This is a genomic window from Ruegeria sp. ABV3_008, assembly GCF_056161185.1.
In genome coordinates, this window is the sequence record NZ_JBSWYP010000022.1 from 1 (window position 1) to 44,233 (window position 44,233).

General features: G+C 55.7%; 42 protein-coding genes and 1 pseudogene. 23 read left to right on the forward strand and 20 right to left on the reverse strand.

The features are described from left to right. Window positions 1-240: 240 nt before the first annotated feature. The 6 genes from ACXAH8_RS22390 to ACXAH8_RS22415 all read right to left on the reverse strand — a co-directional run bounded on the left by ACXAH8_RS22390 (window position 241) and on the right by ACXAH8_RS22415 (window position 6,884). Window positions 241-447 (reverse strand): hypothetical protein, encoded by a 207-nt coding sequence (locus tag ACXAH8_RS22390; protein WP_475220724.1) that lies wholly within the window; start codon window positions 445-447, stop codon window positions 241-243. A 78-nt stretch (window positions 448-525) separates the two neighbouring features. Continuing rightward, window positions 526-1,797, reverse strand: a complete 1,272-nt coding sequence (locus ACXAH8_RS22395; protein ID WP_475220725.1) for a sensor histidine kinase — start codon at window positions 1,795-1,797, stop codon at window positions 526-528. Next, window positions 1,781-2,464 carry a winged helix-turn-helix domain-containing protein gene (locus ACXAH8_RS22400; RefSeq protein ID WP_475220726.1) on the reverse strand — a complete coding sequence of 228 codons (684 nt, stop codon included), beginning with the start codon at window positions 2,462-2,464 and terminating at the stop codon, window positions 1,781-1,783. Before ACXAH8_RS22400 ends, ACXAH8_RS22395 begins: the two co-directional genes overlap by 17 nt. A gap of 83 nt (window positions 2,465-2,547) precedes the next feature. Beyond that, window positions 2,548-2,874 carry a PepSY domain-containing protein gene (locus tag ACXAH8_RS22405; protein WP_475220727.1) on the reverse strand — a complete coding sequence of 109 codons (327 nt, stop codon included), beginning with the start codon at window positions 2,872-2,874 and terminating at the stop codon, window positions 2,548-2,550. A gap of 536 nt (window positions 2,875-3,410) precedes the next feature. Further along, window positions 3,411-5,102 (reverse strand): adenylate/guanylate cyclase domain-containing protein, encoded by a 1,692-nt coding sequence (locus tag ACXAH8_RS22410; protein WP_475220728.1) that lies wholly within the window; start codon window positions 5,100-5,102, stop codon window positions 3,411-3,413. 471 nt (window positions 5,103-5,573) lie between these two features. After that, a complete protein-coding gene (locus tag ACXAH8_RS22415) occupies window positions 5,574-6,884 on the reverse strand; it encodes an aminotransferase class I/II-fold pyridoxal phosphate-dependent enzyme (RefSeq protein ID WP_475220729.1) in 1,311 nt (436 codons plus the stop codon). 100 nt (window positions 6,885-6,984) lie between these two features. Between ACXAH8_RS22415 and ACXAH8_RS22420 the strand changes: the two genes are divergently transcribed. Then, the gene (locus tag ACXAH8_RS22420) at window positions 6,985-7,881 is read left to right on the forward strand and encodes a LysR substrate-binding domain-containing protein (protein WP_475220730.1); all 897 of its coding nucleotides are present in this window, start codon (window positions 6,985-6,987) and stop codon (window positions 7,879-7,881) included. A 64-nt stretch (window positions 7,882-7,945) separates the two neighbouring features. Here ACXAH8_RS22420 and ACXAH8_RS22425 read toward each other — a convergent pair. Then, window positions 7,946-8,614 (reverse strand): annotated as a pseudogene (locus ACXAH8_RS22425) (IS6 family transposase). Window positions 8,615-8,838: 224 nt separating this feature from the next. Between ACXAH8_RS22425 and ACXAH8_RS22430 the strand changes: the two are divergent. Further along, entirely contained in the window at window positions 8,839-9,258 is a 420-nt protein-coding gene (locus tag ACXAH8_RS22430) for a CAP domain-containing protein (protein ID WP_170549636.1), read from the forward strand. 584 nt (window positions 9,259-9,842) lie between these two features. Here ACXAH8_RS22430 and ACXAH8_RS22435 read toward each other — a convergent pair. The 4 genes from ACXAH8_RS22435 to paaG are packed head-to-tail and all read right to left on the reverse strand — an operon-like array spanning window position 9,843 to window position 12,990. Then, entirely contained in the window at window positions 9,843-10,439 is a 597-nt protein-coding gene (locus ACXAH8_RS22435; RefSeq protein ID WP_170681191.1) for a TetR/AcrR family transcriptional regulator, read from the reverse strand. A gap of 3 nt (window positions 10,440-10,442) precedes the next feature. Continuing rightward, complete coding sequence (gene paaK / locus ACXAH8_RS22440; protein ID WP_475220731.1) at window positions 10,443-11,753, reverse strand: phenylacetate--CoA ligase PaaK; 1,311 nt, start codon at window positions 11,751-11,753, stop codon at window positions 10,443-10,445. A gap of 23 nt (window positions 11,754-11,776) precedes the next feature. Continuing rightward, the gene (paaI, locus tag ACXAH8_RS22445; RefSeq protein ID WP_475220732.1) at window positions 11,777-12,202 is read right to left on the reverse strand and encodes a hydroxyphenylacetyl-CoA thioesterase PaaI; all 426 of its coding nucleotides are present in this window, start codon (window positions 12,200-12,202) and stop codon (window positions 11,777-11,779) included. A gap of 2 nt (window positions 12,203-12,204) precedes the next feature. Beyond that, window positions 12,205-12,990, reverse strand: a complete 786-nt coding sequence (gene paaG / locus ACXAH8_RS22450) for a 2-(1,2-epoxy-1,2-dihydrophenyl)acetyl-CoA isomerase PaaG (RefSeq protein WP_475220733.1) — start codon at window positions 12,988-12,990, stop codon at window positions 12,205-12,207. A gap of 103 nt (window positions 12,991-13,093) precedes the next feature. Here paaG and ACXAH8_RS22455 point away from each other — a divergent pair, with 103 nt between their 5' ends. From ACXAH8_RS22455 to ACXAH8_RS22545, 19 genes are all read left to right on the forward strand, one after another. After that, window positions 13,094-15,127: an FAD-dependent oxidoreductase gene (locus ACXAH8_RS22455; protein ID WP_475220734.1), complete on the forward strand. Its 2,034-nt coding sequence runs from the start codon at window positions 13,094-13,096 to the stop codon at window positions 15,125-15,127. A gap of 70 nt (window positions 15,128-15,197) precedes the next feature. Then, a complete protein-coding gene (locus ACXAH8_RS22460) occupies window positions 15,198-16,217 on the forward strand; it encodes a TRAP transporter substrate-binding protein (RefSeq protein WP_170681187.1) in 1,020 nt (339 codons plus the stop codon). A gap of 57 nt (window positions 16,218-16,274) precedes the next feature. Next, window positions 16,275-16,781 carry a TRAP transporter small permease gene (locus tag ACXAH8_RS22465; protein ID WP_475220735.1) on the forward strand — a complete coding sequence of 169 codons (507 nt, stop codon included), beginning with the start codon at window positions 16,275-16,277 and terminating at the stop codon, window positions 16,779-16,781. Further along, on the forward strand, window positions 16,778-18,130 hold the full coding sequence (locus ACXAH8_RS22470) for a TRAP transporter large permease (protein ID WP_475220736.1): 1,353 nt from the start codon (window positions 16,778-16,780) through the stop codon (window positions 18,128-18,130). The genes ACXAH8_RS22465 and ACXAH8_RS22470 overlap by 4 nt, the downstream gene beginning before the upstream one ends. Beyond that, the gene (locus ACXAH8_RS22475; protein ID WP_475220737.1) at window positions 18,130-19,317 is read left to right on the forward strand and encodes a cytochrome P450; all 1,188 of its coding nucleotides are present in this window, start codon (window positions 18,130-18,132) and stop codon (window positions 19,315-19,317) included. Before ACXAH8_RS22470 ends, ACXAH8_RS22475 begins: the two co-directional genes overlap by 1 nt. 119 nt (window positions 19,318-19,436) lie before the next feature. After that, window positions 19,437-21,467 carry a phenylacetic acid degradation bifunctional protein PaaZ gene (gene paaZ, locus ACXAH8_RS22480; RefSeq protein WP_475220738.1) on the forward strand — a complete coding sequence of 677 codons (2,031 nt, stop codon included), beginning with the start codon at window positions 19,437-19,439 and terminating at the stop codon, window positions 21,465-21,467. Between the two features lie 49 nt (window positions 21,468-21,516). Then, window positions 21,517-22,332, forward strand: a complete 816-nt coding sequence (locus tag ACXAH8_RS22485; RefSeq protein ID WP_475220739.1) for a PaaX family transcriptional regulator C-terminal domain-containing protein — start codon at window positions 21,517-21,519, stop codon at window positions 22,330-22,332. Window positions 22,333-22,529: 197 nt separating this feature from the next. Continuing rightward, window positions 22,530-23,732 carry a 3-oxoadipyl-CoA thiolase gene (gene pcaF, locus ACXAH8_RS22490; protein WP_475220740.1) on the forward strand — a complete coding sequence of 401 codons (1,203 nt, stop codon included), beginning with the start codon at window positions 22,530-22,532 and terminating at the stop codon, window positions 23,730-23,732. Window positions 23,733-23,748: 16 nt separating this feature from the next. Continuing rightward, a complete protein-coding gene (locus tag ACXAH8_RS22495; protein WP_475220741.1) occupies window positions 23,749-24,312 on the forward strand; it encodes a hypothetical protein in 564 nt (187 codons plus the stop codon). A 24-nt stretch (window positions 24,313-24,336) separates the two neighbouring features. Beyond that, the gene (gene paaA, locus ACXAH8_RS22500) at window positions 24,337-25,314 is read left to right on the forward strand and encodes a 1,2-phenylacetyl-CoA epoxidase subunit PaaA (RefSeq protein ID WP_475220742.1); all 978 of its coding nucleotides are present in this window, start codon (window positions 24,337-24,339) and stop codon (window positions 25,312-25,314) included. 23 nt (window positions 25,315-25,337) lie between these two features. Then, window positions 25,338-25,622 carry a 1,2-phenylacetyl-CoA epoxidase subunit PaaB gene (gene paaB, locus ACXAH8_RS22505; RefSeq protein ID WP_475220743.1) on the forward strand — a complete coding sequence of 95 codons (285 nt, stop codon included), beginning with the start codon at window positions 25,338-25,340 and terminating at the stop codon, window positions 25,620-25,622. Further along, on the forward strand, window positions 25,622-26,380 hold the full coding sequence (gene paaC, locus ACXAH8_RS22510; protein ID WP_475220744.1) for a 1,2-phenylacetyl-CoA epoxidase subunit PaaC: 759 nt from the start codon (window positions 25,622-25,624) through the stop codon (window positions 26,378-26,380). The genes paaB and paaC overlap by 1 nt, the downstream gene beginning before the upstream one ends. Before the next feature lie 6 nt (window positions 26,381-26,386). Further along, entirely contained in the window at window positions 26,387-26,848 is a 462-nt protein-coding gene (gene paaD / locus ACXAH8_RS22515; RefSeq protein WP_475220745.1) for a 1,2-phenylacetyl-CoA epoxidase subunit PaaD, read from the forward strand. Window positions 26,849-26,861: 13 nt separating this feature from the next. Continuing rightward, window positions 26,862-27,935, forward strand: coding sequence for a 2Fe-2S iron-sulfur cluster-binding protein (locus ACXAH8_RS22520; protein WP_475220746.1), 1,074 nt, complete (start codon window positions 26,862-26,864; stop codon window positions 27,933-27,935). 13 nt (window positions 27,936-27,948) lie between these two features. Beyond that, window positions 27,949-28,710, forward strand: a complete 762-nt coding sequence (locus ACXAH8_RS22525) for a Phenylacetic acid catabolic protein (RefSeq protein WP_475220747.1) — start codon at window positions 27,949-27,951, stop codon at window positions 28,708-28,710. Between the two features lie 126 nt (window positions 28,711-28,836). Beyond that, entirely contained in the window at window positions 28,837-29,040 is a 204-nt protein-coding gene (locus ACXAH8_RS22530) for a hypothetical protein (RefSeq protein WP_170643809.1), read from the forward strand. Window positions 29,041-29,183: 143 nt separating this feature from the next. Next, window positions 29,184-30,155, forward strand: a complete 972-nt coding sequence (locus ACXAH8_RS22535; protein WP_475220748.1) for a helix-turn-helix domain-containing protein — start codon at window positions 29,184-29,186, stop codon at window positions 30,153-30,155. Between the two features lie 110 nt (window positions 30,156-30,265). Beyond that, on the forward strand, window positions 30,266-31,672 hold the full coding sequence (locus ACXAH8_RS22540; protein ID WP_475220749.1) for an aldehyde dehydrogenase family protein: 1,407 nt from the start codon (window positions 30,266-30,268) through the stop codon (window positions 31,670-31,672). 22 nt (window positions 31,673-31,694) lie between these two features. Next, window positions 31,695-33,671: a copper amine oxidase gene (locus ACXAH8_RS22545; RefSeq protein WP_475220750.1), complete on the forward strand. Its 1,977-nt coding sequence runs from the start codon at window positions 31,695-31,697 to the stop codon at window positions 33,669-33,671. Between the two features lie 322 nt (window positions 33,672-33,993). On the opposite strand, the gene ACXAH8_RS22550 is transcribed toward ACXAH8_RS22545, so the two are convergent. Genes ACXAH8_RS22550 through hmgA form a run of 5 tightly spaced genes read right to left on the reverse strand, consistent with a single transcriptional unit; the run spans window position 33,994 to window position 39,483 of the window. Further along, on the reverse strand, window positions 33,994-34,182 hold the full coding sequence (locus ACXAH8_RS22550; RefSeq protein ID WP_475220751.1) for a DUF2783 domain-containing protein: 189 nt from the start codon (window positions 34,180-34,182) through the stop codon (window positions 33,994-33,996). 4 nt (window positions 34,183-34,186) lie between these two features. Then, window positions 34,187-35,800, reverse strand: coding sequence for an FAD-dependent oxidoreductase (locus ACXAH8_RS22555; RefSeq protein ID WP_475220752.1), 1,614 nt, complete (start codon window positions 35,798-35,800; stop codon window positions 34,187-34,189). Window positions 35,801-35,841: 41 nt separating this feature from the next. Beyond that, window positions 35,842-36,792, reverse strand: a complete 951-nt coding sequence (locus tag ACXAH8_RS22560) for an MBL fold metallo-hydrolase (protein ID WP_475220753.1) — start codon at window positions 36,790-36,792, stop codon at window positions 35,842-35,844. A gap of 37 nt (window positions 36,793-36,829) precedes the next feature. Next, window positions 36,830-38,089 carry a fumarylacetoacetase gene (gene fahA, locus ACXAH8_RS22565; protein ID WP_475220754.1) on the reverse strand — a complete coding sequence of 420 codons (1,260 nt, stop codon included), beginning with the start codon at window positions 38,087-38,089 and terminating at the stop codon, window positions 36,830-36,832. A gap of 38 nt (window positions 38,090-38,127) precedes the next feature. Next, window positions 38,128-39,483, reverse strand: coding sequence for a homogentisate 1,2-dioxygenase (gene hmgA, locus ACXAH8_RS22570; RefSeq protein ID WP_475220755.1), 1,356 nt, complete (start codon window positions 39,481-39,483; stop codon window positions 38,128-38,130). Between the two features lie 136 nt (window positions 39,484-39,619). Between hmgA and ACXAH8_RS22575 the strand changes: the two genes are divergently transcribed. Both ACXAH8_RS22575 and maiA read left to right on the forward strand, forming a co-directional pair. Further along, on the forward strand, window positions 39,620-40,057 hold the full coding sequence (locus tag ACXAH8_RS22575) for a MarR family winged helix-turn-helix transcriptional regulator (RefSeq protein WP_170660543.1): 438 nt from the start codon (window positions 39,620-39,622) through the stop codon (window positions 40,055-40,057). Further along, the gene (gene maiA, locus ACXAH8_RS22580) at window positions 40,058-40,675 is read left to right on the forward strand and encodes a maleylacetoacetate isomerase (RefSeq protein ID WP_475220756.1); all 618 of its coding nucleotides are present in this window, start codon (window positions 40,058-40,060) and stop codon (window positions 40,673-40,675) included. It begins immediately after the preceding gene. Here maiA and ACXAH8_RS22585 read toward each other — a convergent pair. From ACXAH8_RS22585 to ACXAH8_RS22600, 4 genes are all read right to left on the reverse strand, one after another. Continuing rightward, complete coding sequence (locus ACXAH8_RS22585) at window positions 40,672-41,127, reverse strand: MarR family winged helix-turn-helix transcriptional regulator (protein WP_475220757.1); 456 nt, start codon at window positions 41,125-41,127, stop codon at window positions 40,672-40,674. The genes maiA and ACXAH8_RS22585 overlap by 4 nt on opposite strands. Before the next feature lie 491 nt (window positions 41,128-41,618). Then, window positions 41,619-42,125 (reverse strand): TetR/AcrR family transcriptional regulator, encoded by a 507-nt coding sequence (locus ACXAH8_RS22590; RefSeq protein WP_475220758.1) that lies wholly within the window; start codon window positions 42,123-42,125, stop codon window positions 41,619-41,621. Then, on the reverse strand, window positions 42,122-43,117 hold the full coding sequence (locus ACXAH8_RS22595) for a flavin monoamine oxidase family protein (RefSeq protein ID WP_475220759.1): 996 nt from the start codon (window positions 43,115-43,117) through the stop codon (window positions 42,122-42,124). The genes ACXAH8_RS22590 and ACXAH8_RS22595 overlap by 4 nt, the downstream gene beginning before the upstream one ends. Then, window positions 43,114-43,785, reverse strand: coding sequence for a cupin domain-containing protein (locus tag ACXAH8_RS22600; protein WP_475220760.1), 672 nt, complete (start codon window positions 43,783-43,785; stop codon window positions 43,114-43,116). The genes ACXAH8_RS22595 and ACXAH8_RS22600 overlap by 4 nt, the downstream gene beginning before the upstream one ends. Between the last annotated feature and the right edge of the window lie 448 nt (window positions 43,786-44,233).

The window sequence follows — 44,233 nt, forward strand, 5'->3', positions numbered from 1 at the left end:
ACCACCCACTGACTGAAGGGCGGCTTTGTCCGAGCAATAGGCCTTGATGAAACACGTGGCGAAGGTCCGGATCGAACCCACTTTGCCTGAACATCGACTTTGCAGACATTTTTGGTCATTCATCTGTTGTGGGCGGATGACAGTAGGCAGCCCAAAGCGGGCATGCCCGACTAGACGGCCCCGACGATCAGCGCACGTTACTTTGTGCCCTCAATCAGGCGCATCCGTAGGCAGTCAGGTTTACTCGGCAACCGCCTCGACTTCCTTGCGCTCTGAGAATTGAAGCAACGCCAGAAGCGGCGTAGTCAAGATGCTTAGGCCGACAACGGCCAGCGCAAACATCGCCAAAAAGACCATGAAGGACAGGCCAAGGCTCGCCACGACACAGGCCACAAGAATGAGGCCTACACCAGCAGCAGAGGTTATCTTGTCCAGATACGTTTTCATGTCTCAATCTCCAGTTTCATTTATTGTGTTGATGAAACTGATATGTGGTTCGGGCTTTACGTCCGCCTGTGTCAAAACTTACAAATCTGCAAACTTCAGGGTCACCGTCAGACCGTGAGGATCGGTTTGCGACAAGATAAGATCTGCACCATGGCGATCTGCAACCGCACGGACGAGGGCTAGGCCTAAACCCGTACCCTCGCTCTGTCGTGTTGCGTCAAGACGGACCATGGGCTTGATGATCTCGGCGTATTTCTCTGGCGCCACACCGGGACCGTTGTCGGCGACACTGATGGTGCGACCACGTGCTGCCAGATTGATCTGATCCCCTCCATAGCGCATCGCATTCTGTATGAGGTTTGCAACTGCCTGAACAAGCATCTGACGATCCGCGAAAACCGTTGCAGCGTCACTTGCATCAAATTGCAGCACTTTGCCTGCGTCCTCAATCACTGGGCCAAATGTCATCGACATGTCGGCCATCAAGTCCGTCAGATCAACCTTTTCGAATCCGTCTGTGCCTTGGGCGGCCTCAATCCGAGCGACCCGCATGATCGTATCGAAAATGCCGGACAAACGCTCTGCTTCTTCCAGGGCTGCACCGCGTTCCTCTCCTTCAGGCAAGCTTTCAAGTCGAGACCGCAGGCGGGCCAGTGGGGTGCGCAGGTCATGCGCCAAATTCGCGCTGAGATGGCGGGTCTGGGCGACCAGCCGCTCCAACTCGGCGGCAGTTAAATCCACCTGACGTGCCATGTCGTCGAGGTCATCCTTGTTCCGCGTGATCTCTGTGCGCGCGCTGAGGTCGCCAGAGGCCAAAGCCGAAAGCGTGCTGTTGATCCGCTTGAGACGTCGCTGGGCGACGATACCGGTGGCAAACCCTACCACCAATGTCAGAACAATCATTGTCAACATCGTGGTCCAGAGAACACCGCCTAAGAGTTCAAACGCATCCTCCGCGTCATCAAGCGGAACAGCCGCCATGACCGGCGCGCCTTGACTGTCAGTATCTACAAGAACGCGCCAGGCTTCGGATTCCCGAAAATCATCGGACAGCTCCACCGTACCCCCGCCGCGCGCAACCACACGCTGAAAAGCAATTGGCAGGTCTTCGAGATCATCTGGGTGACGCAAGATGACGCCAAACCGGTCCCCACGCGCACCCTCAAGGGCCGAGGCCTTTGCCAGTGCATCCAGCGTCGTATCGATACGGCGTTCGAACACATCTGAGCCTACCGTAATCGTGATATAGGCCGCGGTAGCAATGCAAAGCGCGAAGATGGCTGACAATATCAGCGCCAACCGCAAGGTCGAGGAGCGGCGAAGCCAGGTTAGATTACCGGCCAAAGACATAGCCTTCCCCACGACGGGTTCGGATCAGGGGTTTATCAAACGGCTTGTCGATTTTGGTGCGCAAACGGCTGATATGTGTCTCTACGACACTTGTGGTCGGATCAAAACTCATATCCCAGACCTGTTCCAGCAGCATCGTACGTGTCACCAATCGACCCGGTCTTCGCATCAAGTAATCCAGAAGTTTGAACTCCTTGGCCAATAGCTCAATCTGTTGATCCTGGCGTTTGCAGGTTCGCGCCAGAAGATCGAGGCTTAGATCTCCATGGCGCAAGACCGTGGCTTCCGGCTGTCTCGCCTCCATGCCTTCGCGGCGGCGGCCCAAAGCGCCTACGCGGGCAGAGAGTTCGGCAAAGGCGAAAGGTTTCGTAAGATAATCATCGCCGCCAGCATCAAAGCCTTCGACTCGGGCGTCGACCTCACCCAAAGCCGTTAGAAAAAGAGCGGGGGTGCTATTCTTCGACGCACGCAAAGATTTCAGAACCGCCAACCCATCGAGACCCGGGACCATGCGGTCCAGAATTAGAAGATCGTACTCCTGAGCCATAGCCGCCATCAAAGCGTCTTTGCCATCCTCGAAATGGTCGATGACATGACCTTCTTCGCGCAGGCCGTTAGTGACCCAAGACCCAAGTTGGCTGTCATCTTCCAGAAACAAAATTCGCATGTGAACCCTTACCGTCACGCATTCGGAGACCACTCTAGTGAGCGACCTCCGAATTGGCCAATCATTCGCAGCTTGGCCGCGACCTATGTCTCATCTTCATCGTTGTCGTCATCGTCGTCTTCACCTTCAGCCTCAACCTCAATCACTGCACCGGTTTCGGCGGCAATCTCGACTTCGAACTCTTGGCCGTCAGCATCCAAGATTTCGACCTCATAGATCTTCATCCCATCTTCGATTTCGAGTTCCGCTTCCTGGACCTCACCGGACACTTCCTGAAGCGCGATTTCAATGGCCTGCTGCAAAGTGAGTCCCGTCGCCTCTGCAGTGCTTTGTGCCGAAACCGAACCAACGACAGCTCCTGTAAGAACCAGGCCTGCCAGTGCGCCGAGCGCTGCGTTTTTCTTGTCCATGTTTTCTCTCCATCGTTTGTTGCTTGAAGGCTTTATTGCCTCCCGATGAGAACAACATGGGAGCCGCGCTTTGCTGGAAGATGCGGCGAAGTTTACAATTTTGTAAGCTGAGGATCTTGCGCAATCCAATCCAACTTTAGGTCGATATCTATCTGGCGAGCCACGTATTCGTTTTCCTTTCCTGTGTGTATAGGCGAATTTTTCGGGTTGCAGCGAACGTCTTGGAAACACGCTGCGACTGCAGGTACGTGCCCTGGCGCTTCAGGTCGGCTCTAGGTCGTCCGCTAAAATTCGCAAAGTCAGCTTTCAGCGCATCGCTGCGATTGGGGCATCGCGTGGCATTCGTCAAAAAGGGCTCAGTGCAGTCAATCGCTCAACTTGGCGTGAACGGCTGCAACGCAGACAGTAAAGTTTTGCATGCGGCAGGGGGAAAAGCCTTTCCTGCGGGTATCAGATTTCTAGGTTTTACGTTTCTGCGACTTCGCTAGCTTCGCATGGATTGGCGTCAGTCTCTGTTTACTGACTTTACCGATCACCTACTGAGGTAACCCTGCCTTTAACCACCCTTCACGCCAGTTGTTTGCGGAGGCTGGAACAGTGAAGATTGGTATCTGGGTTTCCTTTGAAGCGGCAGTCAAGCCCGGGCGCAAAATCTGCAGGTCTTTAACCGCTTTGCGAGCGGCTTCTTCATCAGTCAGGTGCCCCAGAGAAGCGATCAGCATGAGGTGACTCATGACGAAGCTGGATCGCACTGACAAAGCATCCCGACAAGCTCCAGCCGCTTCCTCATATCGCTCAAGCTGAAAGAGTGCGCTTGCCTGAGCAAGGTAGGCGGCGTGTCGCAACGGATCATGTGGGCTAAGGTCGACAGATTGAACCGCGTGTTTCAGAGCCTCCTCCGGCCTATCAAGCAGGCATAGGTTAATGGATGCTAGCATGTGAACTGTTGCAGCGTTTGGATTTTGCTTGAGCGCTTGTTTGAAAACGTCCCGCGCACGCGGCAGGTCTCGCGCGAGCATTGAGATAGAATGCGCCGCATACGCCATTGCGATCCCGTCTGCACGATCGCTCATAAGGACCCGTTCAGCGGCTTTGACAGCTTCCTTTGGTCCCTCACCGATAGGTTCAAGCCCTTGAACCATTCGTTGAATATGCAACCAAGCCAAAAGCCCGGATGCGGACGTATAGTCTGGATCACGATCCAGTGCGAGTGTTGTGAGTTGTATGGCCTTGCGGTTGTCTTCGTCCGTCAAAAGATGGAAGTGCGATTGCGCCCGAAGGTACAGTTCGTAGGCTTCCAAATTGTCCGTTGGTTTCGCTCGTGCTCGGTTTGTTTCAGCGTGCCTCAGCGATGGCTCAATCGCTGTCACGACCTCAACGGTGACTTTGTCTTGAAGGTCAAAAATATCATCAAGCACGCCGTCAAATCGATCTGCCCAAAGATGGCTGCCGTTTTCTGCATCAATCAGCTGCCCTGTAATGCGGACGCGCTGACCTGCACGTCTGACCGAGCCCTCCAGAACATACCGCACCCCAAGAGTGCGCCCAACTTCGCGTATATCTGTGCTTTTACCTTTGAACGTGAATGACGAGTTTCGGGCCAACACCATCAGCCAGCGGAAACGAGACAGCTCTGTGATGATGTCCTCGGTAATGCCGTCTGCAAAAAACTCCTGTTCGGGGTCACCGGACATATTGTCGAACGGAAGTACGGCAATCCCGGGTCTGACATCTGTTGTTGTGGAAAGATTGGCCGAAGTGCCTTTGGGCCAGTGCCAAACACCGATGCGGCGTGTGATGTTTTTCAGCTCTGTTTGCTCGCCGCCTTCGAAGTGAGATGCATCACCACGGTCCAAACTATTGTGCGAGGTGTCCGACATCAGAACCTGATCCGGCTCGGCCAGCGCTTCGAGACGAGAGGCGACATTGATTCCGTCACCAAAAATGTCATCACCGTCCGTGACGACCTCGCCGGTATGAATGCCAATTCGAAGTCTGATACCATCTGGTTTCTGAGCTGACTGTATTGCAATCGCGCAATCTGCGGCATCTGATGTGGATTTGAATTCGGCAATCCAACCATCGCCCATGCTTTTGATCAGCGTTCCATCATGGTCTTCCAGCAGACACTGAAGCGTTTCTTCACGGAATGATCTGAGCGCTGCAATCGTACCTTCCCGGTCGCGATCCATCAGTGCAGAGTAGCCGACAATATCAGCTGCAAGCACTGTGGTAAGCCTTCTGTCCATTCGTTAACCCCCGTTTCTAGGAACTTAACGCGACACTCAGGTTCTGTCAGCCCGACAAGGGCACCTTTGAGCTCACTGCCGACCTAGATGACACCGCAGCACCCTGTTACACCGTCTCTCGTCAACTTTGGATTGTCGTTGTGGGCTGGCATGGCGGATCGTAGGATCAGTTATGGAAACACAAAACTCACCTGCCATTCGTGCTCTTCGTCCGGCTTGGAGCAAGGGACGTATCGTCGGTCAGAAACAACCGCTGAAACCTAAACACGTTTGGGCAATTCGAGTGAGATTTGAGCTCGCAAAAAACCATCGCGGCCCGGCTCTCTTAAGATGGCCATCGTCAGTAAGTTGTGCGGCTGTGACTTGGTGAAGACACTATGCGCACCCTGGTTTGCGTCGGAAGTGTGCGGACGAAGCGATCTTTTTTCTCCTGCGGCGATTTTTACAGATTTAGCTGTGAACGAAATGCACGCTCGCAAAGTGACGGCGCCAGTCAGCCACTTCGGCGGCGATATAGTCACCCTTCAATCCGCGCGCTATCAAAGAAGCCAGCCTGTCAGCGTGATCAGACGTCATACCCCATCTCACCAACTCGGGCGTACCTATGCGCAGACCATTCATGTCACCTTCGATTTCCGTCACCGGCAGGCCAATACCGCACGCCAGGAACCCAGCTTTGCGCAGGGTCTTGGATGCAGCCTGTCCGCCACCAAAGCTTTCTGCCAGAACAGCGAACTGGTGAGAGGCGGTGAAGCCCTCGCGTCCGGCAAAAACTGGAACACCTTGCGCATCGAGGCTCTGGGCCATTGCGCGGGACATTGTGATCATCTCGGCGGCGTAGTCTTGTCCATAGTCGCGCCAATCAAGCATCGTCACAGCAAGAGCAGCTGACTTAGCGGCGTCGAAGTTTGCCGTCATGCCTGGGAATGCAATGGCATCCAAAGCCTTTGCGATCTCCGCATCGTTTGTGACAACCAGCCCCCCAGCAGGACCGCCGAGGCTTTTGTACGTACTCATTGTCATGAAGTGTGCGCCCTCGACCAAGGGATTGCGCCAAGCTCTTCCTGCGATAATCCCGCATTGGTGCGCGGCGTCGAACATCACCTTGGCACCGACTTCATCTGCAATGGCCCGTACTTCTTTGACCGGGTGCTCAAAAAGGTTGAGACTTCCGCCGATCGTGATCAATTTGGGACGCTCCCTTCGCACAAGCGCGCGCAGCTGGTCGAGATCGACGGTGTAGCCATTGGCATCGGTTGGCGCATCTAATGTATGCAAACCAAACAATCCGGCGCATCCTGCGATGTGATGTGTTACGTGCCCACCGATCGATGCCGGCGGTGCAATGATCGTATCGCCGGCTTGGCAAGTGGCCATGAAGCCATAGAGGTTCGCAATCGCGCCAGAAGGTACGCGGATTTCTGCGAACTTTGCGTCGAAAACTTCCGCACATAGCTCCGCTGAGATGACCTCGATTTCTTCGATGGCTTCAAGTCCCATTTCATATTTTTCGCCCGGATATCCAAGCGACGGGCGCGAGCCAATTCCAGAAGACAGCAAGGCTTCAGCTCTCGGGTTCATTACATTGGTTGCAGGATTTAGGTTGAAGCATTCTTGCTCGTGGATTTCCCGATTTCGGGTGGCTAAATGCTCAATCCGATCCAGCAGAGCGTTGGATGAGGTGCGAGACGTTTCGGTTGCGATCTTCTGGACTAGTGCTTCGCTGTCGGCCGGCACCCAGTTTCTCATTTCTATGGTCATCGCAATTCCCTCCTTGGCTGCACACAGATTGGACAGATCGGAATGACAACGCAAACCAGTTTTGCTATTTCTGGGCTTAGAAAAACTAAGGCTGAGATCTATGGCTGTCGCTCCACGTCGCCCCAAAGGGCCGCCCCTCAATGCTCTGCGTGCCTTCGAGGCTGCGGCGAGGCTAGAAAGTTTCGTTTCCGCGGCCGAGGAGTTGTGCGTCACGGCCGGCGCGGTCTCACAACATATAAAAGCTTTGGAAGGCTGGGCCGGAACTACCTTGTTTGAAAGAGGTGCTCACGGTGTTTCGCTATCCTCCTCTGGTCGCAAGCTAGCAGGAGAGTTCACACATGCCTTTGATCTTCTCGCGGCGGCGACGCAGAGTTTACGAAACCTAGCACCCAACCCCGAGATTCATATTGCCGCTTTGCCCTCAATTGCGCAGCTATGGTTGCCAGCGCGATTGGGCAAGCTGCGCGAGAAGCGTCCCGACCTGAATGTCTCGGTGACAGCGATGGAGAGGCCTCCCAGCCTGTCGAGAGAACTATTTGATCTGTCGGTTTTCTTTTCCGTCCCGGCTGAAACACCGGATCAGATCGTGCTTGCGGAAGACGAAATCCTCCCAGTTTGTTCACCAAAGATAGCAGATGGTCTTGATCTAGAGACCGCGCAGTTGCTGCATGACCAGACGTGGAAAGAAGACTGGTCCATTTGGTCAGAGGCGACGGGTGTTTCAGTTGGTGATCCCCAAAGGGGGCCGAGATATTCGCTATACGCCCTTGCCGTAGAAGAAGCGAAGTCCGGTGCGGGTGTGCTTATGGGACATAGCTGCCTGGTTGAGCAGGCGCTTCAGTCTGGGCAACTCAAGAAAGTTTCATCGGAAAGTATCGGAACGGGTCGGGTGTTGGCCCTCGAGCTTCCACATAGATCGAGACGCCATCCTGCGATTGATGAGGTCGTTAGTCTACTTCGAGAGGAAGGACAGCAATTTACGGATGAAAACTGCTGACATGTCGAGTGTTTCTGCATTGGGCTCAAAACCGATTTCGGTGAAGACACAGAACCTGGGTTTTTCAGGCGTTGCATCTTCGGTTGAGAACGGGCGTGAGTTGACCTTTGCAGATCATGTGAGCCACTTCGATTCCATCTAGCGTTGCAGCTGCTGATGCTTCGGCGTTTGACCCAAGCATCGGTCGTATTCGCCTCTTAATGGATTGGTGGTCTTGTTCGATGATATTGTTCGAGTTCTTTCGCCTGACAATCTCTATTAGTATAGGGCAACCAAAGCCTTTGAGCATTCTGTTGATTGCTTTGTTACCCGCAGTGTTTGCGCCGCTTTTGTCGATGACAATCTTTCGTAGAAGGCCGTTGATGCTCCTGCATTTTGGCGAAGAACTTTGTGGTTGCCAGTTTGTTTCGACGTTCTGAAAGCATGAAATCAAGCATTTTGCCATGTTTGTCTACGGCGCGGTAATGACAGACCCAAGTTCCTTTCACCTTTATATGTAAGTCTCGTTCATTCTCCAGGAGCGGTCGCATGGCTCTTTCCGCCGAAGTTCTGCTTCAGCGATTGCACCGGAAAATTGCGTACCCCAACTGTTCAGCGTGTTGTGGTCGACCGGAACATCTCGTTCGTACTTGATTTCTTACAAATCGCGGCAGGAAACACCATAGCGAACATAAAAGAAGACCGTGAACTGGATAACGTCTCTCGGATACTTCGCTCCTTTGAATGAAATCATGATTAGGATTTCAACTGGTTAAGACCCGAAGTCATTCACTTCGCAGCCGCTACACCGCCAATTGCTAAAAGCTTGCAACAGAGCCCAATAGGCCGCGATTATCTTGGCCTGCGCATATCTAGTCCCTGAAGGAGCAGATTTATAGTAGCAAGACTTACGACCAATTATCTTCGTTTGTAGCAAACCAGGGTTGTAACTATTGGAAGATTCTGGGGATGACTGAAATGTTCCGTGTACTGCTAGTTTTGGCGTACCTGCTCCCTTCGACCATAGTGGCTAACACATTGGCGACGGACGCATTGAATTCACTTCGCGAACGCCAAGGTCTTCACGCCTTGCTATATAGCGAAAAACTGGAGAAAGCTGCGAAATCTCATGCAGAGGACATGGCTAAGAGAGGTTTCTTTTCGCACACCGGATCAAACGGGTCTGATGTAGGAAGGCGGGTTCTCGGGGCAGGCTACAAATGGTGCTTCGTCGCTGAAAACATCGCAAAGGGGCAGCAAGGGTTGGATGCAGTTGTGTCGGCTTGGGCTCGATCACCCGGACATCGAGCGAACATGCTCTCTCGCGAGGCTAGGGAATTCGCGCTCTACGAAGCCGCGGATCGAACTTGGGTAATGGTTTTGGCCGCCCCTTGCTAGTTTCGCGCAGGATCAGCGGGTCAGTTGAAACAATGGTGACGGCCAATCCATTTGTTCGACACGGCCCAATTGAACGCTATGCGCATCTAATCTTCTCAATTTTATCCATATTGGGCATTGAACGGCTAGCGAGCGAGGCGTCTCCAAGGCTGGGGTGCATATGGTAGCATGGCAAGAGTTCGTGTGACGCCGCATACCACTGCGAGTGTTTTCTGCCGCGGCCCGAATTCCAACCTCCATAGAAGCACTGCCGGTGTCATTCTCATTGGCTTTAAACGTCACCAATTGCCTGACACGTACTGGCTCTTGAAGGGTGACCTGATCAACACTCAACCTAGCAGAACACAAGCCCGAAAACCGCGATGCTTAAGAAAACGCGATGCGATCCAAAAGGTTGAGAAATGCCCGGCCATGTACTTTCCCAATGAAATTTGCCATTTTGGGTGTTTTAGATACGGTCATTTATACTAGTTGAACAGCCCAGCATCTGGTTTTCTCCTCATTCGAAATGCCAGTAGTCTGCGATGAGGAATCTCCCTTGAAGCCAATGAAAAGCCGTCAATTGAAAGAAGAGTGCTTCCCTCCTACAGCTTTCGAATGCCGTGGACCGTCAGTGTGCTGACCAGATCAGCGTAGTCTTCACGTGCCTTGGTTCCTGCTCCCGTGTTCCACATGTAATACCAGTTCAGCATGCCGAAGACTGACATTGTGGCTCCGCGCAGCTTGGCCTTGTCATCACCCAATGTCTCTGGAGACAGCTCCTGTAGGATATTGTTGATGAAGCTGACCATATCACGCTGGTACTCGCGCAGTTTCTTTTGCTGGTCGTCGGCGAGGGCGTTCATACCGCTGATCTGAACCCGGTGCTCGTCATCTGCACCTTGATAGGCGAACAAGATTTCGCGGACAGCCTTTCGAAGTTTCTCTTCAGGCTCAAGCCCTTCGAAATCAACGTTGCAAATGCGGTCACGTAAATCACGTAGATAGGTCTCAAGGATGTCATACAAGATGGCATCCTTACTGTCGTAATAATGGTATATGTTCGCCTTGGATATCCCGCACTCTTTTGCCAACAAAGTCATCGAGGCGCGGTCGAACCCCTGGTCCGCAAAGATTTTCGCAGCTCTTTTGAGTATCTGTTCCCGCTTCTGGTCGTGGTCTTTGGCGATTGTCCTGGCCACGGCTTATTCCTTATCGCGGTTGTCGATGACGCGCTTCGCCTTGCCCTGAGAGCGTTCGACGTCGCCTGGATCACCTACAACAATTTCCGTTGAAACGCCAACAACGTCCTTGATGCGCTTAGTCAGCATTCGGGCTGCGGCAGTCTTGGACATCTCGTCGGTCGAGTCTGCTGATGCTTCGACAAACACCCGCATCGCGTCCATTCGGCCAGATTTGTAAAGTTCGATCTGATAGTAGGGGGCCAGACCGCCCGTCGCCATGACCTGTTCTTCGATCTGGCTGGGGAAAACATTCACACCCCTCAGGATCATCATGTCGTCACTGCGACCAGTAATCTTTGCCATCCGGCGCATCGAGCGCGCCGTTCCAGGCAACAGACAGGTCAGATCGCGCGTGCGGTAGCGGATCATTGGCAAACCTTCTTTGGTCAAAGTGGTGAACACCAACTCGCCGGTTTCGCCGTCGGGCAGTACTTCGCCTGTGGTCGGGTCGATGATCTCGGGCAGGAAGTGATCCTCCCAGATCACGGGACCATCTTTTGTTTCGACGCACTCGCTCGCGACGCCGGGGCCCATGATTTCAGACAGGCCGTAGATATCGACCGCGTGCATGTCGAACGCGGATTCAACCTCCGTTCGCATTGCGTCTGTCCAGGGCTCTGCTCCGAAAATGCCGACCTTGAGAGAGCTTTTTCTGGGGTCGAGCCCAGATTTGTGGAACTGTTCAAGGATGTTGAGCATGTATGACGGCGTCACCATGATCCCGTCGGGCTGAAAATCATTTATCAAGCCGACCTGTTTTTCGGTCTGCCCGCCGCTCATTGGGACAACGGTCGCACCCAAACGTTCGATCCCGTAGTGGGCGCCCAGGCCGCCGGTGAAGAGGCCATAGCCATAGGCGTTGTGGACTAAATCACCCTTGCGCAAACCTGCCGCCCGCAACGAACGCGCACCCAAATCTGCCCAGTTATCGATATCAGCTTTGGTATAGCCCACCACAGTTGGTTTGCCGGTTGTCCCGGAAGACGCGTGCAGTCGGATAATCTCACTGCGCGGGACGGCGAAAAGGCCGAAAGGGTAGTTGTCGCGCAGATCGTTTTTATACGTGAACGGGAACTTCGAAATATCCGAAAGCTGTTGCAAATCATCCGGATGGACACCCGCCTCATCAAAGCGCTGCTTGTACATCGCCACGTTTTCGTAGGCATGTCGGACCGACCATTTGAGGCGTTCAAGCTGAGTCGCACGGATTTCGTCGATCGATGCGATTTCGATCGGGTCCAATTCAGCTTTGTTGGGGGACAGGGCGTCCATTGCGTTGCTCCTCCAGCGTATTTCTATTCGTCAAAATTCTGACCACCAACCGCGCGGGACATACCCCTGAATTCGGCGATAGTCATGCCATCTTGATTTGTGATGCGCACGTCATAGACACCGCTCCGACCTGCGACAGCGGTTTCTGTTGCGGTTGCGGTCAGGCGATCTCCCAGGCGTCCGGGTGCGAGATAGCTCATCATTGTATGTTGGCCGACGGTCGCCACGTTGCGACTGTTGCAGGCAAAGGCAAACGCGCTGTCTGCCAAGGCGTGGGTGACGCCGCCGTGGCATATGCCATGGCCGTTGCAGTGATGAGTTGCGACGGTCAGTGCCACAACGGCGCGGCCTTCGTCGACGTCAACGAGTTCCATGCCGAACCATTTGCTGGCCTCATCATTGGCCCACATAGCAGCGGCAGATTTAGCGGCGCGTTCTTGCGGGGTCATCGTCATTTGCCCTGAAAACTTGGTACGCGTTTTTCGAGGAAGCTAGACACGCCTTCGGCATAGTCCGCGCTTTCCCCGCAGATTTTCATAGCGTCCGCTTCGATTTCAAGATGATCAGAAAGGGTGGTGGTTGCCGCGGCCTGAATGCACTGCTTGGTTTTGCCCAGCCCAACGGTCGGACCGTTGGCAAATTGGTTTGCCAATGCGCGGGCTTCGGTCATCAACTGCTCATCGGGCAGGGCTTTCCAGATCAGGCCCCAGTCTTCTGCTTGTTTTGCTGGCAAAGGTTGTGCCGTAAGCGCCAGTCCTTTGGCTCTGGCCTCTCCCAATAGGCGGGGCAGGTGCCAACTGCCGCCAGTATCAGGGATCAGACCGACCTTGGCAAAACTCTGAATGAACTTGGCGCTTTCACCGGCCAAAACCATGTCACAGGCCAGTGCCAGATTTGCCCCGGCTCCGGCAGCAACACCGTTCACAGCACAAATAACCGGGAAGTTCAGCGACCGGATCAATCGCACTAAAGGCGCATAAAAGGTCCGCACGGTTTTGCTCAGATCAGGCGGGCCGTCCATTTTCGATGGATCGCGGTCACCAAGATCCTGTCCGGCGCAAAATCCGCGCCCTGCACCTGTCAAAAGAATGGCGCGCGCGCCATTGTCTCGGGCGGATTTCAGCGCGTCTTGCAGCGCGAAATGCATCTCATCATTGAATGAGTTCAGTTTGTCGGGACGATTGAGAGTAATCTCAACCCAGGTCCCGTGATCTTCTACAAGAATCGTATCGCTCATGACTGCTCTGCCAGATGTCGTTTCATTTTTATCATTGCATTAACCGAACGGTTGGTCAATATATAAACAAGACTCGAATCCAGAGCGCTTGAAGGGCACACCCATGTCTCAGACGTCACTTGTGAATGTTGAACTCAAAGGCGATGTCGCCTGGGTCACCATTGACAACCCGCCGGTCAATGCGACCTCGCAAGCGGTCCGGCAGGGGCTTGCAGATGCTGTGGATGCGGTCAAGGGCGCACGGGTCGCTGTGCTACGTTGCGCTGGCCGGACCTTTGTCGCGGGCGCGGACATGTCCGAATTCGACAGGTCGCCGGTCGAGCCGCACTTGCCCGATGTCGTCCAAATGATCGAAGACAGCGAGGTTCCCTTCATTGCCTGTATGCACGGGAACGTTCTGGGTGGCGGACTCGAAATTACGATGGCGTGCGCTTGGCGGATTGCTGCCCCCGGGACGGGATTCGGTCTGCCAGAGGTCAATGTTGGATTGATCCCCGGCGCAGGCGGCACGCAACGTCTGCCACGCCTTGTGGGGATGGAAGCGGCAATTGATCTGGCCTGCACAGGCAAAGTGCTGAAGGCGGAAGAGATGCTGCAGCTTGGGGCGGTCGACCTAGTGGCCGGCGATCTTGAGGAGGCGGTCGAGAATTTTGTGGCCGATCTGCCGGACCGTCCTTTGGCGGTCAGCCAACGTTTTGTTGCTGATTTTGCGCCGGATCTGATCGAGACCTCTCGGGCATCGCTGAAAAAGCGCGCCAAGGGGCAGCAGTCGCCGTTGGAGAACCTGACCGCACTAACTTGGGCCCAGAAGCCGTTTTCCGACGCACAGCCGATGGAGCGGACGCGCCATCTGGCGCTTCGCCAAACGGCGGAAAGCCGCGCGCTGCGTCATGCATTCTTTGCGGAACGCAGCGTATCAAAGCCCTCTCTGATCAAGGATGTCCAGCCGCGTGATATCAGCCGTATTTCTGTTGTGGGTGGCGGCTTGATGGGCGCCGGGATCGCAACGGCCGCTCTGACGGCTGGCCTGTCTGTAACGTTGATCGAGCGCGACTCCGAGGCAGCAACCGCAGCCCATGATCGGGTTGAAGGCCTGTTGAAGGGCGCGGTCAAACGCGGAAAGATGACCGAAGCGCAATGCCAGACTTGCCTGTCCCGATTTCGCGCCGTTGACAGCTATGCTGAAGCAGCCAACGCGGAACTGGCCATTGAAGCCGTGTTCGAGGACCTATCGGTCAAACAGCAGGTCTTTGCCGAATTAGCGAAGAACATGGGCGCCAACGCAATTCTTGCCACAAATACATCTTATCTGGACCCGGCCGAAATCTTTTCGGGCATCGAAAACCAGACACGGTGCATCGGGCTGCATTTCTTCAGCCCGGCTCATGTGATGAAACTGCTCGAGATCGTGCACACACCCCTTACCGCCCCAGAGGTGGTGGCCACAGGGTTTGCTCTGGGCAAGAAGCTGCGCAAGGTCTCGGTGCTGTCCGGCGTTGGCGACGGGTTTATAGGCAACCGCATGCTCGCCGCCTATCGGCGCGCGGCTGATTATCTGCTGGCAGACGGGGCGTTGCCCCATGAAATTGATCAGGCGATGCGGGATTTTGGGATGCCTATGGGGCCCTATGAGCTGCAGGATCTGACCGGGCTGCAAATCGCCTGGGCAAATCGAAAACGCAACGCTGCCACGCGTCACCCGAAGGAACGCTATGTCACCATCGCGGATCAACTATGTGAGATGGAACGGTTTGGCCAGCGTGCTGGTAAAGGTTGGTACCGGTACGAAGACGGAAATCGCAGACCGATCCGCGACCCCGAAGTTGAGGCTTTGATCGAAGGGTATTCCGCTGCGCAGGGCATTACCCGCCGGACTTTTACGGCCGAGGAAATATCGTCTCGCCTCCTGGCCGTCATGGCAAATGAGGGCGCTTTGATCATCCATGAAGGGATCGCCGAAAACGCAGAAGCCGTCGATATGGTTCAGATCCATGGCTATGGCTTTCCGCGTTGGCGCGGGGGGCCGATGAACTATCGCAAGGAAATTGGGAGTGACGTGTCCCAGTCGGTTATGCTGGCTGTGGCTAAGGAAAGTCCGGCGTCTTGGGCCATCGCGGCCCAAACTATAGCGCTTTAAAAGTGTTGATGGTTACAAAAGCAACCATTAACGCATTCAGAATGCATGTTTCACAGGGAGGAGACAGAACATGAAACTCAGCAACTTGAGCACCTTGCTGGCTTCGGCGGCACTTGCCATTTCGGGTACCGTTGCGATGGCGGCAGATTATACGCTGACTATTTCCAGCTGGGCGCCGCCGACCCATGGCATCAACGCCAAGATGTGGCCGAAATTCGTCGAAATGGTTGAAGAAGCCACCGATGGCCAAGTCACCGCCGAACTGAAACTTGGCATCGCACCACCGCCGGCTCAGATGGACCTGATCATGGATGGGGCGGCGGATGCCTCGATCATTTTCCACGGCTACCAGCCCGGCCGTTTTGTCACCACCAAGATGATCGAACTGCCCGGATATGAGGGCTCGGCCGAGGCCGCATCGGTGGCCTATTGGCGGGCCTATGACACGCACCTGAAGGCGGCCGACGAACATCGCGGCGTCAAGGTGATCGCGTTGCATACGCATGGACCGGCCCAACTACATTCCAGCAGCCCTGTTACAACGCTGGACGAGGTGTCAGGCCTCAAGGTTCGCATCCCCGGCGGTGTTGGTGGCGATGTTGGTACAGCACTGGGCGCAACCGGTATCCAGGTGCCCGCTCCGAAAGTGTACGAAACGCTGGCTTCGAAAGCAGCCGATGGAGTCGTGATGCCATTTGAATCCCGCAAGGGCTTCAAGCTGACCGAAGTGGCGCAGAACGTGTACGAAGTTCCGGGCGGTCTGTATCGCGGTTCTTTCGCCTTCATCATGAACGAAGACACATTTGCCGATCTGCCTGCCGAGCTGCAGCAAGCGCTGGAAGAGCAAGTCTTTGGCGAGCCGCTGAGCCGTGAAATCGGTAAAATCTGGGACGAAATTGATGCCATCGGGCGCGAAGCCACCGAAGGCACAGACGGCAACGCGATCAACACCGCATCTGCCGAAGACCTGGAGAAGTTCAACGCAATTGCTGTCGATGTCCGCGCCAAGGTCATTGACGAAGTCAACGGTGCCGGGGTCGATGCTCAGGCCGCCTATGACATGATCGTCAGTGAAATGGCCGCGCAATAACGTGAGCTGGTTGGCGGTCTCGCACCGCCAACCGTTTCGAACGGGCGGGAATTCCTCATGCAATCTCTGGTATCCTTCGCGCGCCGCATCAGTGTTTTTCCGACAGTGATGGCCTGTGTGGCGCTGTTTATCCTTATGGTTATGACGTTTTGCGACGTCATTCTTCGGTCCATTTTCAACGCGCCGATCGAAGCGGCGACCGAGTTGACACGTATTCTGATGGCGATCCTTGTATTCTCGGTTCTTCCGATGATCTCGGCTGGAAAAGGTCAGATTGCAGTGGACCTGACGGACGGTTTGTTTGCGCGACTGCGCCTAAGCCGCGCCAGGGATGCGATTGTCTATCTGGTCTCGGGCATCATGCTCTTCTGGCCGATACAGCGGGTCTGGATCTTGGCTGAACGGGCGCGGGACTATGGTGATGTGACCGAGTACCTGTCGATCCCCGTGTTCTATATCGGCTGGTTCATTGCCGCGTCCGCAGCGATCACCGCCGTCGCGATGATCACGACCGGCCTTCTGCACATCTTCGCCCCCCATACTTTGTCGGAGCACCCTCAATGACTGCCGCACTGATCGGCTTTGGCCTTGTTCTTGTTCTTGTGCTTCTGCGCCTGCCGATTGTCTTTGCAATGGGCCTCGTCGGAACGCTGGGTTTTGCATACGAACGCGGAGGCAGTATTCTGTCCGAACGCGGCTTGAAAGCAGCGATGTCGATGGTGGGTCGTCAGATCACCGACACGGCACAGGACTACGGCCTTTCGGTTATACCACTGTTTATCCTGATGGGTTTGTTCGTGAACAAAGGCGGGCTGGCGCGCGAGCTTTACGCCGTATCAAACGCGTTTCTGGGCCATTTCAAAGGCGGGATCGCGATGGCTACGGTTGCGGCCTGTGGGGGGTTTTCGGCCATCTGCGGCTCGTCCCTGGCAACGGCGGCAACGATGTCCAAGGTCGCCATGCCGGAAATGCGCCGCTATCGTTATTCGGATGAGCTGTCGACTGCCTCGATTGCGGCAGGCGGTACGCTCGGCATTCTAATCCCGCCCTCCGTGATCCTTGTTATCTATGGCCTGTTGACCGAGACATCCATCGGCAAGCTGTTCGTGGCCGGTATCATTCCCGGCGTGCTTGGCATCCTTCTGTATCTGTTTGCAGTCCGCTGGACCGTCTGGCGCAAACCCGAATCCGGACCCGCCGGAGAAAAACACGGCTGGGGTGAAAAACTGACAGCGCTACGGTCGGTTTGGGCAGTGTTGCTGTTGTTCTTTCTGGTCATTGGCGGGCTCTACGGCGCGTTTGATTTCCATCCGCTGAACCTGACCTTCAGCCCGACCGAAGCCGCCGGCATGGGCGCCATGGGGGCGTTTCTGATCGCCTTGTCCCGCGGTGGGTTGACCCTGAGTTCGACCTTCGAGGTGTTGAAAGAAACAACTTTTACCGCCGCAGCCTTGTTCTCGGTCCTGATTGGGGCTCAAATCTTTTCGAACTTCATCAACCTCGCTGGCCTGCCCGAGGCGCTGATTGGTTTGGTCACGGCTTATGACGTGGAACCGTTCGTGGTGATCCTGATGATCCTGGGCATCTACATCATCTTGGGCTGCGTGTTTGAATCCCTGTCGATGCTCTTGCTGACCGTGCCGATCTTTTTCCCGCTGGTGACGTCGCTGGGCTATGACCCGATCTGGTTTGGAATCGTGGTTGTTGTCGTGACCGAGATCAGCCTGATCACCCCGCCGGTTGGTTTGAACGTCTTCATCCTGAAAGGGGTGGTCGGGGACGTTTCGACCGCAACGATTTTCAGGGGTGTTACTCCATTTTGGATCGCCGACATTTTCCGTCTGGCCCTGATCGTTCTGGTGCCCTGGCTGGTACTGGTGCTGCCCGAACATATGGGGGCGATGGGTCACTGATGTTTTCCCTGACGGCGCTTCCCGACGGGTTTCACGAGGACCCCTATCCAGCCTATGCCGCGCTGCGCGAGGATATGCCGGTTTGCCCCCAGTCCGACGGCTCGGTGATCCTGTCGCGATACGAGGATCTGGATCTGGTCTATCGGGATACGACGCGGTTTATCTCGGACAAAAAGGCGGTGTTTGGGCCCAAATACGGGGTCGACAGCCCCCTATACGAACACCACACCACAAGTCTGGTGTTCAACGATCCGCCCCTGCACACCCGCGTCCGCAAGGTGATGGTCGGAGCGATGAACCCGCGTGCCTTGGCGCAGATGGAGCCGGGATTGATCCAACTCGTCGACAGTTTGCTGGATCAGATGCAAGCCAAAGGCACAGTCGAGTTGATCGAGGATTTTGCCGGGGCGATCCCCATCGAAGTGATCGGCAACCTGTTGGGCATTCCCAGGTCCGAACGCGAACCACTACGGGACTGGTCTCTGGCTATTCTTGGGGCTTTGGAACCACAATTGACGCCTGAGCAGGAAGAGTGGGGCAATCGCGCCGTCTCCGAATTCAAAGAATTTATGCGCCATATCATTGAGGATCGAAAAGCCAACCCGGGCAATCCGGAAACGGATGTTCTGACACGGCTGATGCAAGACGATGCGGATGGCGGCCTGACCGACGTTGAGCTGTATCAGAACTGTATCTTTATCCTGAATGCCGGGCACGAGACCACGACAAACCTGATAGGCAACGCGCTGGATTTGCTGGATCGGCACCGGGATAAACGCTCGGAATTGCTGAACAATCCCAACCTGATTTCCACAGCAGTGGAGGAATTCTTACGTTTGGAAAGCCCAAACCAGTTCGGCAATCGCCTGACCACTGACGATGTGACATTCCACGGCCATACCATACCGGCAGGCACGGATGTTCACCTGTGTATCGGCGCCGCCAACCGCGACCCAAGGCAGTTTGAGCGGCCCGACGACATGCTTCTGGGCCGCCGCCCCAACAAGCACCACGCCTTTGCCGGTGGCCCGCACACCTGCGTCGGTCTGACTCTTGCTCGGATGGAGGGCAAGATTGCGGTCAGTCGGTTTTTGAACCGCTTTCCCAACTATCAGGTCAAAGAGGCCGCAAGGCGTGGTGGGCGAATTCGCTTTCGAGGGTTCGCCGAGCTTCCCGCACAAGTTTGACGTGACCGAACAAGAAAATGAATCGGTCTTTTTATTGACCGACCGTACGGTAAATATTATAGCTACCATAACCGCGTACATAGGTCCGCGTAGATCATCTCAGGACTGAGGAGAGGCACATGACGATCCAACAGATTTCAAGTTTCGCGGCCGGTGAGTGGGTCGCGCCGGGCGAGGGTGCCCGCAACATTGCCAGTGCTGTGACCGGTGAAGTGATCGCGACCGCTGGCAACACTGGCTTGGATGTACAGGGCATGTTGGACTATGCGCGCAACGTTGGTGGTCCGGCGTTGCGTCAGATGACCTTTCATGAGCGCGCCAAGATGCTCAAGGCATTGTCGGTGCATTTGGGGCAGCACAAGCAGGCCCTGTATTACCTGTCATTCAACACGGGCGCGACCCAGTCGGACCATCTGATCGATATCGATGGTGGGATCGGTACAATGTTCGTATTTGCCTCGAAAGGGCGCCGCGAAATGCCCGATGGGCACGTTTATCTGGATGGTGACGTCGAGCAGCTGTCGCGGAATGGGACCTTTGTCGGTCAGCACATCTGCACGCCGCTACAGGGTGTGGCAGTTCATATCAACGCGTTCAACTTTCCGGTTTGGGGCATGTTGGAGAAGCTGGCTCCGACCTTGCTGGCCGGTGTTCCGGCCATCGTCAAACCGGCGACCAACTCCTGCTACGTGACCGAGTTATGCGTGCGGTTGATGCTGGACTCTGGCATTCTGCCTGCCGGGGCGCTCCAGCTTGTGTCGGGTGGTCTGGGTGACATGTTGGATCGCCTGACCATGCAGGACGTGGTCAGTTTTACCGGCTCGGCCGACACTGCGCTGAAACTGCGGTCTAACCCCGTCATTCTGAAAAACTCTGTCCGTTTCGTGGCCGAACAGGACAGTCTGAACTGTTCAGTGCTTGGCGCAGACGCCGAACCGGGAACGCCGGAGTTTGACCTGTTCGTCAAGGAAGTTCAGCGTGAGATGACCACAAAAGCGGGTCAGAAATGTACCGCGATCCGCCGGATCATCGCACCCGAGCGGCATGTGCAGGCGGTGATCGAAGCGCTTTCCGCGCGGCTGGCAAAAACGGTTATCGGCGACCCTAGGCTTGAGACAACGCGCATGGGCGCGCTGGTATCGAATGATCAAAAACTGGATGTACTGGAAAAGGCTGCGATCATTTGCCAAGAGGCCGAACGTGTGTTCGGCAACCCGGATGACTTTGCCGTTGACGGCGCAGATGCCCAAAAAGGGGCTTTCCTGCCGCCAATGCTGTTCCATTGTGCCAACCCGGATGCGGCACAGCGCGTTCATGACACCGAAGCCTTCGGCCCGGTCAGCACGATCATGGGGTATCGCGACACCGACCACGCGATTGAGCTGGCGAACCGGGGGCAGGGGTCTTTGGTCGCGTCGGTCATTACTCATGACCTGGATGTGGCGCGCAAATTCGCTATGGGTGCCGGGGCGTATCACGGGCGGCTCTATTTCAACAACCGCGACTCGATGAAAGAGGCCACGGGCCACGGCTCGCCCCTGCCGCATATGGTCCATGGCGGTCCCGGTCGCGCGGGTGGCGGTGAGGAAATGGGCGGCGTGCGGGGCGTGAAACATTACATGCAGCGCACGGCAATTCAGGGCTCGCCTGACATGTTGACTGCGATTGGGTCGAAATGGGTCTCGGGCGCAACCGAGATCGAAGGCCCGGCGCATCCTTTCACGCGACGCTACCACGATCTGGCAATCGGTGAGACTATTCACACGGCGCCGCGCACCGTCACGCTCGAAGATATCGAGCACTTTGCGGAATTCACCGGCGACACTTTTTATGCGCACATGGATGAGGCCGCCGCGGAACGAAATCCGTTCTTCCCGGGCCGCGTCGCGCACGGGTACCTGCTGTTGTCCTTCGCCGCCGGGTTGTTTGTCGAACCGAACGAAGGCCCGGTCCTGGCCAACACAGGCTTGGATGGGTTGCGTTTCATGAAACCGGTTGTGGCGGGCGACAGCATCAAAGTGCGCCTGACCGTCAAATCAAAGACCAAACGAAACGATCAGTATGGTGAGGTTCGCTGGCATGTCACGATGACTCAACAGGATGACGACCTTGTTGCCGAATACGAACTGCTGACAATGGTGGCCTACTGACGAAACCGGGCCGGATGGTAATTCGATCCGGCCCGCCTATACTGCGGCCATGAAAGACGCTTCCACAGACTGGTTCGACCATTGCGTTCGTCATTTGACCTCCGAAGGGTCTCTGCGGGTTTGGTCTGTGCTTGTCACGATCTTTGGCGATCTGGCGCAAAACAAATCCGATCAGATAAGCGGATCATTGATCACTGCGCTGACGAGCCTTGTGGGAATCAAGGCCGAAGCGACCCGAGTGGCGTTGCATCGATTGCGCAAAGAAGGCTGGATCGAAAGTACGCGCGTTGGACGCGCAAGCGTCCATCAGCTTACGGACTATGGCCGTACTCAAAGCGCAGCCGCCGCGCCACGCATTTACGCTCGCGAAACGGCCAAACCAGACATCTGGCATGTGCTGATGTCGAGCAGCTCGGAAACATCCCGAAAGGAACTGTCCGATCTGTTGCTGACTGGGGAATATATCTCATTAAACCCGTTCACAGCGATGGCAGCGGGACCTATGCCGCGCGATCTGGAAGACCTGCTGGGTTTTGAGACTACCGCGATTTCAGTACCAGATTGGCTACGAGAGCTATGCGGACCAGAGTCGCTGAAAACCGCGTATGACGAGTTTTGGACATCAATCCAGGCGATCGACGATCTGCTGCCGACGACCGGTGTGGATGATCCGATGAAAACGGCAGCTCTGCGTGTCCTCCTTGTGCACAATTGGCGCCGCATCATCTTGCGACACCCAGCTTTGCCCTCGGATTTTCTACCAAGTGACTGGAAGGAGCCCGCTTGCCGCGAGGCGGTCTCTAGGATTTTGGACAGGCTGCCCCGACCGCAACTCAAAAATTTGGAAGCAGAGTTGAGCACTTAGGTTTTTGGGACAAAGTCCCTCCTGATATCTCAAAGGATGATGGCTTGCTTTAACAGCAAACTGATTTCTTTTTATGTTACGAGAATGTGCAGAGAAATAAAAATTCGGTAACATAATGCTTGCCTCGAATCGATGACGGAAATATAAACCGACCATACGGTCTATAATTGAGTGTGAACGCCCGGGAGAATTCACAGATGGATGCATTCATTTGCGACGCGACGCGCACGCCGATTGGGCGATACGGCGGGGCTTTGTCGTCGATCCGCACGGATGATCTGGCGGCCATTCCGCTGGCTGCGCTGAAGGAGCGGAACCCGCAAGTCGACTGGTCCAGCGTGGATGACGTCATCTATGGTGATGCCAACCAGGCCGGTGAAAGCAACCGGAACGTCGCCCGTATGGCGGCCTTGTTGGCTGGATTACCGGTTGACGTTCCGGGAACCACCATAAATCGCCTGTGCGCCAGCGGCATGGATGCTGTTGGAATGGCCGCCCGAGGCATCAAGGCGGGTGACTATGATCTGGCGATAGCGGGTGGGGTCGAAAGCATGTCCCGTGCTCCCTTTGTGATGCCCAAGGCGACATCAGCATTCACACGTAGCAATGCAGTTTACGACACGACCATCGGCTGGCGCTTTGAGAATCCGAAGATGAAGCAGGCCTACGGTATCGATTCAATGCCGCAAACCGCTGACAATGTCGCCGAAGACTATAGCATCAGCCGCGCGGATCAGGACAGTTTCGCGGCGCGCAGTCAGGCCCGATGGGCCGCCGCGCATGAGGCGGGGCTGTTCGCGGATGAGATCACTCCGGTCTCGGTCCCACAACGTAAGGGTGATCCGATAGTGGTCGAAACTGATGAGCATCCTCGCCTGGGAACAACGGCCGACAAGCTGTCGGGCCTCAAGGGAGTGAACGGGCCAGACAAAACTGTTACGGCGGGCAATGCGTCTGGCGTTAACGACGGAGCGGCAGCCATTTTGATGGCAAATGAGGCGGCGGCTGCAAAGAACGGCCTTACTCCGATTGCACGGGTTGTGGGAATGTCGGTGGCTGGCGTCGCGCCGCGCATCATGGGGATTGGGCCCGTACCGGCCAGCCAAAAGGTTTTGGCGCGGGCTGGGCTAACCATAGAACAGATGGATGTGATAGAGTTAAACGAAGCTTTTGCCTCGCAAGGGCTGGCAACACTTCGCGAACTGGGCCTTGCTGACGACGCACCGCATGTGAATCCGAATGGTGGTGCCATCGCCATGGGGCACCCTTTGGGCATGTCCGGAGCGCGGCTGGTGTTGACCGCTGCATATCAACTGCGGCGGACAGGTGGGCGGTATGCTCTTTGCACGATGTGTGTGGGCGTCGGGCAGGGCGCAGCCCTGATCCTGGAACGGGTTTGATTGGGAGAGCACTGTTTTGACTGAGGCGATCCAGATAATCGACCACAGCGAACGCGTCGAGCGCCTGTTTGAGCCGTATCAAGATGTTCTCGGCGACGACTACAAGGCCTATCGGGGCCATGTTTATCGTGTGATTACCTATGCCATGCACTTCCTTGGCGGCGATGACACGCATCTTGCATTGGTCGAGACGGCCTTCGTCTACCACGATATCGGACTTTGGACGAAACACGATCTGGCATATCTGGAGCCATCCGAAGAACTGGCGCTGAGGGACAACGCTGAAAAGGGTTGGGGACTGGATCCAGAGCTGCTGCGCAATGCCATTCACTGGCACCACAAGGTTACACCCTACCGCGGGCCGCATGCCGATGTGGTCAACGCCTGCCGAAAAGGTGACTGGATCGATGCGACAGGGGGCAAGGTGCGAAAAGGACTGTCACGCGATCAAGTCGCCCAGGTCGAAGCCGCCATTCCCAGCTACGGATTTGCGGATGTTTTACAGCGCTTGGCAAAAGACCTTGGTGGTTCCGCACTAAAAGGAAACATGCGGGTTCTAAGCCACGTATTCAAAATCTGATCCCATCCGAGAGGAGGAAATACGATGTACGCACAAATGGTTAAGTCTGAGGCCACAAACGATGACCCTGAAAAGCTTGCCGAGTTTCAGGCAAAGATTGACGCGGACATCAAGATCGAACCCAAAGATTGGATGCCGCAAGGCTACCGCAAAACGCTGATCCGCCAAATTGGTCAGCACGCCCATTCCGAAATCGTCGGACAACTGCCCGAAGGCAACTGGATCACGCGCGCGCCCACGCTGGAACGCAAAGCGATCCTGCTGGCCAAGGTGCAGGATGAGGCCGGACACGGGCTATACCTGTACTGCGCGGCAGAAACACTGGGCGTCAGCCGGGACGAGCTGACCGAGATGCTGCTGGACGGTCGGATGAAGTATTCGTCGATCTTCAACTATCCCACCCTGAACTGGGCCGATATTGGTGCGGTTGGCTGGCTGGTCGATGGGGCCGCGATCATGAACCAGGTGCCGCTGCAGCGGACGTCCTACGGGCCGTATTCGCGTGCCATGATCCGGATCTGCAAGGAAGAAAGCTTTCACCAGCGTCAGGGTTACGATGCCATTCGCAAGATGGCCGAAGGCACGCCCCAGCAGAAGAAGATGGCGCAAGATGCCCTTAACCGCTTTTGGTACCCGTCGCTGATGATGTTCGGACCGTCCGACAAGGACTCGGTCCATTCGACCCAATCCATGGCCTGGAAAATCAAAATGAACACCAATGATGAGCTGCGTCAGAAGTTCGTCGACCAGACCGTGCCGCAGGCTGAATTTCTTGGCCTGACCGTTCCCGACCCGGATCTGAAATGGAATGAAGAACGCGGCCACTACGATTTCTCGGAACCCGATTGGTCCGAGTTCTTTGATGTCATCAAAGGCAACGGCCCTTGCAACACCGACCGTCTGGCCGCGCGCAACAAGGCCTGGAACGACGGGCAATGGGTGCGGGACGGCCTGCTGGCCCACGCCAAAAAGAAACGCGCCGGTCAAGTGGCCGCTGAATAAGCCTGACCTGAGGAGGAAACCCGATGAAAAACGAATGGCCCCTGTGGGAAGTCTTTATCCGCGGTCAGCACGGTATGAGCCACCGTCATGTCGGATCGCTGCACGCACCGGACGCAGAAATGGCGATCAAGAACGCACGCGATGTCTACACGCGCCGAAACGAAGGGGTGTCGATCTGGGTGGTCGAAGCGAACAATATCTCGGCCTCATCCCCTAGTGACAAAGGCCCACTATATGAGCCCAGCGAAAGCAAGGTCTACCGTCACCCAACATTCTTCGAAATCCCCGATGAAGTGGGGGCGATGTGATGACCCGCGACGAAGCCTTCCTGCAGTTTCTGCTGAGAATGGGTGACAACACGCTCATCTTGGGTCACCGCGTCAGCGAGTGGTGCGGCCATGCGCCTGTGCTGGAAGAAGATATCGCACTGGCCAATACCGCGCTGGACCTGATCGGCCAAACCCAGATGTGGCTTGGCCTTGCAGGCGAAATCGACGGCGGCCAAAGCGCAGATGACCTGGCGTTCCTGCGCGATGCTTGGGATTTCCGCAATGTTTTGATGGTCGAAGTTCCGAACGAAGACTTTGGCCGGACCCTAATACGCCAGTTCTTGTTTGATGCGTGGCATTCGATCATGCTGGGGCGTCTGATCAAATCGTCAGACGACCGTGTCGCGGCCATTGCGGCCAAAGCCAGCAAAGAGGTCGCCTATCACCTGGAACGCTCTGGCGACACGGTGGTTGGCTTGGGCGACGGAACGGCGGAAAGCCACGACCGGATGCAAGCGGCGCTGGATTATCTTTGGCCCTACGTGGGTGAGATGTTCGCCAGCGACGATGTGGATACCCAGATGGCAGCCGTTGGTATCGCGCCCAATCCTGCCGATCTGCGCGAAGAATATGACGTTTTGGTTCAGCGGGTCTTGGCGGATGCGACGCTAACGATCCCAGACAGCAATTTCGCGCATAAAGGCGGGCGTACAGGGCAGATGCACACCGAACATCTGGGGCATTTGCTGACTCAGATGCAGTGGCTGCAACGGGCCTATCCCGGCGCCAGCTGGTAAACCGATATGGAACGGGTGCCGACAGAACAGATATGGGACTGGCTGGATACCGTCCCCGACCCTGAAATACCAGTCATTTCCGTGGTTGATCTGGGGATTGTGCGGGATGTGCGCTGGGATGCCGAAACCTTGAAGGTGACGGTGACACCGACCTATTCCGGCTGTCCGGCAACGTCGGTCATCAGCATGGACATTGAAACCGCGCTACGGGATCACGGGATCGAAGATATCAGGATTGAGACCGCCATTTCACCCGCCTGGACCACCGATTGGCTCAGCGACAAGGGCCGTGCGCGGCTGGAAGAATACGGCATCGCGCCGCCGCAACCGGCAGGCGGCCCGGAACGGTGCCCGCATTGTGGCAGCAAGGCGGTTGAGAAGGTTAGCCAGTTCGGCTCGACCCCGTGCAAGGCGCACTGGCGCTGCACCGACTGCCTTGAACCTTTTGACTATTTCAAGTGCATCTGAGGAGGAGCACCGGATGGCACGTTTCCACGACCTGAAGGTCACCGATATCCAAAAAACGATCCGTGACGCGGTGGTTTTGACTCTGGAGCCCATGAATGGTGCCGCGCAAGAGTTTGACTTTACTGCCGGTCAATACCTGACGTTCCGCCGCGAGTTCGACGGCGAAGAACTGCGCCGGTCCTATTCGATCTGCGCAGGCAAGGACGACGGTGTCCTGCAGGTTGGCATCAAGCGCGTAGACGGCGGGGCGTTCTCGGGCTGGGCGAACTCGGAACTGAATGTCGGGGACATCGTGCAAGCCATGCCGCCGATGGGCAGCTTCCACGCTCCGATCCATGCAGGTGCCGAAAAGCAATATCTCGGTTTTGCCGGTGGGTCCGGGGTGACGCCTGTTCTGTCGATCCTCAAAACCACGCTCGCCCGTGAACCCCAGTCGCGCTTTACGCTCATCTATGCCAACAAAGGCATCAACACGATCATGTTCCGCGAAGAACTAGAGGACCTTAAGAACCTTTATATGGGTCGCCTCAACGTGATCCATATTCTTGAGACGGATTCCCAGGAAATCGACCTGTTCACCGGGCTGGTCACGCGGGAAAAATGCGTCGAGTTGTTCAAGCACTGGGTCGATATCGAAAACGTCGATACGGCGTTCATTTGTGGTCCTGAACCCATGATGCTGGGTATTGCCGCCGCCCTTCGCGAACACGGGCTAGACGACAGCCAGATTAAATTCGAACTTTTTGCCAGCGCCCAGCCGGGTCGCGCAAAGCGCAAAGCAAGTTCGGCAGATGCCGGTCGGACAGACAATCAGACCAACGCGTCCATTACGCTGGATGGCTCGACTCAGACCCTGACCATCCCCAAGGACTTGTCCATTCTGGATGCTGCTTTGGAAAACGCGTTGGACGCCCCCTATGCCTGCAAAGCCGGGGTATGTTCGACCTGTCGCTGCAAAGTGTTGGAAGGTGAGGTCGAGATGGTCGCAAACCACGCGCTTGAGGATTACGAGGTCGAGAAGGGCTATGTGCTCAGCTGTCAGGCCTATCCGATAACGGACCGTGTGGTCGTGGATTACGATCAGTAGAGGAGAGGTAGACATGACCGATACGATGACTCTCGACAGCTATTTGGCAGCGGGCGGCGTGCTGACCAACCCGTCAAATGTCCCACCTCGCTATCGCGGTGAGTTGCTGAAACTGATGGCAACCTTTGTTGACAGTGAATTGGCAGGCGCTGCCGGTTTTGCTGACGTAATTAACCTCGGGCCGGGAATAAAAGAACGCATCGCTGCCGCGAAGATCGTGCTTGAAAAAACGGATCATGCAAATCGTGTTCTGAACATTATGGGAGAGTTCGGAGCCGACACGGAACGCTACGCCAATCATCACCCGTGGACGGCCCGGTTAAGCCGGGCTGCGGACATCGGAGCAACGCGTTCCGAACATGATATGCGCTTGGCTGTGTTCAACTATCCGTTCTCGGGTTGGACGGATGCCGTGATCATGAATCTGCTCATGAGCCGCGCCGTCGCCGAACAACTGGCTGAGTATTCTACGATTTCCTACCAACCCCTGGCCGAAATTTTCCGCGCAATCGCTCCGATCGAAGCACACCATGGTGAACTGGCTATGGAAGGCGCAACTAAGTTAATCAAACGAGGCGAAGCAGAGCAAATGCAGGTCTCGGTCGACTATTGGTGGCCTCGCGTCGCGGTGTCTTTCGGGGGTGATGATCCGAAACGGTTCGAGTTGTTGAAATCACTTGGTCTGCGGCGGAATAAAAACAGTTCCCTGAGAGAACGCTGGAGCCAGACGATGGATGACACGCTGAAGACTTTGGGATTGAAAACGCCTTTGTAAATCACTTGATTGGGGCGAGTTTGGGCCTGTCCTCTAGTCTGAGGCGAGGCCCAAGTTTTTGGGAAAACAAGAAAAATAGCAATGTAGGGCTGGGGTTTGTCGGACGTGGCCTGACGACTGATCGCAATGGGCCATTCGGTAACACTTCAGATTATCGATTATCCGGGGATTCAGAAATTCGCTCAATGGGGAATGAAAGAACTCTTGGATTACGCGAGTAAACAGGCTGAAAATCTTGGTTTCTTGCTGTTCACAAGTGAGATCGCGCTGCAACCAATTGGCCAGCCCGTGGTGATCGTCCCAACGCCATCAGTTTGGGTCAATTCCTAAAGCGAAACACTTTGGAGTGAGTTACATACAGCCCGACGAGTACACGCCAAATCCACCAGTTCTATACATTACAAAACGTTTTGCTGAAAACTAACATCAGGGGTACTCTTTACGCTGATCCAGTCATAGCAAGCCCGTCACCCATGAAGCCACAGCTAGACAGCGCATATTTTAAACCGCTTGTGCGGACGAATTTGCGTTCACGATCTGTAGAGGGGTTTTCTCAGGATCTGGAAAAGATTTGCGGGCAGTTTGCTGTCGAGTCCAGTGTTGCCACGCGCGGACGCATTGACGGGGATATCTCCACCTTACCGGTCTCACGCTTTGAGACGGCAATCGTATCGCTCGACGCACAAAGGGTTTTTCGGGACGAGCGTATGATCCGAAAAGATCCCGGAGAGCACTTGTTTCTTCTCATCCAAGACAAGGGAAATTGTCGTATCCACCAGAATGATACATCGGTTTTGCTGGGACCGGGCGACATGTATCTGGTCGACAGCGCGAAACGCTCCGAGTTTGTTTATGACGGGATGAACTCGCGTCAGGTTTCGATCCATTTGCCACGCGACGAGATGGTCCACAGATTCGGTGAGATCTGCACGGGTGGTATCTCAGTAGATCGTAACGACCCCCTGTTTTTCGCCATGCGTGCCGTGCTGGCCAAGATATTTACCGAAGAAGCCGCTGTAGCCCCACATTTGGGCGAAGCCTTTTTGAGCTTGTTAGGTGCGTATTTCCGCTGTGTCAGCCATCAGGAAGACCAACGCGGGCGAGAAGCAAACGCGGTCCTCTCGCGCGCTCTTCAACTGATTGAACAGAACGCGATGGATCCTGCATTCGGACCGCAGGCATTGGCCGAAGCATTGCAGGTTTCGCCTCGGACGCTACAGCGTCATTTTGGAACCCTTGGGGAAACCGCCAGCAAACGCCTTATGACCGTGCGGCTTGAAACAGCGAAAGCCCGGCTAAAAGAGGTGAACTCTGACGTAGGGCGCGACACGATCGCTGCGGTTGCGTATGATTCCGGTTTCAACGACCTGTCGCATTTCTACAAGGTCTTTCGGGAACGATTTGGTGTCTCACCGGGGGCGGTGCGGAAGAATATGTCGTCCTAAGCCATAATATTTGGCGCAAAACCCCAAGACTCGACCGACCGGTCGGATAATAGTACTCCCCAGCCTTGCTGCGTTCGCGCACAGGCATCGCGATTTAGGGAGGACAAGCCGTGATCGAATACGATCTGACTATCGGGGGTCAACCGGTATCTACCGCCACCAGCTTTGACGTATTGAACCCGTCAACCGGTGAAGTCGCAGGGCGTGCGCCCAATGCGACACGCGCTGATCTGGATACTGCCGTTAAAGCTGCGAAAGCTGCTTTCGAAAGCTGGTCGGCCAAATCGGACGAAGAACTGCAGGCCGCATGCGAGGCCGTAGCGCAGAAGATCGGAGAGCATTCCGAGGAGCTTGCACAGATTATCACAGCCGAACAGGGTAAGCCGCTTAACGGGCTTGGATCGCGCTGGGAAATGGGCGGGGCAGGGGCTTGGGCAGGATATACTGCCGGGCTGTCCCTACCAATGAAAGTGTTGCAAGATAACAACGAAGGCCGCGTTGAACTACACCGCAAGCCGCTGGGCGTTGTGGGGTCGATCATCCCTTGGAACTTCCCAGTGATGATTGCGATCTGGCATATCATGCCAGCGCTGCGCACCGGCAATACGGTGGTTATCAAACCCTCGCCTCTGACCCCACTGTCGACCCTGCGCCTTGTTCAGATCATCAACGAAGTACTGCCTGCGGGCGTCGTGAACGTGATCACAAGCGACGACAAGGGCGACAATATCGGAGGGGCCATGTCTGCCCATCCCGACATCCGTAAGATCGTATTTACCGGGTCCTGTGCGACAGGGCAGAAGGTCATGGCCTCGGCCGCGGAAACCATGAAACGCCTGACCCTAGAACTGGGGGGCAATGATGCCGGTATCGTTCTGCCCGACGCAGACCCGCAAGCGATTGCCGAAGGTTTGTTCTGGGGCGGTTTCATTAATAACGGCCAAACCTGCGCTGCGATGAAACGTCTTTATGTCCACGAAAGCATCCATGATGAGGTTTGCGACGCGCTGGTGGCCTTCGCCCGCAATATCCCGGTGGGGGATGGCATGGACGACAACGCGATCCTGGGTCCGGTCCAGAACAAGATGCAGTTTGACAAGGTCAGCCGCCTGGTGGCCGATGCGAAAGAACGTGGCCAGGTCTTGCTAGGCGGTGCGCCGGGCGACGGGTTGTTCTTCCCTCCCACGATTATTGCGGGTCTGAATAACGGCGATCCGCTGGTCGATGAAGAACAGTTCGGCCCGGCGCTGCCAATCATCAAGTATTCAGAAGTGGAAGACGCAATTGCGGCCGCCAACGACAGCCCGAACGGGTTGGGTGGCTCGGTTTGGTCGTCCGATATCGACGCCGCCAAGGCCGTTGCCAGCCGCATGGAGTGTGGTTCGGTCTGGATCAACAAACATGGCGCAATTCAACCCAACGCCCCGTTCGGCGGGGTCAAATCATCTGGCGTTGGTGTCGAATTCGCGGACGAAGGTTTGGCCGAATACACCGATATCCAAGTCGTATTCAGCTAAGAACAAGACAGGAGAGGAAAAGATGAAGATCAGAAATATCCTTGCCACAACTGCACTGGGCGCCGTTTTCGCCGGTAGCGCTTTGGCACATCCCCTGGACGGGTTAACCCCGGACGAACTCCAGCAAATCAACGCGATCCTGAAAGACAGCGGCACCGTCACCGACGAGACGCTGTACCCTTTGATCGATCTGCACGAGCCGTCGAAAGCCGAAGTTCTGGATTGGAAAGAAGGCGATGCACTGGATCGCAAGGCGATGGTGCAATACACCACCGACGAAGGATTCAGCGAAGCTATCGTGAACATCACGCAAGGCACCGTTGAAGAAAACTTTGCCATCGAAGGCTCGGGTCAGCCGATGGTATTGTTTGCGGAGTTCATCGGTGCACTGGAAGGGGCTTTGGGTCACCCGGATATGATCGCAGGGCTCCAAGCGCGTGGCCTGACAAATGAAGACGCGTTTTGTCTGCCGCTGACAGCAGGTAACTTCTTTACCCCCGAATTCGATGGCACCCGCCTGATGAAGGTGCCCTGCTATCAGAACCCGACAGGCTCAAACTTCTACGCAAAGCCGATCGAAGGGTTGTTCGCAATCTACGACATCGGCAAGCAAGAGGTTGTTGAGGTCATCGACACCGGTGCGATCCCCTTGCCGCAAGACACCTGGGGATACACTGCCGAAGAGGTTGCCGAACGGGTCGAGTTGCGCCCGGAAACCAACAAAGTTCTGCTGACGCAGGAAGGTGGCCCGAACTACACCCTGGATGGCAACCATCTGGAATGGGACATCTGGCGCATGAATCTACGCGCGGAAAAGCGTGCTGGCCTCGTTGTCTCGAACATTGATGTCAACGATCAGGGCAATTGGCGTTCGGTCATCTATCAGACGCATCTGTCCGAAGTGTTTGTCCCCTATATGGACCCGACCGAGGGGTGGTACTGGCGGACCTATATGGACAGTGGCGAATATGGCTTCGGTCTGTTCCTGACGCCGTTGCGTGCGGGTGTGGATTGCCCTGAATATGCAACCTTCCTTCCTGCAGTAATCGCGGATGACGCAGGTATGCCGCTGGAAATTCCGGATGCGATCTGCATCTTCGAGCGCAACATTGGTGACCCTGCTTGGCGCCACTTTGAGATCTTTGCACAGACGCCGGACAACTTTGTACCCGCAGAGGGCCGCTCGGAAACCGAATTGGTTGTGCGCACTGCGTCAGAGGTCGGTAACTATGACTATCTGATCGACTACCGCTTCAAACAGGACGGTCAGATGTTCATCAAGATCGGCGCAACCGGTCTGGACGCGGTCAAAGGCGTGGTTTCGACCTCGATGAATGATGAAACCGCTGCGGAAGACACCAAGTATGGCACGTTGATTGCACCGCATCTGGTTGCGGCCAACCATGACCACTATTTCAACTTCCGGATCGACTTTGACATCGACCAGCCGGTCAACCACATGGGGTTGATGGAAATCGTCCCGGCCGAAATACCTGCGGACAGCCCGCGCAAATCGATGTGGACCTGGCAGCATGTGATGCCGGACAGTGAGCTGGACGCGCGCTATCGCTTCAGCGCCTCCAAACCGCGTCACGTCCATATCTCGAACCCGCAATCGGAAGGGTATCTGGGCCACACTCCGGGCTGGATGATCCACCACGGCTCGATCGCATACGGTCCGTTCGACTTTGAAAGCGACCCGCCGTTCAAGCGCAACGCCTATATCGAGTATTCCTCGTGGACGACTGTTTATGACCAAGAGCAGCGCTATGCAGGTGGTAAATACGCGATGCAAAGCGACGGTTCCGACACGCTGGCGGAATGGGTCAAGGAGGACAAGCCGCTAATGGGTCAGGATATTGTGTCCTGGTTCACCGCAGGGTTCCACCACATCCCGCGGATGGAAGACTGGCCTGTGATGTCGACCGAGTGGAAGACGGTTCACATCATGCCGTTCAACTTCTTCGCGCATAACCCGGCGTTGACGATCCGCGAGTAATAACAAACAACTAAACACCAAAAAAGGGCGATCCATTGCAGGTCGCCCTTCTTTCGGTTTGGAAGTTACAAAGTGTCACTAATATCCTTCGCCTAGAAGAACCGAACGCAGACGGCCTAGGATCTGATCGGCTTGTTGCATCGTCAGGATTAGTAGTGGTGAAAGAATAATGTTGTTTGCGTTGATCCGTACTAAGACGCCATCATCTTATAGCTCCGGATAGATGCGGCGCATTTCGGGAACGAGTTCGGGGTCTTTCGGGCCGAAGTGGTTTCCTTGGTCCCAGTACAGCCGAAAAGTTGTCGGGCCGACAACCAAGAGGTCAACTTTCCTTCGCGGCCCCCAGTGCCTGTTTCAGTGTTTCTCGATCCCCGATGTGGTTGGAAAGGATGAGAATGAGGCGTGCGTTCAGGGCTTCGCTTTCCTCATCCGACAGCCCTTCATGCACTGCAATGAGGTCAGCGTAAAAATCATCGGGGGAATACAGGTTTGGTTCGTTATTCAGGGGCATCAGCTTATTCCTTTCCGCAGGCTTTAAGGACTGCTGAACGCAGAGCAGCCTCGTCGTAATCGCGCCAGCGCGCCGCGACATGCTGATCGGGGCGGACTAGGTAGACCGCCTGGCTTTCCGATCCAAGGTAACGTTCCGCTAATTTGTCCGAAGCCGTAAGGGACACGCTTCTGACCGTGATACCGTCGATATCGAGGCTGTTCGGAACTTCGGTGTTGAGTGCCAAAATCACGAAGTCGTTTCCAAGCTGATCCAGAAGGAAGCCGTCGCCAACCGGGGCATCCTTGCATGGAGATCCCACTCTGGACGTGTCAGGACCTCCTGCGAGGTCATCCGCTCCGTTCAGGGACGAGTGATCATAGGTACAGGGCACTGACAGTCGCCCCGAATTCACCAGAGGCCGCGCAAATGTATGGCGTTCGGCCAGACTAAGCACAGCGTCCCGGAAATTCTTGCTCACCTTCGATTTTGGTGTGATGAAATCGGTTGAACGGGTCGAATTCAGGATATTTTCATCCGCTCCGTAGATCCGTTCGTCATCATAGGTGTCCAGAAGGCTTTCCGGTGCCTTGCCCGAGATAACGAGGCTAAGCTTCCAACCAAGGTTGTCGACGTCCTGAAAGCCGGAATTCGCGCCGCGTGCCCCGAAGGGCGACACTTGATGTGCCGCGTCGCCAGCAAAAACAACGCGCCCGTGGCGGAATTTGTTCATACGCCGGCACTGGAAGGTGTAGATGGATGACCAGACCATTTCATATTCGACGTCATCGCCCAACATCGCATCCAGCCGTTTGCGGATGTTTTCCTCTTTCAACTCTTCCTTGCGATCGACATCCCAGCCGATCTGGAAGTCCACGCGCCACACGTCATCAGGTTGTTTGTGCAGCAAAGTCGAGGCGCCGGACTTAAAGTAGGGCTCGAACCAGAACCAGCGCTCTGTCGGGAACGTGTTGTTCTTCATCCGGATGTCAGCGATCAGAAAGCTGTCCTGAAAAACCCGGCCTTCAAAACCCAGATCCAGCATGTCGCGCGTTGGCGAACTTGCGCCATCGCAGGCGATCATCCAATCCGCCTCAAGCTGGTAAGGCCCGTCCGGAGTTGTGACGGACAGAACAACATGGTCGTCCTTGACGTCTACAGCTTCGACCCGGTTCTTGCCTCGGATCTCAATCGGCGCGCCGCGTTCCTGTTCCGCGCATATCGCTTCGAAAATAAACTTTTCGAAGTAGGGCTGCTGCAAGTTGATGAAGGCAGGGTTACGATGGCCGGATTCTGGCAAGAGGTTAAACTCAAAGACCTTTCGATCATCCTGAAACACCTTCCCAACATTCCAGACGACCCCTTTGTCGAGCATTGGCGCGCCACAGCCGTAGCGGTCCGCGATTTCCAGCGTTCGCTTGGCAAAGCAGATGGCACGGCTGCCCATGCCGATCCCTTCGTGATCGTCCAGAACCAACGCCGGAATACCTTGTCGACCAAGGTCCAGCGCGGCGGCCATACCGATAGGGCCGCCTCCGACTATGACAACCGGGTGGCGCACCGCAACGGGCGCGTCTTGATCTTTTGATTTCTCATAAGGGTAAAGCTTGAAGGCGAGGGAATATCGGTCCTGAAGCATCGAAACACCTAGCTTGTTGAGTTCGGAGGAGATGAGTGGGTTCAGCCTTGCAACTGTTCCCACATTTCCAGATCGCGTTTGTCGGTCCAGATGCGAGGGTGGGCGATCCCCCGAGCTTCGTCATAGGCACGGCTGACGTTGAACGGCAGGCAGTGCTCGTAAATCGCGTAGTCTTTGAACTTAGGGTCACAGGCGTCGCGAACGGCATCCCATGCGTCTTTCAGGCTGCCGCCTTTCATCGCGACCTTCTTGGCGGGCTCGTAGGTTGAGTTGACAAAATCGCGGGTGCTTTCAATGGCCCGTTCGACCGCTTCTTTGCCGATCAGTGCGCCGCCGCGCCCCGGTGCGATGGCGTCGACGTCATAGGCTTTGATATTGTCCAGCGTCTGGCCCCAATCGGCAAAGTGACCATCTCCGCAATAGCAGGCCGAGTGGTCCTCGACGATGTCGCCGGTGAACATGACGTTCTGATCAGGCACATGGATCACCGCATCGCCTGCCGTATGCGCGCGGCCGATCTGTTTGATATCCACGCGGCGGTTGCCCAGATAGACCGTCATGCTGTCGCTGAATGTGGTGGTAGGCCAGGTCAGGCCTGGGATGCTTTCATGACCTTCGAACAGGCGCGGGAAACGCTGGAACTCGCTGTCCCAGTCCTCTTGCCCGCGTTCCACGACCATTGAGCGTGCCACATCCGACATGATCACCTGCGGCGCGTTGAAGGCCGAGGCGCCCAGAACGCGTACCGCGTGATAGTGCGTGAGCACAACATGGCTGATCGGCTTGTCGGTGACTTCACGCACCTTCTCGATCACTTTGTTCGCCAGACGCGGGGTGGCCTGTGCCTCGACAATCATGACGCTGTCGTCGCCGATGATAACACCCGAATTGGGGTCACCTTCGGCAGTAAAAGCCCACAGGCCCTCGCCGATCTCATCAAAGGTGATTTTCTTTTCTGTCATATCGCCTTGCGATGCGAATGCTTTAGCCATGGGTTTCCTCCGGTGCCCGAGCGGGCGATTTTACGTGTCAGTTGCGTTTGTAAGGATCGTCAAGTGCTGCGAGGACTTGCCCCGTGCAATCGCCGAAACCGATCCGATAGCCGTCACCTATAGCCGCGCCCGTCAAGGTTAGGGTGTCGCCGTCTTCAACAAAGCTGCGGGTCTCACCGGTGTCGAGCTTAAATGGCTCCTTGGCACCCCAGCTGAGTTCCAAAAGGGAACCGCGATTGTGCTTTTCCGGGCCGGAAATTGTGCCCGAGCCCAGCAGATCGCCGGTATTCATCGGGCACCCGGACGTGGTGTGATGGGCCAATTGCTGAGCTGCCGAATAGTACATCTCATTGTAATTGGTGCGGGCAATGGTTGTAGTCGCCTTGCCCTTGGGAGCCAACGTGACCGACAGGTCGATGTCGTACAGCATCGGGCCACAATCCTTCAGGTGGTCCAGCAATTCGAACTCTCGCGCTGGGGTGTTGCAGCGGAATGGCTCAAGCGCAGCTTTGGTCACGATCCAGGGACTGATCGAGGTTGCCGTGGCCTTGGCCTGGAAGGGCCCCAGCGGCTGGTATTCCCAAGCCTGAATGTCGCGTGCAGACCAGTCGTTTAGTAGTACGTAGCCAAAAATGTTGTTGTCCGCCTCTTGCACCGAGATCGGACCATCCGAAGGGGTTCCAACGATGGCGCCCATTTCAAGCTCGATATCGAACCGTTGCGACGGGGCAAACCGGGGCAGGGTGTCGTTTGGACCTTTCAGTTGCCCCCAAGGGCGTCGAATGTCCGTGCCCGAAACGACCACTGATGAGGCACGACCGTTGTAACCGATTGGGATGTGCAGCCAGTTCGGGGGCAGCGCGTTTTCTGGCCCGCGGAACATGGTGCCAACATTGAAAGCATGGTGTCGGCCCGCGTAGAAATCTGTGTATTCGCTAACGGCGAAAGGCATATGCATCTCGGCATCGTCTTGCGCGACGAGCAGAGGCTCAACTTTATGCTGTTCTTCGGCGCCTTCGGCCAACAGGGTTATCAGCCGGTCCCGCAATGCCACCCAAACAGCCGGGCCCTCTTCCATCAATGGATTCCAGAAAGGCAGATCGAAAAGGGGTTCGTCGCTCAGCGTAATCATGCCTTCGGCCTCGGCGGTGGAGACGTCGAGGATCATATCGCCGATGGCCACGCCACAACGGGGTTCGCCGCCTTCGGTCGAAAAAACTCCATAGGGCAGGTTGTTCAAGGGAAAGGGATGGGCTTCATCATTGGCCGATGTCACCCAGGAGTTCATCAAAGGCATTTCATATCCAGACTTTTGTCACGAGCGGATTTGTTGTTTCATTTCCTTCCCGGTGTTCCATCGAACTTTTTCTCAAGCGAGGACCAGCAGTCGATGTAATCATCCTGCAAGGGGGCCTCGGTCGCGGCGAAGGCCGTCAGATGCTGTGGGAAGCGGGTTTCGAACATGAAGGACATGGTGTGGTCCAGCTTGTCCGGCCCCAGATTGGCGTTTGAGGCTTTTTCGAACGCTTCGCGATCCGGGCCGTGCGGGATCATCATGTTGTGCAGGCTCATGCCGCCGGGAACAAAGCCCTGAGGTTTGGCGTCATACTGGCCGTAGATATTGCCCATCAGCTCGGACATGATGTTCTTGTGGTACCATGGCGGGCGGAAGGTGTCTTCGGCCACCATCCAACGCTCGCGGAACAGGACGAAGTCGATATTGGCTGTACCTGGCTGGCCCGAAGGCGCTGTCAGGACGGTAAAAACCGATGGATCCGGGTGGTCGAACAAGATTGCGCCGACCGGGCAGTAGGTGCGTAGGTCGTATTTGTAGGGCGCATAATTGCCGTGCCAGGCCACCACGTCCAGCGGGCTATGACCGATCTGAGTGACGTGGAACTGCCCGCACCATTTGATCGTCACGGTCGAAGGCACCTCTCGGTCCTCGAATGCCGCGACAGGTGCTTTGAAGTCGCGCGGATTGGCCATGCAATTGGCACCGATCGGTCCGCGGCCCGGCAGTTCGAATTTCTGCCCGTAATTCTCGCAGACAAATCCGCGTGCCGGACCTTCCAGCACTTCAACACGGTAGAGCAACCCGCGCGGCAGGATCGCGATTTCCTGTGGCTCCAGATCTATGATGCCCAGCTCGGTCACAAAGCGCAGGCGGCCGTCTTGCGGAACCACCAGAAGCTCGGAATCGGCCGAGAAGAAATAGTCATCCACCATCGAGTCGGTGACCAAATAGACATGGCTGGCCATGCCGACCTGCGTGTTCACATCCCCCGCCGTTGTCATGGTGCGCATACCGGTCAGCCAGGTCAAAGAGGCGTCAGAATGCGGAACCGGGTCCCAGCGATACTGACCAAGGCTGATCACATCAGGGTCGATACAGGGCGCGGACTTCCAGTAGGGCAGGTCAATTTTCTCATAGCGATGCGAATGCTTGACCGAAGGGCGAATGCGGTAGCACCACGTCCGCTCGGGTGGATTCGCGGTGAAGGCCGTGCCGCTGAGCTGTTCGCCATAGAGGCCATAGTTGCAGCGCTGCGGGCTGTTCATGCCCTGCGGTAGTGCGCCTGGCAAAGCCTCGGTCTCAAAATCATTAGCCCAACCGGGCATGTAACCCTTTGAAATGGTGTTCCCATCTTCGGCAACGGTCAATCCGCTATGTTCAACGAGCACATTCATCTGGATCTCCTGCTCACTCGATTCGGCAAGACTTTGGGTTCGCAGTAAATATTTGTTGCATTTGCAACGTTGTCAATATTTTTGTTGCAGATGCAATGAAAATCTGAATTCAATAACGCCGAAAGGAAATCCCTGCATGAGTACCAAAAACTTGCCCGAGTTCGATTTGGAAGGGTTCTTGCCATACCGGCTTACGGTGCTGGCCGCGCGACTGAGCGCAGAAATGGCGCAGAAGTATAAACACGAGTTTGGCGTATCGAACCCGGAATGGCGCGTCCTTGTGAACGTTGGATATGCTGAAAACCCGTCGGTTCGGGACATTGAGAAACGAGTCAGTCTAGAGAAGTCAAAGGTCAGCCGTGCGGCCGCACGGCTTGAATCCCGCGGACTGATCACCAAGGTTGAAGACCCTGCCGACAGACGACTTGTCAAACTCGACCTTACGGAAAAAGGCGCGGATCTTCTCAGCCAATTGGTTCCTATTGCACTGTCGTTTCAATCCAGCCTGGAAACCAAACTTGGTGAGTCTGAGGAAGCGCTGAATGCCGCCCTCGATCTCCTGTCGGAAGAATGAATGATTAAGCTTTATGATTATTGGCGCTCTTCAGCCAGCTATCGTGTGAGGATCGCTCTGGGCCTTGCTGGGGAAAGCTGGGAAACCGTCATCGTGAATCTGCTGGAAGCCGAGCAGCAGTCCGACGCGCATCTGATGAGAAACCCTCAGGGTCTGGTGCCGGTGTTGGAGATAGACGGGAATAGGTTCACCCAGTCGCTAGCGCAGATCGCGTATATTGACGAAACAAGAGGCCTTGGCCTTTTGCCCTCGGACCCCGTGGGCCGCGCCGAAGTGCGTGCGTTGTCTTATGCTGTGGCAATGGATATCCATCCGGTTTGCAACCTTCGAGTGGTGAAATGGGCCGTAGAACACTCAGGGAACCAGATTTCGCACGAAGGCTGGATGCAGCATTTTATCGGCGAAGGTCTGGCGGCTTACGAGGAGATGGCGCAGGGCGGTCCGTTTTCCTACGGTGACCGTGTAACGCTTGCCGACGTTTGCCTGATGCCTCAGCTTTACAACGCGCAAAGATGGGGTGTTGAATTGGTACACCTGCCCAAGATTTCTCGGATCAAGGACAGCTTGGATCAGATCCCGGCCTTTCAGAACGCCCATCCGGACAACAGCCCGCATTAACTGTTTTCGTTCACTTGACTCAGCCCGTAGTCAGCCACAGCCTTTTCAAGAGCGCGAAGTCCATCCTTAAGCTTGGCTATGTCGTCATCGCTCATGCGTTCCAAAATCGAGTCGGCACAGCCCTGCACGGCTGGAAAAACCTCGTTGAATAGAGACTTTCCTGCCTCGGTGCAGGTGTATTGGCGCAGGCGCCGGTCACTGTTCGCGACAGCGCGGCCAATCAGGCCCTTGTTCTCTAACCGGGTAGCTGCACGGCTTACCTGAACTTTGTCCAAAGTGGTGCGCTGCGCCAGTTGGAGCGAGTTCGACTGACCCGCGCTGGCCAATAGAAACAGCAGACGCCATTCCTCTCGCGAGAGGCCGTAGGTTCGACCATAGACCTGAAAAAGCTGGCGAGAAAACGCCTCGGCGGTCGATGCAAGCTGATAAGGAAAGTATGTTTCAAGATTCACAAGAATTCCTCACCAGCGGTCAATGCACACCATTGCATAAGCAGGGAACTTATCTGAATTAAAGAAAATTCGCACGATCACTGTTTTGCGTTCTACCCAGTGGACCCTAGCTTTCTGGCTAAAGAGCACACTATCGACAAAAAATTCCCTCGATATTGCGGTGAGGGAACAATCTAGACCGCTTTGTTGCGCACATTCGCTTGCGAACGGGCCTTAGCTTAGCGCAAGCTTTAAATTCTGTGGTATTCTCTTGGTCTCGGGGTCTCGCTAACTACTTTGAGCACAAGGTTTTCTTTGTTGAATTGCCAATGGTCGTTTCGTGGAATTTGCTATTCAGGGTAGCGCGCTGTCGAATCACCTTAGTAATGAGACTGCTGTTCCAACAAGATCAGCTACTTAGAGTTTTGAATTTTTGAGACTCCAGAATCCGAGTTTTCTAACCAAACAAATAAAAAGCAGTCCTATATTAAACACGTAGTGAACGACTGCATTTAGCCCAAAGCAGACGATGCTTTCTCGAAGATGTCAGGGTCACCCTGTGCAGTCGCAAGGAGTGCAGCACCTTCCAGCGTCGCGAGCACTGCTAGTGCGTCAGAAAGCGGATCATCGCTGTCCGGAAATGCGGTGACAAGCTGATCGACCAATGCTGCAAAGAACATTTTCGCCGCATCCGCGACCTGTTCAGGCAGACCTCCGCTTTCAGCTGCTAGCAGTCCACAAAGGCACATCTTTCCGTCCTGGCGCAAGCTTTCCGTGAAAAGCTCGCGTAGGCGCGCGACACGCGCATGAGACGGGCATTCTTCCAAAGCGCCTAGGAAACGGGACGTGTAGTTTCTGGCCAGCCGAGCGACCAAATCGGACTTGGTCGGGAAGTAATGATGTACGCCTGCGCTAGTCAGCCCTGCGTCGCGCGCAATGTCTCGGAACGAAAAGCCGTTGTAGCCGCCAGTGCGGATCCGCGCCTCGGCGGCGGCAAGGATTTTCTCTTCTGATGTCATATCATCACCCTCGACAATTCTTGCCGCGATGCATCCATGGCTTCAAGAGCTCCTTCGAGGAAACCACCGTGCGACGGTGCGGTTTCAGTTCCTGCAAAAATCACCCTCTGAGTAGGAGTCAGTCTACTATACATAGGGTGGGAGCTGAGCGGCTTAAGGTCGGCTGACGTAGCGGTTGCCATGTCTGTGCTCCAATCCTTGACGATTACGCGGCGTGGCTGGGCTGCTTTGGGGCCAAACAGACGGACCAGTTGCGCTACCGCTTGCGCTTCGAACCCGGATTGTCGGGCCGTGCCGGGCACGGCAAAGCCGAACAGAGCACCCTCGGTTCCGTCCATGGGTGACGCGTCATGGATTTCAGCCAGCGGGCCTTGATGAGAGATTGCGTCGCCATTCAGGCCCGCAGCGCGCCAGAATGGGGTGTCATAACCAGCAACGAGTTTGGCATGCCCGGCCATCCAAGTTGGAACATCCGGAACGACTACTCCCATCTGTGCAGCGAGGCGCGGGGGCAACGCCAAAACAACGAAGTCGGCGCGCAATGAAAACCCGTTTCCGCTCAAGGTCACGAATTCGTCTTCTTCGATCACACGCCGAACTTCGTGGCCAAGGCACAGCGTATCAACAACCTTTTGGGCGAGAGCGTCGGTTATCTGAGCGAGTCCGCCTGAAACGCGAAGCGCGTCACCCATGGGGGCGAAATCGAAGTCACGACGCACATTGCCCTGAGCATCCTCGAACGCCAATCGTCCATCGCTGTATTGTGGAAGTGTTCGCAGCCCAAGCTTGTCTACGAGGGCCAGCATGCGGTGGTTGTGCGGCCAAATCCAAGCAGGGCCGAGATCATAGCCGCTCTGTGAGAGAATGCGACCGCCTACGCGGTCGCGCGCCTCCAGCAAAAGCACGTCACGCCCTTCAAGCTTCAGCGCATGTGCCAAAGCGAGGCCGGACAACCCTGCGCCGACGATGACAATCTCTGCGTTTGGCTTCATGCCACGCTCTCTGCGACGTGACAAAGGTGGCCGGTCTTGATCCAGACTCGCGCCCCGTTAGCGCCAGCGGTCGCCTCGAAACTCGCCCCGACGGGTAGGCGTAACCAATCCCAGCGGGACAGGGTATCGCCGCCCTCGTTCAGGCTCCCATCAATCACAAAGACCTCAAGCCCGCCTGAGGCATGTAGAGAGCGCACTGTACCTGCATCCCAGTGTTCCATCGCTACAGTTTCACGTATATCTGTGTGAAGGGGCAACCTGGAAACACCATCTGCTGCTTCAATCCAGCTTGCCTTACCGCTGTCGATCTGGACCTGATTGCGGTCGCTAGCGTCGAATTGGTGGAGCTTTACCAGAATTGTCGCGCCGTCCTGTGCGGCAGGTGTATGAGACGAGGTCGGTGGGTTCCGCACGTAGGAACCAGTTGGAAAATCACCGTCCTCGTCCTGAAATGTACCGTCGAGTACCAGGTATTCTTCGCCACCGTCATGCGTGTGGGCAGAGAAGGCGCTGCCAGGCGCGAAACGTACGATGGTGGTGGCACGAGCTACTTCCTCTCCAATTCGGTCAAGCATCTTCCGCTCAACTCCAGGCATCGGGGATGCGACCCAATCGTTCTCACTAAAACGTACAAGAACACGTTCATTAAAGTCGGCATTCACGCGCATGGTTTGGTCTCCTTCTATCGTCACTGTACTTGTGCAAATTGGCTATACTTACCTACTGATAAGTAGGTTGTTTCTCAATATCGCTATCGCAACAGTGATCACGCGTTCGTGATCCACTGGTTGAACCGCAGCGGCTGCCGGTCCCATCCTTCGAGTTAAGCAAGCAGCCGTGAAAGTCAGCAATGCAACCCAAACCTGACGAATGCAAATGCAGCGACCTTATGGATCAGGAAAACCGGTGGCGGTTCGTTCGACCAATCGAGATAAGTCTTGTTAAACGTCGGTAGTGGGCCCAGATCTACCACGTTAAGTTAAAGGCATACTGGACATGCATTAGGCAGGGCGCAGCCCCTAAGCTGTCAACGGCGGTGAGAAAGTCGGCCACGGGGCGGAGCAAAAGTCGTCCATTGCTTGGGTGGCCGACGCCTTGGCAAACGCGCTCCCAAAT

Excerpts from the sequence above, each read along its gene's own strand:
- ACXAH8_RS22590 (WP_475220758.1), bottom strand. The coding sequence starts at position 42,125 with ATGACATCAGAAGAGAAAATCCTTGCCGCCGCCGAGGCGCGGATCCGC.
- ACXAH8_RS22550 (WP_475220751.1), bottom strand. The coding sequence starts at position 34,182 with ATGCCCCTGAATAACGAACCAAACCTGTATTCCCCCGATGATTTTTAC.
- ACXAH8_RS22465 (WP_475220735.1), top strand. The coding sequence starts at position 16,275 with ATGCAATCTCTGGTATCCTTCGCGCGCCGCATCAGTGTTTTTCCGACA.
- ACXAH8_RS22530 (WP_170643809.1), top strand. The coding sequence starts at position 28,837 with ATGGGCCATTCGGTAACACTTCAGATTATCGATTATCCGGGGATTCAG.
- ACXAH8_RS22520 (WP_475220746.1), top strand. The coding sequence starts at position 26,862 with ATGGCACGTTTCCACGACCTGAAGGTCACCGATATCCAAAAAACGATC.
- ACXAH8_RS22600 (WP_475220760.1), bottom strand. The coding sequence starts at position 43,785 with ATGCGCGTGAATGCCGACTTTAATGAACGTGTTCTTGTACGTTTTAGT.
- ACXAH8_RS22400 (WP_475220726.1), bottom strand. The coding sequence starts at position 2,464 with ATGCGAATTTTGTTTCTGGAAGATGACAGCCAACTTGGGTCTTGGGTC.
- ACXAH8_RS22390 (WP_475220724.1), bottom strand. The coding sequence starts at position 447 with ATGAAAACGTATCTGGACAAGATAACCTCTGCTGCTGGTGTAGGCCTC.
- paaZ (WP_475220738.1), top strand. The coding sequence starts at position 19,437 with ATGACGATCCAACAGATTTCAAGTTTCGCGGCCGGTGAGTGGGTCGCG.
- ACXAH8_RS22555 (WP_475220752.1), bottom strand. The coding sequence starts at position 35,800 with ATGCTTCAGGACCGATATTCCCTCGCCTTCAAGCTTTACCCTTATGAG.
- paaB (WP_475220743.1), top strand. The coding sequence starts at position 25,338 with ATGAAAAACGAATGGCCCCTGTGGGAAGTCTTTATCCGCGGTCAGCAC.
- ACXAH8_RS22420 (WP_475220730.1), top strand. The coding sequence starts at position 6,985 with ATGGCTGTCGCTCCACGTCGCCCCAAAGGGCCGCCCCTCAATGCTCTG.
- pcaF (WP_475220740.1), top strand. The coding sequence starts at position 22,530 with ATGGATGCATTCATTTGCGACGCGACGCGCACGCCGATTGGGCGATAC.
- paaK (WP_475220731.1), bottom strand. The coding sequence starts at position 11,753 with ATGGACGCCCTGTCCCCCAACAAAGCTGAATTGGACCCGATCGAAATC.
- ACXAH8_RS22475 (WP_475220737.1), top strand. The coding sequence starts at position 18,130 with ATGTTTTCCCTGACGGCGCTTCCCGACGGGTTTCACGAGGACCCCTAT.
- fahA (WP_475220754.1), bottom strand. The coding sequence starts at position 38,089 with ATGCCTTTGATGAACTCCTGGGTGACATCGGCCAATGATGAAGCCCAT.
- ACXAH8_RS22455 (WP_475220734.1), top strand. The coding sequence starts at position 13,094 with ATGTCTCAGACGTCACTTGTGAATGTTGAACTCAAAGGCGATGTCGCC.
- paaC (WP_475220744.1), top strand. The coding sequence starts at position 25,622 with ATGACCCGCGACGAAGCCTTCCTGCAGTTTCTGCTGAGAATGGGTGAC.
- ACXAH8_RS22595 (WP_475220759.1), bottom strand. The coding sequence starts at position 43,117 with ATGAAGCCAAACGCAGAGATTGTCATCGTCGGCGCAGGGTTGTCCGGC.
- ACXAH8_RS22575 (WP_170660543.1), top strand. The coding sequence starts at position 39,620 with ATGAGTACCAAAAACTTGCCCGAGTTCGATTTGGAAGGGTTCTTGCCA.
- paaA (WP_475220742.1), top strand. The coding sequence starts at position 24,337 with ATGTACGCACAAATGGTTAAGTCTGAGGCCACAAACGATGACCCTGAA.
- ACXAH8_RS22560 (WP_475220753.1), bottom strand. The coding sequence starts at position 36,792 with ATGGCTAAAGCATTCGCATCGCAAGGCGATATGACAGAAAAGAAAATC.
- paaD (WP_475220745.1), top strand. The coding sequence starts at position 26,387 with ATGGAACGGGTGCCGACAGAACAGATATGGGACTGGCTGGATACCGTC.
- ACXAH8_RS22470 (WP_475220736.1), top strand. The coding sequence starts at position 16,778 with ATGACTGCCGCACTGATCGGCTTTGGCCTTGTTCTTGTTCTTGTGCTT.
- ACXAH8_RS22395 (WP_475220725.1), bottom strand. The coding sequence starts at position 1,797 with ATGTCTTTGGCCGGTAATCTAACCTGGCTTCGCCGCTCCTCGACCTTG.
- ACXAH8_RS22460 (WP_170681187.1), top strand. The coding sequence starts at position 15,198 with ATGAAACTCAGCAACTTGAGCACCTTGCTGGCTTCGGCGGCACTTGCC.
- ACXAH8_RS22485 (WP_475220739.1), top strand. The coding sequence starts at position 21,517 with ATGAAAGACGCTTCCACAGACTGGTTCGACCATTGCGTTCGTCATTTG.
- maiA (WP_475220756.1), top strand. The coding sequence starts at position 40,058 with ATGATTAAGCTTTATGATTATTGGCGCTCTTCAGCCAGCTATCGTGTG.
- ACXAH8_RS22545 (WP_475220750.1), top strand. The coding sequence starts at position 31,695 with ATGAAGATCAGAAATATCCTTGCCACAACTGCACTGGGCGCCGTTTTC.
- ACXAH8_RS22430 (WP_170549636.1), top strand. The coding sequence starts at position 8,839 with ATGTTCCGTGTACTGCTAGTTTTGGCGTACCTGCTCCCTTCGACCATA.
- ACXAH8_RS22415 (WP_475220729.1), bottom strand. The coding sequence starts at position 6,884 with ATGACCATAGAAATGAGAAACTGGGTGCCGGCCGACAGCGAAGCACTA.
- paaG (WP_475220733.1), bottom strand. The coding sequence starts at position 12,990 with ATGAGCGATACGATTCTTGTAGAAGATCACGGGACCTGGGTTGAGATT.
- paaI (WP_475220732.1), bottom strand. The coding sequence starts at position 12,202 with ATGACCCCGCAAGAACGCGCCGCTAAATCTGCCGCTGCTATGTGGGCC.
- ACXAH8_RS22405 (WP_475220727.1), bottom strand. The coding sequence starts at position 2,874 with ATGGACAAGAAAAACGCAGCGCTCGGCGCACTGGCAGGCCTGGTTCTT.
- ACXAH8_RS22525 (WP_475220747.1), top strand. The coding sequence starts at position 27,949 with ATGACCGATACGATGACTCTCGACAGCTATTTGGCAGCGGGCGGCGTG.
- ACXAH8_RS22535 (WP_475220748.1), top strand. The coding sequence starts at position 29,184 with ATGAAGCCACAGCTAGACAGCGCATATTTTAAACCGCTTGTGCGGACG.
- hmgA (WP_475220755.1), bottom strand. The coding sequence starts at position 39,483 with ATGAATGTGCTCGTTGAACATAGCGGATTGACCGTTGCCGAAGATGGG.